Raw genomic sequence first — 57,671 nt, 5'->3', positions numbered from 1 at the left:
TGTCCCAATGAATTCTTTATAACATCAAACAGCGTGGTGGCTACAAACATCAAAAAAATAAATCCAAGAACCGTTACATACCATGCATGGCTCAAGCCACTTACTGCATCGAGTGTGACTTCAACCTGCTGCGCGCTTTTAGTTCCCAAAATATGCGCGAGACGCTCAATAAGTTCGGAGCTAAGCTCATTAGGGTCGACAAAAATCCGAAAGAACTGGGTAAAAATTATAAGTATTGGAGGAAGTGCGAAAGTCGTGAAAAAAGCTGTAGCGGCAGCCATGCGCAAAGGGTCATTCGCCTTTAAAATGCTCAAAGAGCGTCGCATAAGCGAAGCGAATACCCGAAGTTGCTGGAATAGGTTGTGCTCTTTTTTTGACCTTTTTTTCAAGCTTCAAAGGTACGAATTCTTGGGGGAGCATCATATCGATGACGCCATTATGGTAAGTGTATGATCCAGATTCAAACTACCTGGCAACCAGCTTAAGCAACAACTCAGGTTCATTTGTGGTTATAAAGTCTATTTTTTTGTCGAGAAACCACTTCATCATGCCTTCGTCGTTCACGGTCCAGGCGTTTATGGTAAGGCCTTTTTGTTTGGCCTCCTCAATCCAGTTTTCATTCTTTTGAAATACACTAAAATGGTAATCAAAACCCCAAAGCTTATCTGAAGCTAATACCGCCGGCGCTTTATCCCCATTCAGATAAGCAACCCTCGCATAAGGGTCCTGGCGCTGTACTTCAAGACAGATGTTATAATCAAAGCTGATGTAATCGATCCATGCCTGAGCTTTTAGCTCTTTGACCATGGCAACTACTTTTTGAGCCAGCTGTAAAGCCCTGGTTTTGTTTGTAGTTGGTTTGATTTCAAGGACCAGCTTAGTTGTATTCTGATTAAGTCCCGCTTTAAGAAAGGCTTCAAGTGTGGGCATGTTTTCTCCACTTGATAATTTCAAGTTTCCCAGCTGGGCAGCCGTGGTATTTGCAATAGTAAGGCCCTGTATCGTCGGATCGTGATTTATTACCAGAACCGAATCGACCGACATATGAACATCGAATTCAGATCCCTGCGTGCCAAGCCTGATGGCATGCTGGAGGGAAGCAATTGAGTTTTCAGCAGCACCAGTGTTTTTAAATGCCCCCCGGTGAGCAATTACCTTATTTCTGTTAAACTGATCCTGAACAACTCTAAATGTTTCAGTTACTTTTGACGACGGTGTTTTCGCCTGAATTGTTAGGTCGTACCATTTAACTTCTTGATTAATATGTTTTTCTACGATCGACAATCTGTTATCACGTATCATGAACCTTTTTGCATTCTTTCCTTTAAGCCTAAATACAGCATTCTCCCCTGAGTTGATGTGAACATCACCAATCTCAGTCTTGCCCGGCGAAAAAGTATGGTTACTTAAAAAGATGGACATTTTATGCTGACTGAACGATGGGACCGATAGAACTGAAAGACTAATTAATATAAGAATGACGTTTAAGGATTTCATTGGAAGCTTTTTTTGATTCTTGATTTAGGAAAGCAATTTAGCTAATGTCCAAGAACAAATTACTATGAACAATCAGGCAAATGAATAAGTTTGGCACGAATTCAGCAATATATAAACCATGAAAAGATTATCAATCGTTATCCTGCTTGCAGTTTTAGCAGCAGGCTGCGGATTAAATAAACAAGCAAGGCAAATAGAGGCTCTGGAAAAATGTACTTATGAGATCAGTTCAGCTGACAGCATTTACCTTGCGGGCAGGGATATCAGTCGCCTGGTAAAAAATAAAACTCTGGAACTACGAAATGTGCCGGAACTGGCTCTCGCCCTATTCCGCAAAAACATACCCTTGAAAGCTCGGGTCAATCTGGCAATTACTAATCCAACCTCTACCGAAGCTGCAATAAACCAGTTCGAGTATATTGTGCTCATTAAAAATCAGGAAATCGCCAATGGTTTTGTTAATCAAAAAGTAAGTATTCAGCCGGGGGGCACAACAACAGTTCCTGTACGTGTAAATTCAAATATCTATTCTTTTCTTTCAAACGGAAAAACTATGGAAGAAATCCTGGATTTTGTAAGAGGTGGAGAAAGTGGTGCCGCTGAACGAAAAGGCGTGGTTACCATTAAGATAAAACCAACCATTGATGTTGGGGGCAAACTGGTAAGATACCCTGGGTATATAACTATCGATAAAGAAGTTAGCAGTAAAATACTTTTTTAACGCCAAGTATCAGGAATTAGGATAGGTAGACCTCTCAACTCACAATCTCATTTTGGATTAAAGTATCAATCGCTTTGTCGAAGTTTTGTTTCTGCCTTCTTAGTTCCTGATTATTTCTCCATCCTTTCCGAAACCACCTTTATCAACTTACGTACTTCGTCTTTTAATGCCTCCGGCTGTATGACCTCCGCATGATCGCCGAACATCATAAACCATCGGGCGAATCCATGCAGTGATGAGCATAAGAAACTCATCGCTATCCCATCGTTTTCGTCTGTTTCAGATATAAAACCCTGATGATATTTCTGATTTTCAAGCCAGTAGGCCTTATCTTTATTTACCCTTATGATAACGAGAGGCAGGCTTTGATTTTCCGGGCTTTCGACATCATACCGCGCCAGATATTCTTTCAAAGTCTGATGCTCTTTAGAGAAATCGATTTGAGTCAGCTCCATTGAATATATGCGGTCGAATCTAAAGTCGCGGTAATCGTTTCTCATCCGGCAAAATGCAATGAGATGCCAGCTATTTTCGGAATAAAATACGCCCAAAGGTTCTACAAAACGCTGTGTTTTTTGTTGATTATATCGCGCATGGTATTTTATCTGCAACACCTTTCTTTGATCAATGCTCTTCAACACGGGTTGCATCAGATTGAGATCTGGCTGAATTCCAGCTTCACCAGGACGCCTGAACACCTCAATGTGATCGCCAATATTCTGCAGTAGTTCCCTCTTATCTTCATCTAGTACCGCTTTAATCTTATACATTGCGGAACTGTAATTTACCGCGTTGGGGCCGTCGGTCAATTGGGCGACAAGTTTCTCCGCAGTTAGAAAGGCAAGGGCCTCCTCCGGACTAAACATGACGGGTGGAAGGCGATAGCCATCAACTAAGGAATAACCCATTCCAGCTTCTCCGATCAAAGGAATGCCCGCTTGTTCAAGGGTTCGTATATCCCTGTAAACAGTTCGCAAGCTAATTTCAAATCTATCTGCGATGTCTTGCGCTTTTACAACCTTCCGTGATTGCAGATGGATAAGAATGGCGGAGATGCGGTCTATGCGGTTCATCACCGCTAAGATATAAATAGCTAGGTAATTGTGCTGATGTGGGTAGGTTTGATCTTCATCTCAGTGGATCAGCTGCGTCGAGGATTGCACGCATTTTAGCTACTATTGAAACATCTGTTTCATAAGGATATTGTGTATCAAGGTTTTTCGGTGGAGTTTTATTTTCCAGATCAATTTTTTTCTTTGCCGTACTATGGAATTCAAAAGCACCCGTCATGTCTGCCATCGTCAGCAAATTGTGATGGGTTATTCCTGAACCCGGCATTATACTGATTCTGCTCCCTGCTTGTTTTACCAGACGCCCTAATTCTGGGATAGCTCCTTCGGCCTGATCCGCTCCGCCTGACGTGAGAACCCGATGGAAGCCCATATCAATAATGGACTCCAGTCCGTTTTCCCGATCAATGCAGCGATCAAATGCCCTATGAAAAGTCAACTGCATTGATCCCGAAATTGCTGCAAGTTCGGCACATCGCTCACTATCTATAGTCCCATCCTGACGAAGGATACCAAATACCACTCCTTCACATCCAAGTAATGAGCAAGTTAGAATATCTTCCTTCATCACGTCAAATTCAGCATCAGAATACACGAAATCCCCACCCCGCGGCCGGATGATTGGAAAAAATGGAATGTCGAGCAGTGAGATACAGGTTTTGATCATACCGTATGATGGCGTAGTTCCGCCTTCATATAAATTATCACAAAGCTCTACGCGATCAGCACCTCCCTGTTGGGCATTCAATGCCGATAAAAGAGAACCTGCACAGATCTCCAGCGTGTATTTCATCAGTAATAACTCTTTCCTTTAATCAATAAAGATTGGTCTTTTTTATCGCAGACAGCAAAACTAAAGCCTTTCTGAATGGCATAAGCGCCGTATTTTCCTTGTTTGTTGATCGCCAAAAATCCCACCTGAATCTCCTTTGCGATTTCCGGCTTCTTTTTGATGATGCGCATCACCGCTTCTTTGCAAGCGTCCTCAGGTGAATAACCCTGACGCATAAGCTCCACGACCAGGAAACTTCCTACATTCCTGATCACTTCTTCGCCAACTCCGGTTGATGTCGCTCCACCGATCTCGTTATCAACATATAGTCCCGCACCAATAATCGGTGAATCGCCTACACGCCCACTCATTTTGAAAGCCATTCCGCTGGTTGTGCAGGCGCCGGAAAGGTTTCCTTTCGCGTCTATCGCAAGCATACCAATAGTGTCATGGTTGAACTTATTGCCCGGCAGCTTGTCGGGACGAAATGATTTATTCTCTACATTAATCTCTGGCTTATATTCTGACTTCTTAAGCCACTCCTTCCATGCCTTTTCAGACTTAGGCGTTAGGAGATTCTCTTCCTTAAAGCCCTGTTGCCGGGCAAATTTCAAAGCTCCTTCACCCACGAGCATCACATGCGGAGTTTTTTCCATAACCAAACGCGCTACAGATATTGGATGGACGATGTTCTCCAAAGCAGCTACGCTGCCACAATTCCCAAATTCATCCATTATACAGGCGTCAAGGGTGACTTTGCCATCCCGGTCAGGGAAACCACCCTTCCCAACGCTTTGATTATTCAGGTCTGCCTCAGGCACGTGAACCCCCTTCTCAACAGCGTCGAGCGCTCGCCCGTTATTTTTAAGCACATCCCAAGCAGCTGCATTTGCTGCAACACCAAAATCCCAGGTTGAGATTACGATGGGATTATCCAGGACTGCCTTAAAAGGGGAATTAGGAGTTCCGGCAAAAGAATTGCCTGCCAGCATTGAAGCGCCAGCAAGGGAACTTGCCTTGAGAAATTTACGACGATCTACCATGATTTAAAGTTAGGAAAATAGTATCAGGAGCCAAGTATCAGGAATCAAGATCGATTCCCACTTATTCATTGACGCCCTCTCTAAATCTACGATGCGCCTTGTGGAAATCTTGATACTTGATACTTGAAACTTGATTCTCTAGACTGTCGTGCTAATCTTCAATTCTTTCAACTGCTCCTCTGCAATTGTCGAAGGTGAATCGATCATCACATCACGGCCCGAATTATTTTTAGGGAAAGCTATAACATCGCGAATGGAATCCAATCCGGCGAAAATGGAAACGAGACGATCGAAACCAAAAGCAATACCACCATGCGGAGGGGCGCCATATTCGAAAGCATCCAGAAGAAATCCAAATTGTTTCTGGGCTTCGTCCACGCTAAAACCAAGGTGCTTAAACATCAAAGATTGAAGTGCACGGTCATGGATCCGGATTGAACCTCCGCCAATTTCAGTACCATTGATGACCATGTCATATGCGTTAGCCCTGACCTCTCCAGGATTGGTGTCAAGCATGGCTATATCTTCAGGTTTCGGCGAAGTAAATGGATGGTGCATTGCGTGGTAACGCTGAGTGTCTTCATCCCATTCTAAAAGAGGGAAATCAAGGACCCAAAGGGGCGCGAACACATTTTTATCTCTCAGGCCTAAACGGTTACCCATTTCCAGGCGCAGCTCGCTCAATTGCTTGCGAACTTTATCTTTCACGCCAGCCATGATGAGCATAAGATCGCCAGGCTTCGAATCAAACATCTGCGACCATTTGTTAAGCTCACCTTCGTTGTAGAACTTATCAACAGAAGATTTCAGGCTTCCGTCACTATTGTGGCGGAGGTAAATTAATCCGGTAGCACCAATTTGAGGACGTTTGATAAAGTCCGTAAGTTCATCCAGCTGCTTTCTTGTGTATTCTGCGCAGTTCTTAGCATTAATCCCAATGACCAATTCTGCATTGTCGAACACTGGGAAATCTTTCCCTTTAACGATGTCGTTAAGCTCAACAAATTGCATTTCAAACCGTGTATCTGGTTTGTCAGATCCGTAAAGCCGCATTGCATCCGAATACTGCATGCGCGGAACGTCAATCAGATCAACATCCTTAACGTTCTTAAATAATGTGCGGATCAGCCCTTCAAATACATTCAGAATATCTTCCTGTTCAATGAAGGCCATTTCGCAATCAATTTGGGTGAATTCCGGCTGACGGTCGGCACGCAAATCTTCATCCCTGAAACACTTAACGATCTGGAAATAACGGTCAAAACCAGATACCATCAAAAGCTGCTTAAAAGTTTGAGGAGACTGCGGCAGAGCGTAAAACTCACCTGGATTCATCCGGCTTGGGACCACAAAATCACGTGCTCCTTCAGGTGTAGATTTAATAAGAACTGGCGTCTCAACCTCAATAAAGTCGAGCCCGTCAAGATATTTTCTGACTTCTTGAGCCATTTTATGTCTCAATACCAGATTATTTCTAACTGGATTACGACGGAGATCAAGATATCTGTATTTGGCTCTCAGGTCTTCGCCACCATCCGTTTCATCCTCAATTAGGAACGGAGGCAGCTTAGCACTATTCAAAAGCTCCATTGTTGATACCTTAATCTCAACCTCACCGGTTGGCATTTTAAGATTTTTATTGGAGCGCTCGATAACTTTACCGGTGACTTTTATTACAAATTCGCGTCCCAGATCCCTTGCCTGTGCTCGCAGCTCTGCATTATCATCAGAATTAAACGTTAACTGCGTTATACCGTACCGATCACGCATATCAACAAAGGTCATTCCCCCGAGATCCCGGGATTTCTGCACCCAGCCGGTAAGCGTAACTTCTTTATTTAAATCGTTGATGGTTAGTTCTCCGCAAGTATGTGTTCTGAGCATAAAATTCGTTAAAGTGCCAAAAGTACGTTTTTTGAAAAACTTGGGGTGCAATAAATTGCATTTTTATGCAGGGTTCAGTTAGAAGTCAGGGGATTAAGGCAGTATTATGGGGTCATTACAATCCATAAAAATAATCCGATAGCGAGGGGCAAACTTAAAGCGGCAAGTGCACCAGCAATTAATCTTTGAGATTTTCCAGTGCCTAAAAATTGTTCAAGAGCTAGCTTAACTAAGTACTGGAATCCAAAGTATATGGTCACATAAACACTCAGGAATAGCAAATTATCCGGTCGGGATATTCCATCAAAGTTGTATTTACCCTCATCAATATAAAAGCCTAACAGGCTCAGGGAGATCGCCATAGTTGCCGGCAGAACTAAATCCTGGCGAAACTGAAGTGCATTTTTAATTGTCATGTCGAACTTCTTTAATCCAAGGTAATAATTATTCCTACATTTGCGTCATCAATAAGGGGTGCCTTGTTTGCGAAATCAAACACAAAAACAGGCTGAGATTAAACCCATTCAAGAGTGGAGAATTGAGAGTTGAGAGTTGAGAGTTTAGCGCGAACTGTCAACTGTCCACTGTCAACTGTCAACTTAAGAAGCACCTGATCCGGATAATGCCGGCGGAGGGAGGTAATGTTAAGGAACTGTATAGAACCCCACTATGCAGGATGTTTAACTAGTTTTATTTATACATTTTGAAAAAATTCTTATTTATCGCTGCGGCGATCCTGATGCCGTTCATGGCTTCAGCACAATTTTCTATTACCGGAAAAATTACGGACAAACAAACTGGAACCGCATTAGCCAGGGCAGGCATCTACGTTGAGAACTCGTATATGTCAACTCAGTCCGACCAAACAGGAAGCTATACTTTAAAAAATCTCAAAGAAGGTAAATACGTCATCCGGATTAGTTTCCTTGGTTACGAAACCAAAGTCCAGAATATCAACCTAAACGCCAATATCACGCTAAATGTCGAGCTGAGTCCGAATAGCATGCTCGCCGACGAAGTATTGGTCCGATCCACCCGGGCAACCGAAAACTCTGGCACCACTTACCGAAATGTAAGCAAAGAAGAACTGGAGAAAAATAACCTTGGCCAGGATCTTCCTTTTCTGTTAAATCAGACGCCTTCAGTGGTTGTAAGCTCCGATGCCGGAAACGGGATTGGTTACACTGGCATTCGCATCCGCGGAAGCGACCCCACTCGGGTAAATGTCACGGTGAATGGAATCCCCTATAACGACTCTGAAAGCCAGGGCTCTTTTTGGGTGAATATGCCCGATTTCGCATCTTCAGTTGATAATATTCAAATCCAGCGCGGAGTTGGTACCTCTACCAATGGTGCCGGAGCCTTTGGCGGCAGCCTGAATATCCAAACAACCACACGCCGCGATTCTGCTTATGCAGAATTGAATAACACATTTGGGTCGTATCAAACTTTGAAGAATACCGTCAACGTTGGGACCGGTCTTATAAACAATAAATTAAGCTTTGACGGTCGCTTGTCGAGGATCAAGTCTGACGGATACATTGACCGTGGCTCGTCTGACCTAAAATCATATTTCCTAAGCGGCGCCTATTATGGCAAAAGCAGCCTGCTCCGTGCAAATGTATTTTCTGGTTCTGAAAAGACTTATCAGGCCTGGAATGGGGTACCGGAAAATCTGCTTAATACCAACCGCACATTCAACAGTTTTAGCTACGATGATCAAACGGATAATTACGTCCAGAATCATTACCAGCTACTGTATTCCAAAACAATTTCGCCTTCATTCTCAGCAAATGCAGCATTGCATTACACCCGCGGCAAAGGCTATTATGAGGAGTTTAAAGAAGATCAGGACCTGGCTAACTATGGCGTCGCTCCATACACCGTCGGCGGAACTACCATTTCTGAAAGCGATCTTATCAGGCGGCGGTGGCTGGATAATGATTTTTATGGTTTCACTTATTCATTAAATTACGTTCCTGCATCTGCTGTTAACCTCACCTTTGGTGGTGCATATAACGAATATGATGGCGACCATTTCGGTGAGGTAATCCGGGGCCAATTTGTTCCGGTCAACCTTAATCTTCAGCGTTATTACCAGGGAAACGGATTGAAGAAGGATTTCAACACCTATTTAAAGGCAGATTATAGTATTGGCGACCTGAACCTGTATGCCGATCTTCAGTACCGGTCAATTAATTATAAGATCTCGGGCACTGATAAGAATAGAAATACACTGGCTCAGAATGACCAGCTTGACTTTTTCAATCCTAAAATTGGCCTGACTTACCAGCTCAACACCTCCAGCAATGTTTATGCGTCCCTGGCAATAGCTAACAAAGAACCAAACCGTGATGACTATGTAAATTCCACTCCTGCTTCGCGGCCATTCTCTGAGAACTTATTGGATATTGAAACTGGCTATAGGGTTCGTAAAGGTACATTTGCAGGCGGGCTGAATGCTTACGCGATGATGTACAACAATCAGTTAGTACTCACTGGAAAGATCAATGATGTGGGTGAGTATATCCGGCAGAATGTTAAGGATAGTTACCGCATCGGTATTGAGCTTGATAGCCGGCTGCAGTTAAGCCGGAGCCTTGCATGGGGACTCACCGCATCATTAAGTGATAATAAAATTAAAAACTTCACTGAATTTGTAGATGATTATGATAACGGAGGACAAATCGTTAATAATTACAACGATGTCGATCTGGCGTTCTCTCCGCAATTCATCGGTTCAAGTGAGTTAAGCTTTCGTCCTTTCAAGCGCACCGAGCTTGCTTTGTTGAGTAAGTATGTAAGCGACCAATATCTTGATAATACATCAAACTCTGCCAGGAAGTTAGACGCATTCTTCGTGAATGATCTTAGGCTGTCATACAATACATCGTTCAGAGGCTTGAAAACCATCGGCTTAACTTTGCTTGTAAACAATGTACTTTCTGAGAAGTACGAGTCGAATGGCTATACCTTTAGCTATCTATATGGCGGTGCATTCACAACAGAGAACTATTATTTTACGCAGGCACCGGGTAATTTCTTACTTTCATTGAGTTTGAAGTTTTAACTAAAACCAGCCGTTGGAAATAATTGGCAAATGAAGTAGGTTCCCGCTTTCACGGGAATGACAGGCTGCTTCGAGAAACTTGGGGTTTGAGATTTGCGGCTCAAAAGCCGCAAATCTCAAACCCCTGGAGCTAAAACAATGCTGTTATACCCACGAAAGTGGGGACTTCCATAATAAGATTAGATTATGAAAAAATACATCTCAAAGCTACATTACCTCACCCATGACCTCCCATCAAGAAGCCATATTGAACAAACGGAAATAGCATGTAAAGCGGGTGCCAACTGGATCCAATACCGTTGTTTTAGCAAGGATGACGAAGGTCTAATAAAGGAACTTCATCAAATTGCTTCAATCTGCGACGACTGGGGAGCGACTCTCATTCTGACCAACCACTATCATCTCCTTGATAAAGTTGATGCGCAGGGTGTTCATCTTGAAAATATGGAAGCTGATTTTATTGCTATACGCAACATTATTAGCGACGAAAAAACGCTTGGCGCATCAGCAAATTCAATCGAAGATATACAGCGAATAGCGCATTCCGGAGTCGTGGATTACATTGGATGCGGACCATTCAGCCACACCGCAACAAAGCCCAATGATTACCCCCACTTAGGTGTGGCAGGCTATACTCATATCGCAGAAAATATGCAAAAAAATTCCCTTGACATTCCGGTTCTGGCGGTTGGCGGTGTGAATATCGGTGACGTAGATTCATTGCTTTCAACAGGCATATACGGCATCGCTGTTTCTGCGGCTGTGAATCACGCCGAAGATCCCGGGCAGGCATTAAAGGAATTTTATAGAAAGACACATTGAGAGATTGTGAGCAAGGATCAAAGAACAAAGACTAAGGACATCTGCCCAACTGAAGCTGAGCCGGGCATAATCTTTGTTCTTTGCTCATTGTTCTTTATTCCAATATCCCTAAGTTTGTCTTATGTCTTCACACCACATCATCCGCGAAAAGCAAGAGCCAGCGTTGTTAATAATGAGCCTCGATGGCTTTGATAGTGAGAACCTGGGACAGATTTTGGAATGGAGCCCAACGGTTATTGTCCATGAGGATATCTATGAGTTGGCCGATTCACTCGCTTTAAAGGTAGACGGCGTGCTAACGAAGAATCCAGATTTTCTAGCCCAGGAAAACACCCGTATAATTCTAACAGATAAGGATCCATTGGAGGACTGTCTGAAATTCCTGGTTGGTGAAGGATATCCGGCTGTCAATATTATCACCACAGAGTTTATGCTTAAAGACTACGCACTTTTTGTCGATGATATCGACATAGTGGTCTTCATAGCCGACCAAAAGATCTTTCCCGTCCGCTCGGGTTTCAGTAAATGGCAACCGGCTGGTGAAAGTGTGCAATTACTACATGAAATACATAATTTAAGTACGAGCGGTCTGGTATCAAAAGACGAGCACTTCATGGAAACCGAAAAGGACGGTTTCTATTCATTTACGTTCGACCAGCCATTTATATTCATTTCAGAAAAAATCTGATGGAAATAGTAAATGCGACTGCGGATGACATCCCGGTAATTCATGAACTCGCTGAAAAGATCTGGTGGCCGACGTACCGTCCCATCCTATCCGACGAACAGATCAGTTTCATGCTTAAGAATATGTATTCTGAAGATGCACTTCTGCAACAGATCCAGAGCGGAATGAAATTCATCCTGGTAAAAAGAGAAAATCATAATGTAGCTTTTGCCGGTTATTCGAAAGAAAATGAGGCGGTGCTCAAGATCCATAAGATCTATGTCCTCCCGTCAGAGCAGGGGAAAGGAACAGGAAAAAATCTTATAGAATATCTCACTAGCATAGCCCGCGAGTTAAGCATACCGCAGGTTGAGCTTAACGTTAACCGGGCCAACCCTGCCCTGGGTTTCTACGAGAAAATGGGCTTCGAGATAGCTGAAACTGTAGACATCCCATACCACCAGTTTGTTCTGAATGATTATGTGATGCGGAAAAAACTTTCCTAATTCTTATTGTCTTGCCTCAAGCTTTGGAATCCGTTTTGGTGTATCTGTCCCCGCAACAATGCTCCTCGCACTCAGAGCTATTGCTTTGATGGTCGCCCATATATTAGCCGAATCAAGAGTTTCCACCTCATCGTTTACCGTATGATAGAATTTATCTGAATCAATCTGATCCGTTGAGATGGTATGAGCCGGAACTCCCAGAGCCGCCAGGGTGGCGTTGTCGCTTCTATAAAAAAGGTTCTGGGTAGGATATGGGTCCGGATGGAATTTAAAGTCGGTGCCAGCAAGATTCTTTTGTAGTATCTCACCAAAGTCAGAGCGTTCGTATCCGGTAATAAATGCCGCATTCTTACCGAATTTCGACTCCTTACCGATCATCTCAATGTTAAACATAGCTACTACATCATCCGGATTAAGCTTCGAAGAGAAATGACGTGCTCCAAAACCACCTATTTCTTCCGCGGTAAATGCAACAAAGATTAGTGTGCGTTCATTATTTTTCAACTGCTTGTAATACTTTGCGAGTGATATAACAGCAGTAGTGCCCGACGCGTCATCATCAGCACCATTAGCAATAGAATCGCCTTCGACACTGGCGACCGTACCCAGATGATCGTAATGCGCAGAGAAAAGAACCAGCTCCTTTTCCTTTGATTTACCAGGTATCATTCCGGCAACATTGAATAGAGAAAGGCTTTCCACTTTGCTGTTAGCTTTAACATTAAATGTCCCTGCTTCCGTAGTTCCAAGAACGAAAACGGTGCCTCCGCTGTCTCCCATTTTCTCAACAATGCGGCCCCGGACTGCCCGAGCCTGCACGCGTTTGAATATCGCTGAGTGCGATTGATCTACTAGTACAAGTGTCGGTGTCTTTCCACTTAATGCAGCCGTATACTTTTGAGCAAACTGGTCACCGGCAGCAATCTTGACGACACCTGCTCCCGAGGTATTACTCATTTCAAGCAATGCTTTTTCAGACATTGTGATAATATTAGCGGCTTCGATGCTTTTACCATCAACAGTAACGCTCACCAAAGCGGGCGATATCCGCGTTACGGTAAACTCCTGTCTGAAATCGTTTTCACCCGCCAATGGCTGCAACCCAATCTTCTTAAACTCAGCCTCTATGAAACTTGCCGCCTTATCGATACCGGGTGTAAATGTACCACGCCCCTGCATGTCATCTGATGCGAGGGTGTTAATGATCCGTGTTATTTCGTCCTGCTGAACAGTAGGTTCAGACTTTTGAACTGCGCACGAAGCACATAGTAGAATACCGGCGAGGCCTGCGTGAATTTTATTGATCTTCATTATTTTAGTTTTGATGATAACCAGTTGTTTCTGAATTGCGTCTGCTGTGGTGTCGGATTTTCCGCCTTAACAACCGTTAGGCTGCTGTCTTCCTGGAATGTTAATGTCGAGGTCTTTACCGCACCCTTATGTTCATAAGTTACAGGTACACTCTGACCAGGCTTATATTGTGAAGTGATCTGATCAATGTTGACAGCACCTGTCAAGCTTGTTTCTCCTATTTTAAGGATATAATCACCGATGTCTATTCCGGCTTCGTATAATGCAGAACCTTTTAGCGTGGCATTTGCAACGCGGTTTTTTCCCGTGTATGAGATCAGCGTAAGCCGCAACGGACCCATAGTGGCTTTACCAGGTGACGCTTTCCGTAATTCTAATCCCGCTTGAGCTAAAAGCTTCGCGTAGTCATTCTTCTCGACGCCTTCGATGTATCGTTTAAAGAAATCCTGAGCAAAGCTATCGCTTGTCAGGAGCGCTAAAACATTCTGAAGATCGGGAACCGTATAAGGAACTTCAGTTTTACCATGCTTCTTCCATACGGCCTGCATATAATCATCAAGAGTCAGATTGAAATCAGAACGGAGGCGGAGATCCAAACCCAGTGCAACAAAAGCACCATAGGTATAATAGGACGTAAACATATTTGCATAATTGCTCTGATCAACGGAAACACCTGCGTCAACGAAAACTGCATGCCTGCTCATTTGAGTGGCCGGGAAGCTTTTCGGGCCCGGTGCATTTAAAACTCCGTTAATTATTCCTGATAAAATCCCGTTGTATTGCTCATCTGTTCTGAAACCCGCGCGCTTTAAGATCAGGTTACCGTAATATTGAGTAAATCCTTCTGCAAACCAGAGCTCATTGCTCATGTTGGCGTGAGAGAAATCAAAAGGCTCCAACGTCTTTGGTCTGATGCGTTCAACATTCCAGGCGTGAAAGAATTCATGAGAGAATGTGCTAAGCATAGATTCCTCATTTCCCGCAATCTTAACACCACTGCTGGTTATAACCGTAGAGTTACGATGCTCCATACCGTCGCCATTATTATCCGGATTTACATCCTGAAGGAAAGTATATTCACCATTGTCGAATTGTGGTAGTTCTCCAAATACAGCCTTTTGCTCTGCCACCACTTTAGCTACCATTTTCCCATAATTATCAATCACAGCCTGATCGTCTGCAGTACCATGAGAGCTTAATCGAACAGTTTGAGTCTTATTGCCAGGATTTACATCCTTCCAAATTGCCAGTTTAAAATCGGATAATTCCGTTGGGCTATCCATAAAGTATTGCAGGTTAGGGGCAGTAAAGGTGTTCTTTGTTCCAGTTGGTTTCAACTGGGTAGCAACCTTCCAGTTATACTTTTCGAGATCATTAAAAGTGATGTTCATCGCCCTCTCTGTCATTGCGGGAAACCACATAAATGTTGCGGGCATGTTCATATGCGCATGTGTTTCGTCGATCCCAAGATAGGTTCCGTCTACATGATTTCCATAAATTGTATAAGTGATCTTAACAGTTCCATTGTGTTTATCCACTTGATAAACATCACCTGCAGTTTGTATAACCGTGAGACTGCCTTTACTGTCGGAAGCCTTAACGCCATAAACATTCTTCCCGAATTCATGTGTCGCATATCTGCCAGGTGAAGAACGGCTCATTCTGAAAGTCAGTGGACCGGCGGGCACATTTGGAACCTCTATAGTAACTTCCGCTTCATGATGAACCGTATTTGGAAAAGAGATGGTATAGTTAAGAATGTTTTGGGCAGAAACTGTCAGAGCTGCAATAGTGCAGGATACCAGGAGTAGAAAACGCTTCATTGATGATTAATTGGTGGGTGGAAGATACGAATTTAGTGTATGCGAGAATTAGCAAATCTTATTCATCTATAAATACGCTGATTATTGGTTCTCTAGTGCTAGTCCCAGTCATGCCGCTCGAGTTCCCTTATTGAGCTTCGGGTTACGATTTGCTTCTGTTTATCGATCTCAGTAGTAACGCGGGTATCGTGAACCCCATCCGTCACAGCAATATCCTGGTCTTTTGTCTTATCTGATTTATAGATATACGTTTCATCTACATTTTGAAGCGCAATATCATACGGGCCCTTGTTGCTCATCAACTTCACAAATACCGGCAGACACTCAAAGAGTATGAACAAAAAGCCTATAAAGGAAATCGCAAGATAATTATCCATATCCCGGGTTCCATCCTCTTTAAAGCTTAGTTGCCCGAGTGCCCAGTTCCTGTCAGCAAAGCCAGCAACATTTGCCAGGCTGTCCAGCTGCTTGCCGCTAAACATTCTCTGATCGGACAAGCCGTCCAAATCCTTACGCCGGGCAAAGAAAGCATCCATTCCGGCCAGTTCTTTCCTGAGCGTTTCAAGCCTTTGCTCTTTCTGCACCACAAGCGATTCCTTTTGCTTGGCGTAGGTGCCATAACCTGTAATACCCGACGTTTGATTAGTCTTATCTCCAAAAACCTCCTGGTTCAGGATGTAGCGGGATCGGTTAATATCCTTTTCAAGCGAGTCTTTTTCCGCTTTAAGCTCCGCAGTCTTATTGATCTCGGTTACGTATTTGTTGGCAAAAGTCTTGTTCAGGGTGTCAATCTTAGAACGCTGCCCGTTCAAATAGCTCGTTTTCAGCTTCTCTCTAATCTCTTTATCGAAGATTTTTAGCTCCAATGGTCTGGATATTACAATTCCGATCATGATGGCAAGCAATATCCGAGGCGTTGCCTGAAGTACTTGCTGATTTGTGGTCCCGCTCTTGCTTATACTGGCAACGATATAACGGTCCATATTGAAAATCGCTAATCCCCATATCAGTCCAAAGAGGATAGCAAATATCACCGCAAGAGGGTTACCTGCGAATACGAAGTACATCGCATAGCCACCCGACAGCGAGGCAAAGAGGGCAGTAAAGAAAATGGTCGCACCGATACCAACATACTTATTATGCTCAGTTGGATACCTTTTCAGGGTGTCAATATGCGCCCCGGAACAGAACCAGAAAAAATCGGTGACTTTCTTCATTATAAATTGAAATATTTAATTAAACGCCCGGTTTATCAACATGTTACACCGGTGTCATTTTATTTAATGCAACACCCCGTGAAGCCTTTAGTTTACTAATTATTGCGGAAATGTATATCTTTGTGATACAAATATACCAGAGATTAAATCTGTACAAGCTTGTCGAAATAAAAAACAGTAAATAAGCTCAAAGAAGCCCTGCAGGTTCATTATCACCGAAAATAAATTATAAGGAAATGAAAGAAGTTACAGTACAGGAATTAAAGCATAAAATCGATCATCAGGAAGACTTCCAGCTTATTGATGTTCGCGAGCCATTTGAATATGAAATGTCTAATATAGACGGAGAAAATATCCCGCTGGCCGGCTTAGTAGTTGAAGCTTCTAAAGTTAGCAAGGACAAACCCGTAATTATGCAGTGCCGCAGTGGAGCACGAAGCGCAGCCGCAGTAATGCAGCTTGAGCAACTGGGATATACCAACTTGTACAACCTTAAAGGTGGAATTTTAGCCTGGGCAGCAGAATACGATCCGGACATGCAGGTATACTAAACCATGTTCAAAAAGATCCTATTTAATATTTTCCTGAACATTGCCCTTTTCGTGCTTTTCCTCTGCATTTTCTGGTCAATCAAGAATGGTTTTTATTTATATGCAATTGCGGCAGCTCCGCCATTTGCCATGCTGATCTATCTCAAGATCAGGCTGGCAAAAACCGTGAGGGAAATGACGAGGAAGAAATAGACTGGGAATCTGTCGGTCTGAACTTACCTTAATCGAATACCTAATCCCGGGTCATCATTCAATACCCACTTACCATTTTTGAATTCCGGATCTTTATACGGATTGTTGTTAGTAAGGAAGGGTCCGTCAAGGTCTGACCAGTCGCACAGGGGAGCAAGGGCCGCAGCAGCCAGCGTCGCACAGCTGGTTTCACTCATACAACCAATCATCACTTTCATGCCAAGCTCCTTAGCTTTCATGATCATCCGATGGCCCTCATACATACCCCCGCTTTTCATGAGCTTTACATTAATCGCATGGTAAACTCCTTTCGCCTTTTCAACATCGGCGAAGCGCTGCACAGACTCATCTCCTACAATAGCAATCGGACTTCTTTCGGTGATCCAGGCATTTGAATCAGGATCATCCTTGGCCATAGGCTGCTCAATTAATACAACTCCCTGCTCATGCAGCCAGTTAACCATTTCGAGCCCATGGTGCTTATCCGCCCAGCCCTGATTGGCATCCACAAAAAGAGGTTTATCAGTAGCCGAACGAATCGTGTTGATCAGCTCTTTATCATTATCGCGGCCAAGCTTAACCTTAATAATGTGGCAGTGTTCACCTTCTTTGATCTTTTGGATCAGCACTTCAGGCGTATCGATTCCCAGCGTGTAAGAAGTCTCAGGCATTTTAGAAGGGTCGGTACCAAAGAATTTATAACAAGGGGTGTTCTCGATCTTACCTTTCAGGTCATGCAAAGCAATATCAATTGCCGCTTTTATATTGGGATTTCCGGGTGCAATATTATCCAGGTAAGCAACCACCTCATCAAAGTTAAATGGAGGCTTTAGCCACGATAAATCAACTTTTGACATGAAGGCATTAGCTGTTTCCATGTTCTCACCCATGTAGGGAACCATAGAGGCTTCTCCAAATCCTGTAAAGCCTTCATGGCTTATCTCCATTAGCATGATCGGCGTTGATGTACGCGAGAACTTTGCGATGGTAAAAGGGTGTTTCAGGGTAAGTTCGAATGGCTTATAGCTGATCTTCATAATGGCTGGGATTAATGGTACGAAATAACAAAATTTATTATCTTCAATACGAATAAATTTCAGGCTTCCTTTTTAAAATACTTCCTCAAGAAAACGTCAATCCCTGTTCATTTTTGCGTTCTTCTGTGTTATTTTTGTTTCGGCTGTGCTTAATAGCAGGATTACCGAACCTCAGTCATAATTATCGAAACTACATGCAGAAAATCAAAATATCTACCGCCCAGTTCGAGAACAGGAATGGTGACAAAGACTATAATCTTTCTGTTATAGACACACTTGCCAAAAAGGCTGCAGATGAAGGAGCCCAGGTTGTGGCCTTTCATGAATGTTCAATCACCGGGTATACTTTCGCACGTCATCTCAACAAAGAACAAATGCTCGATCTTGCAGAGATCATCCCGGAAGGGCCCAGCATCATCAGGCTCCAGGAAATTGCAGCAAAACATAACATCACTATTCTCGCCGGACTGTTTGAAAAAGAAAAAGACGATAGTTTATATAAGGCTTACCTATGTGTTGATAAAACAGGTCTGATTGCCAAACACAGAAAACTCCACCCGTTCATCAATCCTCATCTGAATCCGGGAAATGCTTACACTGTTTTTGAAATTCACGGCTGGAAATGCGGCATTCTGATCTGCTACGACAATAATATCATTGAAAATGTAAGGGCGACAGTCTTGCTTGGGGCTGATATTATTTTCATGCCGCATGTAACTATGTGTACACCTTCCACACGGCCCGGTGCAGGTTTTGTCGATCCAGAACTATGGTATAACCGGGAAAATGATCCTACATCATTACGCCTGGAGTTCGATGGCATGAAAGGCCGCGATTGGCTAATGAAATGGCTTCCATCCAGAGCTTACGACAATGCTATATTTGCGGTTTTTTCGAATCCAATAGGCATGGACGACGATCAGCTCAAAAACGGATGTTCGATGATACTCGATCCTTTCGGGGATATATTAGCAGAATGCAGAAGCTTTGATGATTCGATAGTGACGGCGACGATAAGTCCGGAAAAACTAACCCAGGCCGGAGGCCACAGATACCGGAAAGCAAGGCGGCCGGATTTGTATGGGGGCATTTTAGGTCAGGATCATGAGTCGGAGTTGAATGTGGTATGGCTGGCGGGGAAATGAGAATGCCCGTCGAGAAACGAGAATCGAGCGTCGAGACATGAAAAACTAGCACGGAAATCCAAAGGTCGCTGCTCGGTTCTCGCTCCCCATTGCATAATTTCCCAGATTCGCTTAACTTGCGGGCCTTGTTAACATTAAGTTAATGTTAGCTTAACATCAGCTTCCGCATGAAAAAACTACTTGCCTTATTTCTCTTTACTTTAGCATCCATTACAGCTTTTGCACAGAACACCCGTATTAAAGACAAAAACAGCATCGGCTGGTACGCCCTGAATGCCGGGCTTAAACTGGATGATAAATGGAGTCTGGCAGGTGAGTTTCAATGGCGTCGTACCAACATCATCTCAGATCCGCAGCAAAATGTATTCAAGCTTGCAGTAAACCGACTTGTTTTTCCGGGGGTAAATGTAAGAGCGGGTTATGCCCTCGCCGAGTCGTATAATTACGGCGATATTCCACTGAACAACCTGGGAAAGCAATTTACCGAGCACCGTGCTTACGAGATGATTGGCCTAAACAATAAGTTCGGAATCGTTGAAAGTAATCACCGTTTTATGCTTGAACAGCGCTGGGTGGGGCGCTACAGTGACGCTTCACTTGAAAAGGAAGATGAATATGTATACACAAACAGATTCCGATACATGTATCGTGCTCAAATACCTTTAAAGGGTCGTGAGATTACAGATAAAACTCCCTACGCAGCAATTTATGACGAGGTATTTATTGGTTTCGGCAAGAATGTAAATGAGAATGTTTTCGATCAGAACCGACTTGGGATTTTACTTGGCTACCGTTTTTCGCCCAAGGTTAGAATTGAAGGGGGTTATCTGAGCCAGATTGCGCAATTAGGCAGGGAGGTTACTGGGCGGAATGTCTTTCAGCATAACAGTGGCATTATCCTGTCTACCAACCTGAGCTTTTAAACTTTACAATTAAAGGAATTTTAGCCGGACAATTATTCTCAACTTTGCATATTAATTTGTGTTAAATGCAGATAGAGCAGATTTATACCGGTTGCCTTGCGCAAGGAGCGTACTACATCACTTCTGATGGCGAAGCTGCCATTATTGATCCCTTGCGAGAGGTTCAGCCTTACCTTGACCGCCTGGATCGCGACTCGGTAAAGCTTAAATATATTTTTGAGACCCATTTTCATGCGGATTTCGTCTCTGGTCACCTCGACCTGAGTGAGAAAACCGGGGCGCCTATAGTTTACGGGCCAACTGCCAGGCCAGAGTTTAATTTCATCTCGGCAGAGGATGGTCAGGAATTCACAGTGGGCAAAATCAAGTTGAGAACCTTGCATACCCCGGGTCATACACTTGAAAGTACATGCTATCTTTTGATTGATGAAAGCGGAAAGGAATACGCCTTATTCAGCGGTGATACACTTTTTATCGGTGATGTTGGGCGTCCTGACCTGGCACAAAAAGCAGCGCACATGACCCAGGAAGAGCTGGCAGCCACTCTTTACCGTTCCTTGCGGGATAAGGTAATGACCTTGCCGGATGAGGTTATTGTTTATCCCGCACACGGAGCAGGCAGCGCATGCGGCAAGAACATGAGTAAGGAAACTGTTTCTACCATAGGCAATCAAAAACAGTTCAACTATGCTTTGCGGGCTAATATGACGGAAGCAGAATTTGTAAAGGAAGTTACTGAAGGATTGCTTCCGGCACCAGCGTATTTCAGTGCCAATGTAGCGATGAATAAAAAGGGTTATGAGAGCTATGAAAAGGTACTCGATAATGGGATGAGAGCGCTTAATCCTGATGAATTTGAAGCTGCAGCTGATGAATCAGGGGCATTAATTCTGGATACCAGAAATAATGCGGAGTTCTACAAAGGCTTTATACCCCAGTCGGTAAACATAGGTTTAAAAGGAGATTTTGCTCCATGGGTTGGTGCCCTCATCGCAGATGTAAAACAGGAAATCTTACTCGTTACAGACGAGGGTATGGAAGAAGAAGCTGTTACCCGTTTAAGCAGGGTCGGTTTCGACAACGTACTGGGGCATCTGAAAGGGGGGTTCGAAGCCTGGAAAAAAGCTGGTAAGGAAATCGACGAGGTTGACCGTATCAGTGCCAAGGAATTTGCGCAAGCTTATGATAAAACAAAAAAGATTATAGATATCAGGAAAGATGCAGAGTACGAAACCCAGCATATTAAAAATGCGGAAAGCAAGCCGCTTGCTGATATCAACAACTGGATTAAAGACATCAATCCCAAGGAACACTTTTATATTCATTGTGCAGGCGGTTACAGGAGTATGATGGCAGCCTCTATTCTTCAATCGCGCGGATACAGAAATTTTAGCGAAATTGAAGGTGGAATATCGGCCATTACGGATCCGATTGTTCCGATGATCAAAAGTTAATCTTATGTCAGAACTTCTTCATGGGCCATGGCCCTGGTATATTGCGGGTCCGCTGATTGGTTTAACCGTCCCGGCACTTCTCATTTTAGGAAATAAATCATTTGGCATCAGTTCTTCGCTGAGCCATATATGCGCCGCCTGTTTTCCTGCAAATGTTTCCTTTTTCAAGTACGACTGGAAAAAAGAAGCCTGGAATTTGTTCTTTGTGCTCGGTATTCTTATCGGAGGACTCTTAGCGGCTAACTTTTTGAGCAATCCAGACCCTGTTTCTATCAATCCCAAATTGGCAACTGAGCTCTCGGATTACGGAATTGTGAATTACAGCAAGGTAGTACCTGCTGAGGTAGTTAACTGGAATTCACTTTTTACACTCAAAGGGTTCATTATGATTGTATTAGGAGGTTTCCTGATCGGATTTGGAACCCGTTATGCCGGAGGATGTACCAGCGGTCACTCGATCATGGGATTATCCACTCTTCAATGGCCTTCTTTAGTTGCAACCTGCTGTTTTATGATCGGCGGGTTTATCATGGCAAATCTTATTTTACCGCTAATCTTATCATTATGAGCAAGCAAGTAGCAGCAGGACCCGCTCATTGGAGCTCGAAAATTAAATTCATGATTGTCGGAATACTATTCGGGATTGTATTTGTGAAAGCCGAGATTATCAGCTGGTTCCGTATCCAGGAAATGTTCCGCCTGCAGTCATTTCACATGTACGGGATCATAGGAAGTGCAGTTGTAGTTGGGATGATCTCTGTCTTCTTGATCAAGAAGTTTAACATCAAAACCCTGAACGGTGAAACAATCATATTCCGTGATAAAATTTTCAGTAAGGGGCAAATCTATGGCGGCTTACTATTCGGGCTTGGATGGGCCGTAACCGGTGCCTGCCCGGGCCCGCTGTTTGCCCAGATCGGAACGGGTGCAACCGTAGTAATTATGACTTTTTTGAGTGCTCTGGCTGGAACCTGGGTGTATGGGTATTTTAAGGAGAGTTTGCCGCATTAAGGCCCTGTGTTTATTTGGAAATTTCCTTTTGGTCTTTTTCGTATCTTGTATAACATCGAAACCTAAGCCGACTTACCTATGAAACAATTATTGACCTTATTCCTGCTTGTATGTTTCGCGTCTTTCTCAAGCGCTCAGCAGACTAAAAAGAGCAAAAACACTGTTCCTGTCAGCATTATTATCTCTGCCGACCAAACCTCTGCGAGTCAGATAGACCTTCCTGTTTATACAAGTCAAATTCTCGCCGAATTGAATAAATCGCAAAATGCCGAATTTGTACTGGTCGATCCCGATAGCAATCCCGAAGTAATCATCGACATTAAAGTGTCAAACTTAAAAATCGGGCAGCGTATCCAGAGGTCCAATAATAAAACAGTTCCTACCTCGCGGGTTACCGGCACCGATGCCAATGGGCGGCCGACTTCCTTTCCGGGCGTTTTAATAAGAGAGGAAACGATAGTAGAACGAAACTCGTCCGCAAACTTTACGACTACACTGAAGGTCGCAAGAAATACTTCATCGCCTGCTGAAAAGGAGTTTAATTCTTTATACAGTTTCTCGCAAACGACGGCAACCACTCCGGGCGATAGAATTAGCCGCTCTACGACGATCCTTAAACCGAAGCAATTATCAGAACCAAAAACCGAAGAATTCTTACTGCTTCTTTCCAAGAAGGACCTAACTGGATATCTGGCTGGAGAACTCAGAAAAACCTTTAGTTTAAACGGCCAAACTAAAAGAACAGAATAATTGCTACATTGAATACCTGGAACTAGCTTCAGTTAATCAATTCTAGACCTAATATTTGATATGGGCAAATTTCTATTAACAGCATTTCTGCTTATTGCTTCAGCAACCATACAGGCACAGGTGCAAAAGAACAATGTGTCGAAAAAAACTGTACTTATTAAAATCAATATCGAAGCAAACGGGCAGTTTTCAGGCGATGTGAGTAATCTATCTTTCCTTCAAAACAAGCTTCTTGAGGAATTACGAACTGTACCGAAGGTTTCATTTGTGATAGCAAGTGCGAATGAGAAACCGGAAGCGGTCATCGGCATTAAAGTTTCAAATTTCTTTTTAAGCCAGCGGGATGAGAAGACTACTGTGAGGACAGTGACAACTGATGTCGAAATTGGAAAGGATGCAAGTAACAATCCAATAAAGCAAAATGTTGCAGCGAATATCCAAAATACAGTTGTCAAGCGAAATTCCAGGGCGAACCTTGAGACCATTATTGCCATTGATGGGGATATTCCATTTAATTATCAAAAAGTCTTTCCTTCTCAATACAACTATGTGAATTCGACCACAGCTGTAAGCGGCGATTTGAGAGCTATAGGAAATGGATTGCGCATTAAGCCGCCGGGTTCTGGTCCCCCGGAACCTCTTGAAAATGAATTTCTTTATTTACTGGCAAAAAAAGATCTGATGGGGAGGGTTATTGAAGAAATCAAGAAATATTACCAAACTCAAACCAAAACAGCAAAGGTTAAATAAAGGGGTTTACTAACTTTGCGCTTCCATGGCAATAAGTCTTTATAAACCTTTCGATACCTTAAATTTTAGTAAACAGCAATGTTTTCTTACGGGTGAAAAGCTAACTTCAACAGAAGAAGAAATTTCAGTATTCCCTGTATGGCTCATGCAGGAATATGAACTGCACGATCAGCCTTTTAAGCTTCTTGATGAAAGTATGTCGACTTACAAGGACATGAAGCTGCCTTGTTCAAATCTCACCTACGCGAATGGCATTGAGCCTCTTGAAGACGAGATCAGAGCGGCATTCCTTAAAGGCTATGATGCTGTTATTGAGGTTCCACAGACAAAGCTGTTTCAATGGATCGGCAAAATGATCTATGGGATACTCTTCAATGAGATCCGCATCGGTATTCGCCAGCAGAAAGCCTACAATGAAGAGTTCGTTTTTTCGCAGTCGCTGATTCATAAGTTCAGCAATTTGCATATCATGCTGCAGTCGATGATCATACCTGTAGAATTCGACGGGAACCTTCCCTGGACTATTTGTGTATTTAAGATTGAATCAGAACAAGATCTGTTTAATTATCGTGATGAGATAAATACCCTGACATTCTCTTTAGGAATGAAGGATTTCGGGATAGTGGCTTGTCTTCAGGATAATGGAGCGAACGCACTTTATCACAAGGAGATTCTGGAAAAAATTGGCCAGAAGGCGCTTCACCCCATTCAGTTTGAAGAAATTTGTGGTAAATTCTTCTATTCAAATTACCTCTTTAATCGTCTTCCTGAATACACCATCATGCCTACAGCCGATACGATTTATATCGAGCCGATGCCGCTTCGGGGTATGAGCAACAAACCGCTTTTCGACATGTGGCAGAATAAAGTCTACGGTCAGGTTCTGGAGAACTTCTGGAAGCCATGGGGATTAATCCTTTTCGAGATCATTAAAGATCCGGATAACCCTCTTAGCTTTTTGCTTGATCAGGAAGGAAATCTGAAGGCTCCAGCCTCAGTGGAATTGCCTTCAAATTAAGCCTCCAGCTGTCAGTGGTTATCCGCGTCCGGTTAACTGGCTAACAAAATATCCTGCTATATCCGGATAGTAGATAATTGTTAAAGCAACCCCTGTAAGCGCCCCATAAAAATGGGCGTCGTGGTTTATAGCATCCCTGGAATTTCGAGAAGCATACCAGCAATAGCCCAGAAAAAGGAAACCATATAAAACTGCGGGAATAGGGATCGGTATCGGGAAGATGATCATTTTATTCATTGGGTAGAATAAAATGTAGCTAAACACCACCGCGCAGACCGCTCCGGAGGCTCCAAGACTATTATACCAGAAATCTTCTTTGTGTTTTAGAATGGAAGTGACATCACTCAGAACGATGCTCACAATATACAGCACTCCGAACTGTACATGACCCCAGCTGCTCAGTGAAACGAAGGTTTTCTCAAGTGTAAATGCGAAAAAGTAGTATGACAGCATGTTCACCAGCAAATGTCCCCAATCTTTATGAATAAGTCCGCTGGTGATGAGAGAATATAAGCGCCTGCCCCTGCTGACACTGTATGGATGGAGCATAAATTTGCCGTATACCTCAGCATTTGAGAAAGCATACAGGCTGGTAACTATAGTGAAGATGAAGATGATCGTGGCAACAGGTGTATCGTTTATAAAGCTTTCCATTTATCTGACTTCTAATTTAATGTCGCTGGTCAATTTACCAACTGGGTATCTTAAATATGTTTTTTCGTAGTAAGGTGAATTTTTATAAAGCCAGTTTAGCTGGGCATCTGCATTCTTTGAAAATTCAGGATCTTTAGTCTTTTCCGCCTCAAACTTACTTTTCAAAGCAGGATCACTGCTCAGCATTTCAGCGGCATCATCTTCAAAGACATAAGCGGAAAAATGCTCTTTCTGTCCGAGGACAGAATCAAAGAAATTCCATGCAAAGAATGAGTCTGCACCCTGCGGTTCCAGTGTTTCAACAATATAGCGGTTCTGTTTTTGATTCGCATACACAACATAATCGCCAACGTAGAATTTAAGTTTATTTTGTACGGGTTTAATCTTTACCTGAGTGTGCAGGTAGTGGCCTTCAAAAGGCCTGGCAGGAGATTTATAATCTTCGATATAATACGACTGAACTTCCATCTCCGAATCAGCATTGAGTCGTTTCAGCTGAACGCCGTTAAGAGTAAGCAGATCGGCGATTTTGCTCCAGGCCTGTGGAATGATGTATGCAACAGGCTTATCGGCCGTAACTGAAGGGATGTACTTGTCCCATACCTTGATATCTTTCTGATAAGGTGAATTGCGGTCGTAGTACAATCTCGGCTGCCCGCTAACACCACTGTTTTTATATTTTGCCTCGAAGCCTTTGAAGCTGATCATCGAGAAATCATCCTGCTTCAGACTCCATTGAAGACTAAACTTCTTTTGGTTTTTCACCTTATCATCGGCAATCTTTTTATTTTCTCCAATCTGCTTTGAATCCCTCTGAACGATCTTGATAACGTTTACCATGAATTGATAGGTACTTGCTACACGTTGAGCAAATGGCTTAAGCATATGCGTTTCCGGCATAAATCCAATGGTATTATGCAGAGCCGCGTACCCAGTAGAATACCGCGCAACTTCGAGAAAACCCGTTATACCTGCATCTGGGGTTTCTTCTACGCTATTGACGTATGGAATCATCTCAAATCCGGCGTCCTTCATCCCTTTATAAAGATCAGGGATCATGTACCTGCTCGCATACTCAGAAAGTACAGGGTCTAATTTATCTTTTTGGGGATGAATCAAGGTCATGATATATTGGTAATCAGCCCCGTTGCTTGTATGGTTATCGACAAATACTTCAGGCTGCCAGATATTAAATATTTCCTGAAAGCTGCGTGAATTCTTTGAATCCGTTTTGATAAAGTCACGGTTCAGGTCCAGATTTTGGTAGTTTCCGCGGAAACCATAAGAATCCGGGCCGAGCTGATTCGCTCTGGAAGTTCCTCTGTTAAGCATCCCATCGATGTTATAAACCGGGATAATACAGATCACCACATCTTTTGGCAGCGTATTGTTTGAAAGCATGTCCCGGGCCAGCATCATCGATGCATCTATCCCTTCCGGCTCGCCGGGGTGAATGCCATTATTTATAAGAAGAATCCGTTTGTTCGCCCGCCGTATATCATCAGGCGAAAAGATCTTGTCTTTAGAAAGGACGATCAGGTTCAGGTTCTTACCGATGTCCGTCGGTCCATACTCCAGAAGCTGCATCTGCTCATGTTTAGCGTCTAATTCACGGTAGAATGCAATTGCCTCCTGGTAAGTAGCAGTCACATTGTTGCTTTTATGCTGTTCAAATGGTGTTAGCTGGGCCATGGAAAATAAATATGATGCGGTAAAGATAGAAGTCAGAAGGGCTGTTTTCATCAATGATTCCCGCTATGTCAATGCATCAATTTGCTCTGCAAGCTTTCTATCCTTATCCGTAATCTTATCCCCGGCACTGTGCGTGCTTAAACTAATGCTCACCTTGTTGTAGGAATTGCTCCAATCGGGATGATGATCCATTTCCTCAGCAAGTAATGCAACTTTATTCATAAAGGCCCATGCAGCTATGAAATCTTTAAACTTAAAGTCTTTGCTTAGTGTTTCCGCTTTTGTTTCGGAGTCTATTTTTTCCTTCCAGCTCATATCAGAATAATTGTTGTTTACTTTTCGGAAGGCTTTTCACGATGAGATCGTACGAATGATCAATCATCTCCTTCAATTGAGAATCGCTCAAGTTTCCATTCATAAAAACCGTGTTCCAGTGGGTTTTGTTCATATGGTAGCCGGGCTGCACCTCCTCATACTCCTCCCTGAGTGAAACAGCTCTCTCCGGATCACATTTAACATTAAAACGATCAGGATTCTCGAGTCCTGCCAGCAGGAATATCTTGTCCATTACCTTAAATACCAATGTCTCCTCCCCGAAAGGGAATGACTCTGATACATGATTTTTTGACAGGCAATATTCGCGCAGGGTTTCAATGTTCATAGGATTGAATAATATAACGATTTTGCCGAAGCGGTGATACAATTGGTTAAATTTGTACAGGATCTAAAATTAGTTAAAAATGAGTGTCTCTGAAAATATAAGCTATACAGTAGTTGAACGCTTCATTAGATATACTGCTATAGATACACAATCTGACCCCGGGTCAACAACTTGCCCGTCGACAGCAAAACAGAAAGATCTGGCAGAACTTCTTGTGGCTGAACTTCTGGAAATGGGAGTTTCAGATGCCCATTATGATGCCAACGGTTATGTGTATGCTACAATCCCTTCAAACACATCCAAGGCTGTTCCTGTGATTTGTTTTTGTTCGCATATGGATACTTCTCCTGATTGCAGTGGAGAAAATGTCAAAGCAATTATACACAAGAATTACCAGGGAGAGGATATTATTCTTCCGGATGATACTACTCAGGTTCTTAGAATGAAAGATCATCCGGACCTGAGGGATCAGATAGGTAACGACATCATCACAGCTAGTGGCACTACTTTGTTAGGGGCAGACAACAAAGCAGGGCTGGCAGAGATAATGGATGCAGCAAACTTCCTGATGTCTCACCCGGAATATAAACATGGTACGATAAAGATACTTTTTACACCGGATGAAGAGATTGGACGGGGCGTAGACAAAGCAGATCTTGAAAAGTTAAACGCTGACTTTGCTTATACGGTAGATGGTGAAACCGCTGGTTCTATCGAAAATGAAACCTTTTCTGCAGATGGTATCAAGCTTATAATTAATGGTGTTAGCAGTCATCCGGGATTCGCTAAGGGTAAAATGGAAAGTGCCATCAAGATAGCTTCACAAATTGTAGCCTGCCTGCCTAAAGAAAAGCTGTCACCTGAAAGCACTGCGGATAAAGATGGTTTCATCCACCCGGTGTCAATTTCAGGTTCGGTCGAACAGGCGACGGTAGAATTTATTATCCGTGACTTCACCAGCGTAGCACTTCGGAGCCATGAGCGTATACTCGACGTTATTGTGCAGGAAGTATTAGAAGAATATCCTAATTCAACTTATCAGCTTATCGTTGAAGAGCAGTACAGGAACATGAAAGAGATTGTTGATCAGCATCCCAAGCTGCTTGAACTGGGTATAAAAGCAATTGAACGAAGCGGTTTAAAAGCAAAGTTACAGAGTATCAGAGGTGGTACAGATGGATCGCGCCTGTCTTTTATGGGGCTGCCCTGCCCGAATATTTTTGCAGGTGAACATGCATTCCACGGAAAACAAGAATGGGTGTCAGTTCAGGACATGCAAAAAGCCGTTGAAACCATTATCAACCTGGCTTTACTTTGGGAAGAAGAAAGCTGATTATCAATAGTATATAGCTTATCCCTAAGTGTTATTTTTCCTGTAAGTCGTCAGACTGTTTGTCTATATTTGCACGCTTTTTAAGAATTTAAACCGTTCCTGATTTGAATGGACTTAAATCACGTATGTGAATTAGGAGAGAAATCATCATGCGGTGGGTTAAACCTTTATCTATTTTAATAGTCTAAACAGTTAAGAAATGATCAGAGTAAAAAATATTGTATTAATTATTGGTGTTGTTTTAGTCAATTTATCAGGCGCTTTTTCTCAGAAAAAAGCAGAAATGATTAATACGAGGTGGGCAAACAATGTGGTTGTTGCTGATGGTTCCTTAAGTGACTGGCCTGACAGCCTGACCATGTTTAACGAGGCTACAAATCTCTACTACAGCCTCGCTAATGATGATAAGAACGTATATCTCGCTCTGAGGAGTGCTTCCAAACAAGATCTTACCAAGATCCTCGCAGGAGGAATAAGTTTTTCCGCAAATATTGAGGGCAAGAAGAAGGATCCGGCAACCGTTATTTTTCCTGTACTCGACCGTACTCCTGGGAAAAGCCGCAATACAAAGGATCAGCCTGAAGTTGAAGAGATGCAAAAACAGATCCTTTCCAGGATAAAAGACATAAAAGTTGCCGGCTTTAAAGAAATTATCGACGGGGGTATATCACTTCAGAACACCTATGGAATTCGGGCAGCTGCAGGATTTGACAAAAACAATAATCTTATCCAGGAGATCATTATACCCTTAAGCTTGCTTAATCTGAGCACGGCTAATGCGGGTGAAGTGACCTACAGTATCAAGGTTAATGGACTGCAGGGGGCATCTGTTAATATGAACCAGAGACAAACTGCCCAGCGTCAACCAATGGGCGGGATGTACGGGGGACAATTTCCTCCCCGCAACAGCGCAATGAATAAACTTTTAACAAGCACTGAGTTTTATATCCGTAGCAGGCTTGCAACTAAACAATAACAATCACTATCGAAGTAACACAAGATCAAATGAAAAGAATTTTACTACTACTAGCTATCGTATTGATGAACTATGCGGCATTTGCACAAACAAGCCGCGATGTAAAGGGGGTAGTAAAAGACTCTACAGGTACAAGTATCATAGCAGCAACGGTGAAGTACATTGTTGGTACAGATACAGTTTTCACCAGAACTGACATCGATGGAGCCTTCACTCTTAAAGGAGTAAAATCATCAACCTTTCTTATTACGATAAGCAGTTTGGGATATCAAACACTTAATAAAAGGTTTCTATATAAAGACGGAGACACTCCTATCGAGCTTGAGCCCTTCGTTTTAAAGTCTCAAAACAGAATGCTTAATGAAGTCGTCATCTCGGGTACCCCAGGGGTGACTATCAAAGAGGATACTGTAGTGTATCGTGCTGCTGATTATCCGCTTAGGGAGAATGCTCTCGCAGAAGATTTGTTGAAGAAGCTTCCGGGTGTTGAGGTCGATAAAGACGGTAATGTATCTGCACAAGGTAAACAGGTTACCCGTGTCAGGATCAATGGAAAGGATTTCTTCGGCGGGGATGTTAAGACAGCTACGCAACAGCTTCCGGCGGATATGCTTGAGTCGGCACAGATCATTGATGATTATGGTGATCAGGCCAACCTTACAGGTATCAGAAATGGCGATCCGGAGAAGATCCTGAACTTTACAATCAGGGCTGACAAGAATAAGGGCTATTTTGCGCGTGGCACTGTGGGCGGAGGAGACAAGGAAAGATACCAGGCAAATCTTACGGCCAATACTTATAACAATTCAGAGCAGTTTTCTTTTATAGGAAACCTGAACAATACGAACAGCAATGTTTTCAATTTTGGTGGCGGAGGCGGTGGCTTTAGCGGTGGCGGAGGCGGTGCCAGAGTGCAGCAAGTCGGCGGTGGCGGCGGTGGTGGCCAGCGTTTTCAAGGTGGTGGCGGCGGTGGTGGCGGCTTCCAGGGAGGTGGCGGTGGCTTTAGCGGTGGTGATGGGATCACCTCTGTAGGCTCTGTCGGGTTAAACTACCGTAAGGATTATGGAACCAAACTGAGTTCATATGGTAACTACAGTTATTCAAACAGAGACAACAACGTTTTAAGTGATCAGTTCCAGCAAAATAACTTCCAGTCGAGCTTAATTATCATGGATCAGCTATCTGCGAAGAATGTGATCAATGAAAACCACAGGCTTAGCTGGAATCTTGAGTATAAACCCGATACGGTTAATTTCATTAAATTCTCACCTTCATTCAGCTATAGCAAAAGTGAAGACGCTGGAAATTCGAACTATATCCAGACCCTCAACAACACCAGGACATCCGACGGAACAACTATTTATAACACCGCATCCAAGAGTCCTAATTTCGGAGCTAACTTATTACTCAATCACCGGTTCGAGAAACGAGGGCGTAATATCTCCCTATTCGTTAACGCCAATAACTCCCAAACAAAACAGCAGGACGACCAGCTCACCGAATACATAAATTATGCTGTAAGCGGAAACACGAATGTGTACCGTAATCAGGATCTGTATGACGAAAATAAAAGCTCGAATGTAAGTGCAAACTTGTCCTACATCGAACCTTTGGGTAAGTTCTCCGGTTTAGAATTCAATTATAATCACAGCACTACAAATTACAGAAATGAGAGAGAGACTTTCGATGTCACGTCATCGGGTGTATCAACTCCTAATTTGAATTTGAGTAATGATTATAATTACTCATTCAGCACTAATAGATTTGGCGTCAACTTCCGCGTAAATCAACAGCGATACAATTACTCATTTGGTCTAAGCGCGCAGCCAAATGTACTGGAGGGTAATTCGGTTGTGCTGGGTGTAACTACTCCGTACCGCAATACTGGATTTAATCTTATCCCATCAGCACGTTATTCATATAACTTTTCAAGAACGCGGGCGATTAATGCCAACTACTTCGGCCGGGCAAATGAGCCTACCTACATACAATTGCAGCCGATACCAGATGTTACTAATCCGCAGTTCCCGGTTTATGGTAACCCGGACCTGAATGCTGAATTCACTCATATCCTGAACTTCCGTTACAACAATTTTAACTTCGCTTCAGGCGATGTTTTGTTCTTCAACATAGCAGGTAATTACACTGAAAATAAGATCGTATCGAATATCGTCCGCTCGGACGTGTCTGGCGTTGGTCTGGTGCAGGAAACCCGTTACCTGAACACAGACGGTTATTACACTGCAAATGCATTCTACAATTACTCAAAGCCATTTAAAGAGAAGAAATATGTATTTTCATTTAATGGTTCGGCGAACTATATCAATAACATCTCTTTTACGGATAATATCAAAAACCGTGGTAAGAACTGGATCCTTTCACAGGGCCTGAACATGCAGATAAATCCGAACAGGAATCTTGAATTCAACCCGGGTTTTAGATATAGCTTCAACACCAATACGAACGACGCGATAACTAATAACAACACCAAAGTATCAACCTATTCGTTCAACTTTAATAGCAGGGTATACTTCCTTAAAACCCTCTTGTTCGGGACAGATCTGAGTAAAACTATTAATGATGGCTACAGCAGTTCACTTGCAGTAAATCCTTTCATCATCAATACATATCTGGAAAAACAATTTTTGAAAGACAAGAGCGCAACACTCCGCTTCCAGGCATTTGACCTTCTGGATGAAAACACCAGCGTTTCCAGGCAGGTACTTGGAAATACAATTACTGATAGTCAAAGCAACCGCTTATCGCGATATTTTATGCTGACGTTTACCATGAGATTGCAGAAGTTCAGCGGCAGACAACCTCAGCAGCAAAATGGGCCTGATTTCCGCGGACCTGGACAGGGTGGAGAAAGACGGCCGGGTGAAGGCGGTGGAATGCGACGCGAAGGTGGAGGTGGCCCCGGAATGAATAACAACAACTTTTAACAAAATATAAGCCTCACAAATCGTGAGGCTTTTTTATTGCCTTATACTGGTAACGTACCCGATTTATTTAATGAAATGGATTATATTAGGGTTAGAAACATGAATGACCTTATCGCTCAAACAACAATTAAATTTGGTCATGCAAGCTTCATCGCAAATTAACCTGTCATGGAAAGAAGAAAATTCATCAGCAAGGGAATAGTAGCCGGTGCTGTTTTACCTGCAGCATATTCAATCATCGCGCAGGATGCTGCTGCGTCTGAAACTGGAATCAAGGAAAATCCAATAGCGCACTTTCCCCCTGAGAATGATCCTGTAGTTATTGAAAGACCAGTATCTGGTCAGCCACACAAGGGAAAAGTACTTGCAGTAATTCAGCCTCATTGCGATGATATTGCCCTATTCGCCGCCGGCACCGTAGCGAAGCTTGTTGATGAGGGTTATACCGCCTATATGATCAGGACATCCAATGATGATGTTGCCGGAAGAGGTAAAACCCTTGGTGAACGTGTTCTTAATAATGAAAATGATACGGAGGCAACCGCCAAAGTTCTCGGAATTTCTAAGGTTTACGATCTGCATTACCGCAATCATCGTATGGATGAATACAATATTCAGGAGATCAAAGGAAGGCTTATTTTTCTTTTCCGTTTACTGAAAGTAGACACAGTAATTTGTTATGATCCATGGGGTCATTATGAAGAAAATCCTGATCATTATGTGACGGCGAAAGCGGTGGAAGCGGCGCGCTGGATGGCTGGAAGCCTCGACTACCCCGAGCACTTTGAAGTTGTAAAACCACATGCTGTTCAGGAACGGTATTATTTTGCTCGTGGGCCGCAGTTAGTTAACCGGGTTGTAGATATTAGCAAGTACATCGATAAAAAGGTGGAGAGCAATGTGGTAATAAAAACCCAGGGTCCGGGCGGAGATGCGGGAGCAAGATTGCGGAAAAGCCTTGCCGACCAGGGGAAGTCTTTGCCAATTCTGGGCGACAGTGATGACACGGCAAATGCCAGCTTTGTTAAAAATTTCGTGTTAGACATAGACTCCGAATATCACAGGGCAGTTCCTTCCGACAAGGAAGTTGGTAAAAAGTACGGTCTTGAATGGGCTGAGCAATTTCACTACTTCGGAGAGCCCAAGTCGAGAATCCCTGATTTTGTAACTAAAAACGCAGTGAACAAGTAAATTGCTCAAAGTTTTCTTCGCTGATTTACGAATTACTTCTTGTCGACACTATATCTGCCGGGACCGATAAAAGCTAAGCCGAAAAATACAAATCCTAGTTCAATAGCATGAGCCGCGTCCATATAGTCGGATGAAGTTTTCAAATGAGTTACAGCTGCAACGAGCATTGTAAAGGTCAAGATCAGACAAACAGGCCTGAAAGCTAAACCGATCAAAAGCAGGAATCCTCCAAATGTTTCAGCTGCCGCGGCGAGCAGGCCCCAAACCTCTGGAGCAAATGTGATCCCAAGGTATTTCATTGAACCTCCGACGGCTGCCCAGTTATCGGGCCCGCCCAGAAATTTCGGGTAACCGTGCAGCATCATCATAACTCCAAGGCCGAGTCGCACGATTAATAATCCTGTATTTCTGTATTTACCGAGTGATGCGAACAAGGCCATAAATTGTTTTTTGTTATTATAGTTGGTTTGAATAGGTTAACGAAACTGAGGGGCCATCAACTGTTAAAGTAACTTCCCTGCCAAATATCAATGCTCTATTATCTTCAATGTGGCCGGCCGGGAAATTAAAACAAACCGGGTAGTCGTATTCTTTTACGTGGCTCACGATAATTTCTTCAGCGGTATGTCCGAAGGGAATGTCATTGTCTTTCAAATCCGTAAATCCGCCGATAATTAACCCTTTTAATTCAGCAAGAATACCCGCTCGTTTAAAGCTTAGGATCATCCTGTCGATCGAATAGAAATATTCTCCAACATCTTCAAGGAAAAGAATCTTGTCTTTGTAATCCTGTTCTGAAACAGATCCGGACATCATCAGTAGTAAAGTGAGATTTCCTCCAATAAGCATCCCTGAGCCTGATCCGCTTTTATTCTCGACAGCACTGGTATAAGAATAATCGAAGGGTTCATTAAATAAGGCTTTACGCAGAGTTTCCAAGGAGACTTTTGTTCCGTCAGGAATAGTTAAAGGCATTTGTCCGTGAATACTCTGAGTATTTAGTACGGCATTGATGTGACTGTGAAGAATTGTTATATCACTAAACCCAATGATCCATTTCGGGTTATCTTCAAATCGCGAGAAATCGATACCATCGATAATGCGAATGGTTCCGTATCCGCCTCGTGCGGCAAAGATTGCTTTCACGGAATCATCATCAAGGAACTTTTGGAAATCTGCTGTACGCAGTTCATCTGTACCGGCAAATTGGTGCCAGGATGCGTATACGGTTTCGCCGAGAACAACCTTTAATCCCCACGACTCTAATAGCTTTACCGCATCGTCAATGGGTACCGGAAGGCTCTTAGCAGGACAGGTAATGGCAACGGTATCGCCTTTCTGTAAATATGGAGGGGTTATCAACGTATGTTTATCTAAATGGTTGTGGTGCGCAAATTAACAAATACCGTATTAACTATTTGTCAAATTTATCCCATTCTTATCCTAAGCATTAGTTTATCGTTATAAGCCTCAGTGACAATATTCAAGCAAGTCCGATAATTAAACCGGCCATACATAACAGGAAAATTCAAACAGGCTAGCCAAATACACTAACGTTCTTTCGGAACACCTTAAGTGACGATCAATTGGATCCCACTTTATTGCTGAGGAACTAATTTTTGAGGTAAAATTAGAATGCTGAAAAATGCCGGTAATATAACAATTTACTCAAATTGATTAAGGCTTAGATTTGCCGCCAAAAAAAACTTGCGAACTCAACAGTCCACTAATCTTATGAAATTGTCTCAGATCGCTTTATTTCAACCGTATGAAGAACGCTTATACTAATATGGTAAGTACGACATTAAATTAAACTCGCTTACACCTTCTAAGTACCTTCTAGTGTTCTTCTTCGTACCTTCTTCGCCAAATGTTGCCCTGGCGTGGCCTAAAATGGGGTTGGAGACGAAGAAGAGGCGGAGAAGGTACAGAGAAAGATCATTTTTTATACTATTTTTAAATCTGGTATAAAAACGTGATTTCAGCGATAAAAAAACTGGAGCTTTTTATGCGCTTTCGGGCAGGAATGCCAACAACACCAAGCTCTTCAGCACGATAACAGAATAAAGTTTAATACACTAAGTATCCTAAAAGCTTGATCATAACGTTCAGGACTTTATATGCAATTATAAAGTTAGAGCCTTAGCGATTATCTTTGCAAACTATTCAATCGAACGAGATACGTTAATAATCAGATTTTGGGAAAGACATTTAAGAGATATACCGTTACAGCAGCACTTCCTTATACCAACGGCCCGGTCCACATCGGCCACCTTGCTGGTGTATATGTTCCCGCTGATATTTATGTAAGATATTTACGTTCATCCGGCCATGATGTGGTATTCATTTGTGGATCGGACGAACATGGCGTTCCAATCACCCTTAAGGCCCGCAAAGAAGGTATAACGCCTCAACAGGTCGTTGATAAGTATCACAAAGTTATTGGGGATTCGTTCAGGGATTTCGGGGTATCGTTCAATATCTACCACAGGACATCCTCTGAGACTCATCACAAAACAGCTTCCGATTTCTTCAAGACTCTCTACGATAAAGGTGTGTTTACCGAAGAAGAAACGGAACAATATTTTGATGAAACAGCCGGGCAGTTTCTCGCAGACCGTTATATCGTCGGTACTTGTCCTAATTGCGGTAACGACAATGCTTATGGTGACCAATGCGAAAAATGCGGCACTTCACTGAGCCCTGAGGAGTTGATAAATCCTCACTCTACGTTATCTGGCTCCAAACCGGTACTCAGGAGAACCACCAATTGGTTTCTGCCACTTGATAAAATGCAGCCGCAGATTGAATCATATATTGATTCGCATAAGGAATGGAGACCAAATGTATATGGTCAGTGCAAGTCTTGGTTGAACGGCGGCCTGCATCCCAGGGCCATGACCCGGGATCTGGACTGGGGAGTAAATGTTCCCGTAAAAGGTGCTGATGGCAAAGTTCTCTATGTATGGTTTGACGCTCCTATTGGATATATTTCGGCAACAAAAGACCTGTGCAAACCTGGATTAGAATCCAATAAAAAAGATGAGTATTACGTAAACGACCAACTAAAGCCAACTCACAGCTGGGAAAAGTACTGGCAGGATGATGAAACAAAACTTGTTCACTTTATAGGCAAAGACAATATTGTTTTCCATTGTATCATATTTCCGGCTATGCTGATGGCTCATGGAAGATATAATCTTGCTGAGAACGTGCCAGCCAATGAATTTCTTAACCTTGAAGGAGATAAAATTTCAACATCCCGGAATTGGGCTGTCTGGTTGAATGAGTATCTCTTAGATTTTCCGGGAAAACAGGATGTGCTGCGTTATGTCCTGACAGCAACCGCGCCTGAAACCAAGGATAATGATTTTACCTGGAAAGACTTCCAGGCAAGAAACAACAACGAGCTTGTCGCGATCTTCGGTAATTTTATAAATCGTGTACTGATACTTTCACATAAATATTTTGAGGGAAAGGTTGCGTTCGGTTCAGAGTATACAGAAAGTGACCTGAAGGCCATAGGCGAGCTAAAAGGTTATCCGGCAAGCATATCCTCATCTATTGAGCAATACCGCTTCAGGGAGGCGCTATCCGAATTTATGAACCTCGCGCGGCTTGGCAATAAATATCTCGCAGATGAAGAACCCTGGAAAGTTATCAAAACCGACGAGGAACGGGTTAAGACGGTTTTAAATGTTGGGCTTCAAATTGCAGCTAACCTGGCCATACTCGCCCAGCCCTTCCTGCCATTCACCGCAGCAAAGCTTTTTAAAATGCTGAACCTCGATGTTCAAGGCTGGGATAAGGCAGGAACTGTTGAATTGCTTCAAGAGGGTCATCAGCTCAACGAGGCCGCCTTGCTTTTTGATAAAATTGAAGATGAGGCTATAGACGCCCAAATAAAAAGATTGATGGATACGAAGACAGCTAATACTCTGGATCAGGCAGAACCATCTCAGGCGAAGGAGAATATCAGTTTCGACCAATTTTCTGCGATGGATATTCGGGTCGGAAAGATATTGGCGGCTGAAAAAGTCGCAAAAACTAAGAAGCTACTCAAATTACAGGTTGATACTGGCATCGATCAACGTACCATCGTTTCGGGCATCGCAGAATACTTCGACCCTGAGAAAATCATCGGGCAGCAGGTTTCTGTATTGATAAACCTCGAACCACGGGAGATTAAAGGCATTTTATCACAGGGTATGATTCTGATGGCGGAAAATTCAGAAGGAAAGCTTAGTTTTGTTGCACCATCTGAAGCCTTTCCAAGTGGAAGTGAGATTAGATAAATGGTCCCGTAGTTCAACGGATAGAATAGAAGTTTCCTAAACTTTAGATATGAGTTCGATTCTCGTCGGGACCACAAAAGCCACTCAATTAGAGTGGCTTTTTTTTATGCCCTTGGCTGTAAAGCCTGTATGTTTTAAAGTGGCTGAAACAAAAACGCCTCCAGCAAGCTGAAGGCGTTAGTTTTTTATTTTCTATCCAATATTAATAACCCGGATTCTGAGTTAAGTTAGGATTTGCATTAAGCTCATCCTGAGGTATTGGCCAGATGTATTTGAAATCTGAGTACGGGATAGCAGCCTTTGCCGCTGGTGTTACCGGACGGGTTGTAGTATTGTAGTTAGATCCGTCTCCAGCAAGTGCTGTTACCAGGATCTTGGCAGGGATACCACCACCAGCAACCTGGAAGTTCACATCCTGTGACAATCTGGTAATATCTGCCCATCTTCTTCCTTCACCTGCAAACTCAACACGGCGCTCGTTCAGAATAGCCTGAGTTAATGCATTTTGAGAAGCAAAGTTAGCGATTGTGTAACGGTCAGCCACAGGCACAGCCCGATTTCTAACTGCATTAAGCAAATTCAAAGCACGGACATCCAGTGGCGTAGTTCTAGAATATGCCTCAGCTACGTTTAACAAAACTTCTGCATAACGAATGATCGGAGCCCAGTCAGTGCTTGTCGTCGGGTCACGATACTTGTAGTTAAAGAAGTATTTCGCGCCGTTGGTAGTTTGCTGGATCTGTAATAAGGATCTTCTTGTATCACCTGTAACCCAGAATGATGCGTTATACAGATTTGGACTTGTAGCAACTAATCCACGACCAACCTGGCTATTTAATGGGTTAGCAGCCGGACCAAACATGTTCGCCAGTGCACCATTAACACCACCATTTGCAGCAGAACCATTTTCAATAGAGAAAATTGATTCAGTATTGTTATTGAAGGTAGCAAATGGACCGTCAGGGCTGGCTGTTAAAGCATATCCGCCGATAGGGCTGGTATACGGGGCAGCTGCGCCGCTGGTTCCAAGTTTTGCTCCTTCGGTGATAACTCCTGCAAAGTCATTCATGTGAAGTTTAACACGCGTTTTAAGCGCAATTGCTGCAGCTTTAGTAGCACGTGTGATCTTGTTTGAAGTACGTGTTGCTGGTAGATTTGTTTCAGCAAAATCAAGATCCACTAAAATCTTCGTGTAATCTTCAGCTACAGTTCCCCTTGTTTGAGATAAGGTAGCTGCCACAGTTGATGCACCAGTAACGGCCACCGTCCGATAAGGAACTCCAGGCTTATTACCATTACCGTCAACAAAAGGGCGGCAGAAATTGATTACAAGTTCATGGTGAGCAAGGGCGCGTAAAAATCTTGCCTCGCCCGCATACTGATCAGCAACAGCCTGAGTAATTGTTCCTGCACCAGCAGCCGCTGTAACACCGTCAATTACAACATTACACTGGTTGATCAACGAATATAAGTTGATAAACATATTCCAGTTATTAGCACTAGACGCCGCCGCAGTAATAGTGGTTTCGTATGTGATCTGGTAGAATGTCGCAAGGTTGACCATGTCTTCACCACGCATTTCTGACTGCTCGATAGATGCTGCGCCGAATGGATAACCACGGCCAGCACCACCATTATAGTTACCAACTGCTGCACGGTTATACACCCCATTCATCGCCAACTCAATATTAGCCGGGTTTGAGAATGCTGTCGTTTCCGAAAGCTGGCTCAATGGGCTTAGCTCCGTAAACTTTTTACAAGAGGATACAACCATCAGGCCGGCAAGACCCATAATGAGGATCCCCTTTTTAAATAATCTATTTTCTATAGTTCTTTTCATGTCTCTACTAATTAAAATCCAAGATTTAAACCTAACACGAATGTGCGTGAAATTGGGTTGGTGTTGTAATCTACTCCGACAGTACTGTTTGAAGTAACACTTGTGTTCAATTCCGGATCTAATCCTGAATAATCTGTAATAATAAATGCGTTCATCACTTGTGCATACACTCTCAGTTTATTGAACTTAAGACTGTTCACAACTGATACCGGCAAAGTATAACCGAGGGTTATGTTCTGACCACGAATGTAGCTTCCATCTTCCACGAAACGTGAAACAGTATTGGCAGTAAGATTTGTGAATGCATCACGTCCGTAATAAAGACGAGGAACATCGGTGTTCGTGTTAGTTGAAGTCCAACGGTTAAGTAACTCAGTACCGCCATTCAGGAATTTCTGGTTTAGTAAACTTTCCTGACGTGTAACGTTCATTACTTTATTACCCCCTGAGAAGGTAAGGAAGACGTTAAGATCTAAACCTTTATAAGTGAAGGTATTGTTCAAACCACCAAAGTAAGTCGGGCTTGAGTTTCCTAATACCACACGGTCAGCAGCAGCCAAAGTAGTTGCAGCTCCAGCAACAGATGGGTTTGCAGGATCGTAAACACTGTAAGCCTGCGTTACGATGTTACCTTGGATGATTTGACCATTAGCTTTTCTGTACAATGGATTACCATTCGCGGGGTTAACTCCTTCATATTTGTAACCGTACAATGATGCGATTGATTCGCCAACGCGGTGGATGTTGTAAGAGAACACTACATCAGAGTTATTATTCGCAAGTGTTTTGATACGATTCTTTACAAGTGTCAGATTTAAATCAGATGACCATGAGAAATTATCGTTTTGCACGTTCATCGAACCCACCGTAAATTCAAAACCTTTATTGTTCATGCTACCAACGTTCTGGTTGATACCATTTCCTGGTACACCCAGCGAAAGTGGAGTAGGAACAAATAATATGATGTTATCAACGTCATTCGTGAAATAATCAGCGCTCAGGTTTAAACGGCTATTGAACATTGATAAGTCAACACCTGCGTTGTATTTTTTACTGGTTTCAAACTTTAAGTCTGGGTTACCAGCCTGGCTGAAGAACAATCCACTGTTAGCACCGTATGTTGCTGCGCTGAAGTTACCAGCAAATGGATAGTTACCAATATCGGTGTTACCAACTTTAGAATAACCACCACGAATTTTAAAGTCATTGATGAATTTGAATGCTGATGAATTCTTAAAGAAACCTTCTTCAGAAATTCTCCATCCAATTGACGCACCTGGGAGATTTGCAACTTGGTTCCCTTGCGGAAGCGAAGATATCTGATCTGACCGGAAGGTTGCGCTCAAAAGGTACTTGCCCTTATATGAATAATTTCCACGAACAAATAGAGATTTGTAAGCTTGTTCCGAAACACTTCCACCTAAACCAAAGGTAGCCTGAGGGAAGGAGTTACTAATAAGGTTCTCTCCGCCAAAGAACGTTGTAGAAATACTTGTAGCACTCGCATTGAATGCTCTGTAGCGTGATTTCTGGAATTCCAAACCACCAACAGCACCAAAGTTGTGGTCGCCAATAGTTTTATTGTATCCAAGAGTGTTAGTCCATACATAACGGAATGTTGGAATGTATTGCTGGAATGCAAAACCACCAGAACCACGTCCGTCACCGTGCAGCGGACTGTAGTATTGATAATCCTCTCCAAACAAGCTGTTTGTTGAAATCTGAGTTTTAAGATCCAGACCGTTGATGATATTAAAATTCACAAATGCACCACCAATAAGGTTCGTGGTTTGGTTACGGAATTTATTGTTAGCCAGAACGAAAGCAATATTTGTGTAGTTATCATCGATCTCTCTTAGGTTGGTACCTCTTCCAAGACGAGCAAGATCTGCACTGAAGTTGTACGAACCATCAGGGTTCATTGGAGCAACGTTAGGTAAAGCGCGGATAGCGTTACCAACGTTTCCTGAAAGAGCGTTAGTACCTGCATTCAATCCAAAGTTTCTGGTGTAAGCTACGTTAGCATTAATTCCAAAAGTTAGGTGCTTGTCCAAGGCGCTTTGCTCGATTTTTCCAAAGAAAGAATACTTATTCTGAGTGTTCGACTTAATTGCACCTTCAAGATCATTGTAACCAAGCGAGAAATAATAGTTAGACTGTTCAGTTGCTCCACTAACGGCTAAAGCATGACTTTGCTGGAAAGCGTTTTTATTGAACACTACATCCTGCCAGTCAGTATTGATACCGCTTGCAACAGCACCAGCTGCACCACCTGAATTAGTTAGTTTTTCATTAGCAATAGTAATAAACTGATCAGCGCTTAACAGGTCAAAAGTCTTTGCTACGCTTGAAGATGAAAACCATGTATTGTAAGCAATCTGCGGTTTGCCAGCAGTTCCTTTTTTCGTTGTAATAAGAACCACACCATTTGCAGCCCTTGAACCATAAATCGCAGTTGCTGCACCATCTTTCAACACATCAACACTCTGGATATCATTCGGATTGATGTCTCCCAACGGGTTAGTAGTTGTTGTACCGCTTTGGTTTCCTGTTACTACCGGTAACCCATCTACAACGTACAAAGGTTCAGTACCATTTGAAATACTGTTTACTCCCCTGATCCTAACACGGGGTGCCTGACCCAGAATACCACTAGAAACAGTTACTTGTACACCAGATACTCTTCCAGCTAATGCCTGGTCAAAACTGGCAACTGGTTTATCAGCAAGTGCCCCACCAGTAACACTGCCAACGGATCCGGTAACTTCCTTCCGCGATTGAGTTCCGTAACCAACAACAACAACCTCACTTAATTGGCGGCGGTCTGAAGTTAGCGTTACATTCATAGTAGTACCGGTTATTGCCAAAGTTTGAGGCAGGTATCCTATGTATGTAAAAGTTAATGAAGTAGAACCTGAAGGAACCTGCAACGAAAAACGTCCATTTCCATCGGTAGAGGTTCCGGCTGTACTACCGGCAGCCTTGACACTTACCCCCGGCAGAGGCAAGCCATCTAATTTGTCTGTAACTGTTCCAGTCACAGTACGATCCTGTGCCAACGCCTGAAAGGCAATAAATAGCATCAGAAATAAACTTTGTAAAAGTCTTTTCATACTTGATTTGCGTTTAATTTGATTAATACTGATTATGGTTAGAATACCGAATATCCGCAACAAACACGTTACAACAAAATAAATCGTTAAACTGAATGGCAAAAAAAAATTAACTACCTGATGATCAGATAATTAATTTTATGCGAATTTTGATGATTTTGGAAATTACCTAATGTTCAGCACATTACAGGTGTGGACACTGGCGGCTAATTATTCAGTACGACATTCATTGTATATACACCCTTTTCGGAAAAGAGAGCATCAATTTCCTGGTTACCAAATCTAAATTTAGCCCTGAAAGGAAATATTACATTGTCAAGTTTATAGGTGAGTTGTTTTGCTGTCTCAGAAACATTCAATACCCGCGTATAAGACCCTTGAGATATAGCAATTTGCCCTAGTGTTGCTTTAATTGCAATCTGGCCGTTCAAGGAAGGTACATTTCCTGTCGTATTACTCAAGGTTAGGATTATTGCATTTTCATCTGTCATCTTATATTCAATATCAGCTCGGGTAACCTGTAAGGTACGGGCGTAGACCTTGAAGGGTTTGTCTGTTTTTCCTAAATACAAGTCTTTTTTCCAGACACCGGTTAACAAGCTATCAGCTCCATCTTTTTTCTTAATTTTCATAATTCCATCACCATCCCGCTTACCATTGGACCATTTACCAACATACGAATCCCCGTTTTTCCATGAGTAAGTACCAGTTCCATGAGGCAATCCATCTTTGAACTCGCCCTGATATTGATCGATCCCTTCCGCTTTGCCAACGCCATTGGCATTTCCTTTCTTACATTCCCCTTCGTATTTCCCGGCAATGGCTGAAAGTAAAACTTTGCAATTCTCCTGAGCAATCGACTGACCTACGGTACCAAAAAACAGTATTAGTATCAAGAATTTAGATTTGATTTTCATTAGATATATTTTTTTGACATTCTGGCAGCAATATCTTTTGCACATGCAAGGCCAACGTCAACGGTTCGGACAAATAAAAGAGGCTGTCCTTCCGGACAGCCTCTTTTTAATTAGTAATTTCTATTTATCCCACCAAACTCTGGTGTTCAAATTATCTGGGCCCTGCTGGGTAAGTACTTTCGCGTAATTATCGGCATTTACAGTTTTATCTGCAGCAGGATAAATTAACCTTCTTGGTATACCGGCCGGATTAGCAGAGTTAGGGCCAGCAGTTAACACCGGGAAGCCCGTCCGTCTCCATTCTGCCCATGCTTCCCATCCGTCTAAATAAAGGTGAATCCATCTTTGGGTTGCAATCTGTTGAATGGCTTTACTTGCATCATATGCAACGCCTGTTTCATTCTTGAACGTCGCATCAGGAACTCCATACTGGGCTAATGAAGCGTCGATCCCGCTATCGTATGACGCTTTCGCGGCAATGTCTCCACCCGGAATCCATCCCAATTTTGCTGCTTCTGCTTTCGCGAATTCTACCTGTGCAAAAGTGAATATATAGGCCGGTGAGCCAGCTGCACGCAAGTTGTTTCCCAATCTGCTGAAGGCGTTTGGTATATTAGTTTGCAGCGTTTTTCCGTAATCTAATCCCTTGATGACATTTCCTGGCAGGACCTCAGCATAAACCGGCAAACGTGGGTCATTACTTCTGCCATTCGCTTTCATGTAGTTTACAAGTGGCGTGCTAATTGCATAATCATTTCGGTTCGAGATCGAGTAATTATTGTACCACGGATTGTAATTATTCGGATCGCCTGCAAGAAATTTGTAGGTGATGTTCTGTGAGTTTGAAGCTATAACATCTGCCATAGCAGCTTTAAATTCAGTAGCAGCCAGGCCAGCAGCTGTAGGATGTACCTTCGACATACGTAGGGCCATCAAAAGCCTTTGAGTAGCAGCAAATCGTTTCCAGCCTGCCATGTTACCATCAAGGATAATATCTCCTTGCATGCCTAGGCCGCCATCTATCTGTGCTCCTGCTTCTTTCAACTCTTTGAATAGATCTTTGTAAATATCTTCCTGTTTGTCGTATACCGGAGTAATATTTTCACCCCCCTTTAATGCTTGTGAATACGGCAGATCACCCCATCGGTCAGTTATTTTCCAGAAGATATAGGCTTTCATTATCCGGGCAACTGCAAGTTGGTTGTTTTTTGATCCATTAGCACCTGGATCTGCCTCAACTGTACCTGCTGTATTGTATTCGATAATTTTTTGCAACTGAATTAGCGGTGAGCTGTACCAACCTGAGTAAGCTTGGCCACCAACAGCGTCCCCATAACCTGAGCTTGTAAGGTATGGGCCTTCGGAAAAGTACTGAGCCATAGTAGTTCCCTGCCCACTGCCTATAAACAATCCTACACTATTCTGCATGGCATTTGTTAATAGTGAGCGAGTAGATGAAACTGCAACTCTGGTTGGATCGACGTTAGTATCGCCAAAATCCCCTATTTTATCACAACCTGCGGCAAACATGGTCAGCCCGGCCAGTGATAATGCTATATATTTATTTAATTTTTTCATAATTCTTTCTGTTGTCCTAATTAAAATCCTGCTCTCAAGTTAATTCCGATGGTACGGGTTTGGGGTAATTGACCCCCCTCCTGCCAGAAGTTTTCAAGTTCGGATGGATCGATACCAAATTCCTTACCTGGCGCCGAAATCAGCCATGCATTCCCAACTATTAGTCCAAGATTGGCATTTTTAATAAACCCTGCCTTAGACCTCAGGAATTGCTGAGGTACATTATACCCCAATCTAACTTCTCTCAATTTCAGATAAGAAGCGTCGATCATGAACATTTCGCCAGCACCATTTTGCATTCCATTGTAAAACGCAACACTAGCTTCAATGTAACGAGTATTAGGAGTACCATTTGCCAAAACACCAGGGAATTTGTAACCACCGCCTTGTGAAACCGGCAACCTCCAATCAACACCCTTATCATTCACACCAACTGTTTCCATAGATAAACCGCTACCCATATTGAAAGCCCGGGTAGTAGAATTGAACAACCCACCTTTTTGGAAATCTAATGAGAACCCGAGATCAAAATTGAATACCCTTAATGATGAGAATGCACCACCGGTGTAGTCTGGTCTGGCATAACCTATAAACTGGTTAGTAGTAAAATCTGGACGTCCATTCGCAAGAATTATCATATTCCCTGCAGCATCTCTTTTAAATTTACGCCCGGTTACATAACCCCATTCCTCCCCTTCGCGAAGATTTAAACTATTAGTGAAGAAAGTTGAATTTTGATAAATTACATTTTGTTGGGTTGAAGTGATCTTGTCAACGATTGTTTTTGATTTGCTGAAGTTCAAATTCAAATCCCATGTAATATTTTTAGATTTTACAGGGGTTCCAGTTAATGCGAATTCAAATCCTCTGTTCGTCAACTGGCCAGCGTTAATCAGATTACTTCCGTATCCTGTCGCTCCATTCAGTGTTACAGACAGAATTTGATTTTCGTTTTGGTTCTCGAAATAAGCAAAATCTAGCCCTATACGATCCTTCATGAATCTTAAGTCTGTTCCAACTTCAAAAGAAGCTGTTAAGGCCGGTTTAATGAGGCCGTCACGCAATTCGTTACCGATATTCAATGATGCATTGCTGCCATAACCGTTTTCCGTATTAAATTGAAGATTTACACGATATGGGTCGATATCAGATCCAACCTGTGCATAAGATGCTCTAACTTTCGCGAAAGAAACGATATCCTTGAAACTTGGAGAAAAGAATTCAGAAGCAATGAAAGTACCAGAAAGAGAAGGATAGAAGTATGAATTCAAACCTGGTGAAAACACAGATGACCAGTCGTTTCTCGCTGTAACGTCAATGTAGGCAAATCCTTTGTAGCCAAAGGAAACTTTACCAAATGCACTTCGAACTTCCTTGGCATAGTAAGTATTGTCATCAATTGGTCTGGCCAATGATGCGTCAATATTAAAATAATTACGGAAGCTTAAACCACCATTAGTTTCAAGAGCTAAACCTTCCCGTTTTTCTTTTCGAACGTTTCCGCCTATTAAGGCATCAAAACTGAAATCACCGAAAGCTTTTTTATAAGTACCGTTTAACTCGTAGTTGAATTCATTATTAGTGAACTGGCTTGTTTTATAATAATCAAGTTGTAATCCACCAGTGCCCATTCGCTCATCACCGATTCCATTATTGATATCGCCCCTAACCGCTGCCTGTAAAGCGATGTCGTTCGTAAGTTTATAAGTAAAGCCTAAATTCCCAAAAACACGATTCCTTTTTTGTGTACGATAGTTATTGTCTGCTACCCAGAAAGGGTTATCCCAATATTGGGGATGTGTAATTTCGGCTAAGTCTCCACTACCATTAGGATCTCCGATATTCCATGACGTTGGGTTTCCGTTAGCCTGAACCCGGTTTCTCGACATTTCATTCATATCAAGCTGACGCTGGAACCATTGATTGAATCCCTGCACGATGTTCAAACCGTCGTTACGATAAGTCTCATAAGGTTGACCCTTTCTATTTTCCTTTGCAAACTGGAAATCTGTAGATACAGTCAGCCTTTTGCTGATATCAAGGCTTCCATTTACGTTGAACATATTCATTCCACGCTGCGAGTTTTGCTGAATAAGGCTTCTCGTTTGATTAGTATAACCAAGGCGGAAATTGTAACCCTGTCCTCCACCTGAGAAAGCTAGTGTGTTGTTAATGTTTTTTCCGGTACGAAGGAAATCCTTAACATTGTCAGGATTAGCGACAAGAGGTACTTGTTTACCGAATTCAGGACCGGGATACCAACTATAGTATGGCCTGTATAATGATCCGTCAATCTTAGGCCCAAAACTAGCATCCGCTCCGTAGTCAAGCATTTTTTGCCCGTTGAAAGATGCCCAGGAAGAGGGGTGAATTGCAGGATTGTATGTAAATACCGGAGCATCGGCAGAATATCCACCGGCATATTGGTTTTGATAATCGGGCAATAATGAAACATTTTCAGCAGCGAAACTGCTGTTGAAATCAACAGAGGTACCCCCTTGCCTTGAACCTTTTTTACTGGTAACGATTACTACGCCATTGTAAGCACGCTGTCCATACAATGCTGTTGCTGCTGCACCTTTTAGAACGGTGACATTTTCAACGTTATCCATGTTTACATTCTCCTGCAATGTTGGCGTTCCGTCAACTACGAAGAGCGGAGCACCAACGACAAATCCGTTTACCCCGCGGATAATAATATTGGCATTGTCAAAAGTCGAGCTTGGAGATCCATTCAATTGAACTCCGGCCACTTTACCTGCCAGCGCAGAACTGATATCGGTACCTCTGGCCACTGTTAGATCCTCAGCGTCAATTTTCGTGGCTGAATAAGACAGCGACTTCTGTGAGCGTGACTGGCCTAATGCAGTTACCACAATTTCACCAAGTTGTGTAGCATCCGCCAGAAGAGCCACATTCACTACGTTATTAGTTCCAATGTTGACTGTTTGAACTGAATAACCAATGTAAGTAAGTGTCAGTGAATTATTTCCTGTGGGAACCATCAAGGAAAATTTTCCATCGCCACCTGTTTGTGTACCTATTCTAGTTCCGGTAACAATTACGCTTACTCCCGGAAGAGGCAAACCGTCCTCTTTGGCTGTTACTGTGCCTGTAACTGTTCGTTCCTGTGCAACTGTCTGGGAGACAATAGCAAATACCAAGAACAAACTTTGTAAAAGTTTTTTCATACTTAGTTGTGTTTAGTTGATTAATTATGAGTTGGTTAGAATTACTAATGTCTGCAACAAACAAGTTACATCAAAATATTTTGTTAATTGTTTTTCAAAGTTTTACATAATTAGCTGATATTCAGGTGATTAAATTTTATTTGAAAAGTTATTTTAATTTGCCATTTTGAACGAATTCCAAAACTTTAATAGAGCCGTAATAAACCCAGGCAAACTTTATTTGGCAAATAGTTTTCTTAGGGTACTAAAGGGATTAACCAGCTATTAATTAATTATCCGATTTTTAGGGTTTCGATCTAAATATTCCCTTAATTTAAATGATCAGGAGTAGGCGAATTCAGTCGAAATTTTCTTCCGCGTTCATCCTATAATTTTCCCATATAGCTCATTTAAATGGTTTATATGAACTAATTAGTATGATAATGGAAAAAAATCATAAAATTATATTACTATGTATTGCATAATACCAAACAAAGCATATATCTTTGTGATATGATAGTGGAGAACACACAAACCCAAATGAGGAAGGGGATACTGGAATACTGTATTCTTTCAATTATTTCCCGAGGGGAAATATATGCTTCAGACATTATTGCGGAATTGAAAAACGCAAACTTGCTGGTAGTTGAAGGCACGCTATATCCGCTGCTGACACGCTTGAAAAATAATGGACTTCTAACCTATAACTGGCAGGAGTCAACCTCGGGTCCGCCCCGAAAATATTACGTTCTTTCTCCTGCAGGAGCGGAAGTTCTAAAACGACTGGACACAACCTGGGAAGAACTTTCCTACTCGGTTACAACTGCTTTAAAAGGACGGACACTGCCAAATTCAAACCAAACATCTGAAGAAACCAAAAAGACACAATCATGAATAAGACTATTATAATCAATATAAACGGTACCGTCTTCCACATTGAGGAGGATGCATATGAGGTTCTCAGAACCTACATGACGGAAGTCAAAAGGCACTTTGCCTACTCGCCGGATAGTGACGAAATCGTAACAGACATTGAAAACCGCCTGGCTGAAATGTTTAATGAACGTCTGGCTGCAGATCACAAGCAGGTAATTGTACTGGCCGACGTCCAATCAGTAACAGCGATAATGGGTAATGTTAATGACTTTAACATCGACGACGAGGAAGAAGAATCGTTAAAATCTGGCCGTAAACTATTCCGGGATGTTGATGAACGAATTCTGGGTGGAGTTTGTGCGGGTATGGCTCACTACTTTAACATTGAACCAAAGTGGATGCGATTACTGGCCATACTTTTTATATTTTTTGGTGGAATAGGCCTACCTGTTTACATCATATTGTGGATCATCATGCCTGCAGCGTCGACACGGGCCGATAAAATGGCGATGAAGGGTGAGCCAATAAACCTGCAAAATTTTAAAAGAAATTTCGATGAAGAAGTAGAAGGTTTGAGGGGTGGATTTCAAAGAGCACATAGTGAGGTTCGGCCGGCGATTTACCAGATAGGAAAGCTGATAGAAACTCTGGCCAAACTATTCATAAAATTCATCGTATCGCTAGTCGCGTTTATGGGGATACTAGGAATGATTGTACTTTTCATTGGTCTAATTACATTCCTAGGATACTGGAACAGCAACCAGCTAAATACCTTCCCTTTCACGATCGTCAACCCGGGATACAAATCAGTGCTAGCTTTTAGTGCATTTATTATAGTAATTATACCAATTGCAGCGCTTGTCATGTTTGCCCTTAGAGTTTTGGTCAAAAGAATTGCAATATCAAAAACGGTTTATTTCACGATGCTGATCATATGGATCGCCGGGCTTGTAATGGGTGCTTATCATGGCTCAAAGATCGCATCGGAATTCAATGAAGAAGCTGAATTCTCGGTTACTACTCCACTGACACCGTCGCCAGTATATTATCTGAAGGTGAATCCTGTAGAGTTTCTTACCAAAGAAGACAGCGTCCGTTACAAAATCGATCAAACCAATTTTAAAGGAACGTTAATAAGCAGGAACCGTGATTATCATGATCCGCGCAGCGTTAGAATTCAAATTCTTAAGGGTGACGTCGATAAACCGACCCTTGTTCAGGAATTCAGTGCGAGAGGCTCTAATTTTGAAGAAGCATTAAGTACCGCCCGGAAGGTAAACCACAGGTTTACACAAAAAGATTCTATTCTTACGTTCGACCCAAAAACGCATCTGCAAAGAGGAGAACTCTGGCGTGATCAATCGGTGAGTTTAATTCTAAGAATACCGGAAAATACCCGGGTCATGATTGAGGCGCCAGTCAATCGCTTCCTGAACGATCATGATTATTGGGAATGCCGTCCAGAAAATGCACCATGGGATTATATTTCCAGCTGGAAAATGACTGCGGAGGGTTTAAAATGCCAATATGTAAAACCCTTAGAAGTTGATACTGATTCCACATCTGTGGAAGTTAGATAAATGGAAAGGCCCCGATTAACGGGGCCTTTTTTAATGTCCTACCATAAAAACCGCATTGCTGAATAACAGCTTACCGTTCTCCCAGAAACTCCTGAAGAGAGGGTCATCAGCGAGGTACACAATGGACCCGCTACCCATCTCCTGAACCCCAAACAACAAACCATCCACTAATTTTTTCTTGGCTTGGGCCCCAACAAATCCGGTTACATAATTGTCCTTTTTTAACACTCCAACATTCCAGCCTGAACTCAAATATTGGTAAACTTTGTCATCGAGCTTTAGCGTATAATAGAAACCGGGAAAACCAAAACCCAGCGGATGTGTACTATCCATGTTGACCTTATAAATAGCGCCCGGAATGTTAGAACCCACACTTTCCCGCTCTCTGTTTTCATACACTTTTAAATCATCGTAAGGATTGGGGTCTTTTTCGGTCTTTTTAGCTTCTTCTTTATTCTTCAGATCAAACCCCTTCTTCCCAGCGAGTTGGGCAACAGCACCCTCCATTGCTATTAATTTACCTCCGCCACGAATCCATTCCTGTATGCGGTCACTTCCTGCATCAGCATAATTTCCATCGGGCAGAATGATTACATCGAACTCATTTAGGTTAACCCTGCCCAGGTCTTCCGCACGAACAATACTTAGCGGATACTTAATCTGCTGTTCAAAGAAATGCCAGACTTCTCCAAAAGATAGTGAAGAGGTCGACTGACCAGTTACTGCCATTATTTTAGGTTTACGGATCAATCTGACTTTGTCCGATCCAAGATCGGCACCCTTATCGACAAATGCTGAGGGAATAGCTTGCAGGCTGATCCCCGAGCTTGTTGCAAGATTTTTGAGTAATTGTTCAAATCCGCTACCATAGCTATCATTGCTTGTACGAGCTATGATAAGAGAACCGGCATTAAAACGTTTTCCATTTGTCTCAAAAGGTATCTCGGAGAACCTGACTTTGATGTTATGTTTGAGCAATTGGGCGAGAAACTTAACATCGGATAATGAATTCCAGTTAGCGACATAAGCTACGGGATCTGAAACCTCATTGACGGCTACTAACGGTTCCAGTCCGGTTGAAAGCGGCTTAAGATTTTCGGAAGTCGCAAACGACTGCAAGCCAAATGCGTAAGGTAAGGACCATGCCGTAATATCATATGTTGCCGAATCAGACACAAAAGTTTGAGGCTCAAATAATACTTTAAGCAGCACCGACTTCGGTTGATAGGCATTGATTACCATATCATTACGTTCCACCTTGAATGGTTCTTTTTTCCCGGTAAAATAGTTGAACCCATTCCCTCCTTTTGATGAGCCATATCCGAATTCGATACCATTGCGCTGAAGCATGGTCGCCAATGTCTTAATCTTTTCTAGGTTGTCGCCCTTAATAACATAAGTCTTGTATTCTCCCGGCGGATTAGTTTTACTAGTGGTAAAGTAGGTTTGAAACTCCGAAACCGCCTTGGCAGCATTTTGAGAAACAGCCTCTATCGTCGATAATCCCGTTGTGTGGTGGTGATCGATACGGTCTTTAAGTGTTAGCGTATCGCCCTCAGCATTTACGATAGCCAGACCCGCCCTTCCGGAGCCACCTTGTTCGTAGGTCATACCAACAGAACCGTTATAGATCGGGTAGGTATCCCCGTAGGATGGATATAGAAGATCAAAACGCTCACGGGTGAAATACATCCATCCATTTTTATCAAAATAGCGCGCATTGTTTTTACCAATTATTGTCTGAAACTCACGTTGCCATTTGCTGATATCCTGGTGATAGGGCTCAGCTGCCGGTGCAAAATAATAAGGCTCATTCACTCCTTGTTCATGAAAATCTACATGGACTTGTGGAAGCCATTTATTATAAACCTGCATCCTCTGCTGGGTTTCAATCTGTGATTGCCAAGCCCAGTCACGGTTTAAGTCGAAATAATAATGATTTGCTCTACCTCCTGGCCAGGGCTCAAAATGCTCGCGTGAGAATGGAGATGCATCGGGGGTTAAATTCCTGATAGGATTATAAAAATTCACATATCGTTCCCTCCCGTCAGGATTTAAACATGGGTCGATAATAACAACTGTATTCTGAAGCCATTGCTGCGTACGCTGATTTGCAGGATCAAGAAGATCATAAATTGTTTGTAACGATGCCTCAGTCGAAACCGACTCATTACCATGTACGTTATAACTCAGCCATACAATTGCAGGCTGATTTGCCAACGGCGTTTCAGCCGTAATTCCAGCAAGCCGCAGATTATTCTTCCTGATATCTTCAACTTTACCGATGTTGCTCGGGGAAGCAACTATTGCCAGCAAAAGCGGCCGGCCTTCATTAGTCTTTCCATACTCTTCGAGTTTAATATTTGTTGAAGCTGTGGCTAAATATTTATAATACTCTACAACGCGGTGATGTGGCGTAAACCGTTCACCGAGTTTGTATCCTAAAAATTCAGAAGGTGATTGTATTTTTTGAGCTTGCAGGGTTAAGCTGCCTGAAAGTAGCAGGCATATAAGAAGTAGAAACTTATTCATAGAGTTGGATAATGCAATGAGTAGGGGTTAATGTGCAGAAATATAAACTAATCTACACATCCTGAAGTTTAAATACCAAATTGTTCATTTCAAAACGCCAAAATATTTAATATTGTACAAGCACCATTATGAAGACAGAAGAGCTTTACCAGATTTACTTAAAACATCCGTTCATTTGCACTGACACCAGAAAGGTGACTGATTCATGCCTGTTTTTTGCATTAAAGGGCGATAATTTCGACGCAAATGAGTTTGCGTCAACGGCAATAGAATCAGGTGCATCGTATGCCATCATTGATGATAAGCGTTACGCTTTGAACGATAGATATATTCTTGTTGAAGACGTATTAACGACCTTACAGGAACTGTCAGCCTTTCATCGCAAACAATTAACGATACCCGTAATTGGAATCACGGGCACCAATGGCAAAACCACTACGAAAGAGCTTATTAAATCTGTTTTATCACAGCATTGCCGCACTTATGCAACTGAAGGTAACCTGAATAACCATATCGGTGTTCCATTAACTTTGCTATCTGTCCGTGATGATTGCGATATCGCGATCATCGAAATGGGCGCTAATCACCAAAAAGAAATTGAATTTCTTTGCAGTCTCGCACAACCGGGTTACGGCCTCATTACAAATGTTGGGAAAGCTCACCTTGAAGGATTTGGAGGAGTTGAAGGAGTCAAAATAGCAAAAGGAGAATTATATGAATATCTTGCTAAAACAGGCGGGACTGTTTTCATTAACACTGACAATCCGATACTGGTGGATATGAGCCGCGATAGAAGAGTGCAAAATGTTGTCGGATATGGCAAGGGTGCTACAAACTTTGTATCCGGCGGATTAACGCAAGTGTCACCTTTTTTAACTGTTGACTGGCAGCTAAAGGGACAAGAAGATGAAGCGATATTTACAGCAGAGTCGAATCTACCCGGAACATACAACTTTGAAAATATTCTAGCAGCTATTTGTATCGGAAGCTTTTTCAAGTTAAGCTCCGCCCAGATCAACCAGGGTATAAAGGCTTATCTTCCCCAAAATAACCGCTCTCAAATTTTAAAAACGGAAAATAATACCGTCATCTGCGACTATTACAATGCTAATCCCAGCAGCATGATTGTTGCGCTTGAAAACATTCAGGCGGTGCCTGCAGAAAAAAAAGTGCTCATCCTGGGCGATATGTTTGAACTTGGTGTAGATTCACCTGCCGAACACAGCATGATCCTGGAAAAAGCGATGGAAACTACAGCCTACAGAAAGATATTTATCGGTGAAGAATTTTATAAGCTGAAAGATGATGCTTTCGAATTTTATAAAACTACTGATGACGCGTTACAGGGACTTGAAAATAACAGACCAATTAATTCAACTATATTGCTGAAGGGCTCACGAGGAATGAAACTGGAAAGTTTGATTTCTACTCTTTAAAAGGCAATACACAGGGTAAAACCCAAAATGCATTATTGTAATCCTTTATGGTCAGGTTTCTAGGCATCCTGTTATTTGTTGTTGTTTTTTGTGACGCATTAGCCGCGTCTCCTATACATATTTACGAAGATAAGACGAACACTCAAAGTCCGGCTGAAGTATTATCAATCTTTAAAACTGGCAAAACCCGTGAGTTACAAGGGGAAACATTTAATCCAGGTTTTACAAAATCGACCTTTTGGCTCATCTTCCGATCTGATCCAATCAACTTCAATCATAAACTCTTAATTGGGAATTCACATATAAACAAACTGGAATTTTTAGTTTCTGAAGACGAAAAAACCAAATTAAGATATGTCACAGGTGATCATTTTCTTTTCAGGCAACGACCGATTAATAATCGGTTATTCATCTTTCCGCTTGAAGCTCGTGCGGGTTCAGTTTATCTGATAAAAGTTGACAAACGCTCTGAATCGCTTCAACTTAGTGTACAGATTCTGAGCGCTGAACAACTTTTGCAGAAATCATCACGTGAAAACTTAATTACTGGAATACTTTGGGGTATCATTATTCTGGTAATCGTTTTTGTATGCTTTATGTATATCACAGTTGGCGAAAAACTCTACCTGCATTACCTTTTATATCTGCTTGTTGCGAGCCTTTGGATCGCTGCGGATAAAGGATATGGTTATCAATTCTTATGGCCCGATTTTCCTGAATTTGCGAGTCGTGCAAGGCCGGTGTTTAACGCCATACTGAATATTATGATCATCCAATTAATGCAGTCTTTTGTAAACCAGTCCACACAGAGCCCATTTTATAAGCCCTTATACTTCACCAAAATAGCATCGTTTGTTTTAGCCTTATGTTTTTTATTCCTGCCTGCTGAATTTCATTCGTTGTCTTATTGGTTTTTAGGAGCTCTATTGTTTTTGGGCGCCTTGACTGTTATTCTAGTTGCGTTTAGCCTTATAGAACAAATTATCGCGGGAAACAAAGCAGCATGGTTTTACACTATCTCCATCTTCATGCTTGTTGTCTTTTCTGTAGCAGAGCTAAGCATTCACAGTGGCAGCTCAAACAACGAGCTTTATTACTTGTCAAATTTTGGCATCCAAACCGGACTGGTTATAGAGATCATTATCCTGAATTTCGGATTAGCCCATCGTTTCAATAGTTACAAAAATGAAAAAGAAGCACTCCTGATCGAAGTAAATAAAAAACAAAATGAACTGACTGAACGTATAATCGAAACACAAGAAACCGAACGAAGAAAAATTGCTGATCAATTACACGATGATGTTGGGTCAATGCTTTCACTGGCTATCCTTCAGATATCTTCAGCAACAGATAACCATCCTGACGAGGAAAAAACAAAAATAAATCTTGAAAAATCCATGAGGGTCCTTGGTACAGTTTCAGATACTATCCGTAACATGAGCCATACCTTAACACCCTTAGCAATTGAAAAATATGGATTTAAAAATGCCGTTATTGATTTAGTTGCAAGCATTAACCTGACAGATAAAATCGATGTTGAGCATGTTATTTTAGGATTTGAAAATACAGATAACTATTCTTCAAATTTCCTGAACGACATGTACCGGATTTCACAGGAGTTGCTCAACAATATTATAAAACACTCGGA

47 protein-coding genes and 1 tRNA gene (2 of these 48 cut by a window edge) are annotated in these 57,671 nt (G+C 42.5%); 25 read left to right on the top strand and 23 right to left on the bottom strand.

What is annotated here, in order from left to right; all coding sequences use genetic code 11:
- Both B5X60_RS12675 and B5X60_RS12670 read right to left on the bottom strand, forming a co-directional pair.
- Positions 1-389: the 5' end (the start) of a YihY/virulence factor BrkB family protein gene (locus B5X60_RS12675; RefSeq protein WP_139377466.1), read on the bottom strand. 544 nt of this gene lie to the left of the window's left edge; only the first 389 of its 933 coding nucleotides appear in the window; its start codon is at positions 387-389; its stop codon lies beyond the left edge, outside the window.
- A gap of 76 nt (positions 390-465) precedes the next feature.
- Positions 466-1,497: a glycerophosphodiester phosphodiesterase gene (locus B5X60_RS12670; protein WP_170878447.1), complete on the bottom strand. Its 1,032-nt coding sequence runs from the start codon at positions 1,495-1,497 to the stop codon at positions 466-468.
- A 118-nt stretch (positions 1,498-1,615) separates the two neighbouring features.
- On the opposite strand from B5X60_RS12670, the gene B5X60_RS12665 reads away from it, so the two are divergent.
- Positions 1,616-2,218, top strand: a complete 603-nt coding sequence (locus B5X60_RS12665; protein ID WP_079703052.1) for an LEA type 2 family protein — start codon at positions 1,616-1,618, stop codon at positions 2,216-2,218.
- Between the two features lie 110 nt (positions 2,219-2,328).
- Here B5X60_RS12665 and B5X60_RS12660 read toward each other — a convergent pair whose 3' ends face one another.
- The 5 genes from B5X60_RS12660 to B5X60_RS12640 form a co-directional block, all read right to left on the bottom strand.
- Positions 2,329-3,291, bottom strand: coding sequence for a helix-turn-helix transcriptional regulator (locus B5X60_RS12660; RefSeq protein ID WP_079703051.1), 963 nt, complete (start codon positions 3,289-3,291; stop codon positions 2,329-2,331).
- Between the two features lie 55 nt (positions 3,292-3,346).
- Positions 3,347-4,081, bottom strand: a complete 735-nt coding sequence (locus B5X60_RS12655) for a copper homeostasis protein CutC (RefSeq protein WP_079703050.1) — start codon at positions 4,079-4,081, stop codon at positions 3,347-3,349.
- Complete coding sequence (locus B5X60_RS12650; protein WP_079703049.1) at positions 4,081-5,103, bottom strand: N(4)-(beta-N-acetylglucosaminyl)-L-asparaginase; 1,023 nt, start codon at positions 5,101-5,103, stop codon at positions 4,081-4,083. The genes B5X60_RS12655 and B5X60_RS12650 overlap by 1 nt, the downstream gene beginning before the upstream one ends.
- 138 nt (positions 5,104-5,241) lie before the next feature.
- Positions 5,242-6,987: an aspartate--tRNA ligase gene (gene aspS / locus B5X60_RS12645; RefSeq protein ID WP_079703048.1), complete on the bottom strand. Its 1,746-nt coding sequence runs from the start codon at positions 6,985-6,987 to the stop codon at positions 5,242-5,244.
- A gap of 104 nt (positions 6,988-7,091) precedes the next feature.
- Positions 7,092-7,403 (bottom strand): hypothetical protein, encoded by a 312-nt coding sequence (locus tag B5X60_RS12640; protein ID WP_079703047.1) that lies wholly within the window; start codon positions 7,401-7,403, stop codon positions 7,092-7,094.
- 287 nt (positions 7,404-7,690) lie between these two features.
- On the opposite strand from B5X60_RS12640, the gene B5X60_RS12635 reads away from it, so the two are divergent.
- The 4 genes from B5X60_RS12635 (at position 7,691) to B5X60_RS12620 (ending at position 12,052) form a co-directional block, all read left to right on the top strand.
- Positions 7,691-10,057, top strand: a complete 2,367-nt coding sequence (locus B5X60_RS12635) for a TonB-dependent receptor (protein WP_317043754.1) — start codon at positions 7,691-7,693, stop codon at positions 10,055-10,057.
- A gap of 186 nt (positions 10,058-10,243) precedes the next feature.
- Positions 10,244-10,879, top strand: a complete 636-nt coding sequence (locus B5X60_RS12630; RefSeq protein WP_079703046.1) for a thiamine phosphate synthase — start codon at positions 10,244-10,246, stop codon at positions 10,877-10,879.
- Between the two features lie 121 nt (positions 10,880-11,000).
- Positions 11,001-11,567, top strand: coding sequence for a thiamine pyrophosphokinase (locus tag B5X60_RS12625; protein ID WP_185116635.1), 567 nt, complete (start codon positions 11,001-11,003; stop codon positions 11,565-11,567).
- Positions 11,567-12,052 carry a GNAT family N-acetyltransferase gene (locus tag B5X60_RS12620; RefSeq protein ID WP_079703045.1) on the top strand — a complete coding sequence of 162 codons (486 nt, stop codon included), beginning with the start codon at positions 11,567-11,569 and terminating at the stop codon, positions 12,050-12,052. The genes B5X60_RS12625 and B5X60_RS12620 overlap by 1 nt, the downstream gene beginning before the upstream one ends.
- 3 nt (positions 12,053-12,055) lie before the next feature.
- Here the strand turns inward: B5X60_RS12620 and B5X60_RS12615 are convergent, their stop codons facing one another.
- From B5X60_RS12615 to B5X60_RS12605, 3 genes are all read right to left on the bottom strand, one after another.
- On the bottom strand, positions 12,056-13,363 hold the full coding sequence (locus B5X60_RS12615; RefSeq protein ID WP_079703044.1) for a M20/M25/M40 family metallo-hydrolase: 1,308 nt from the start codon (positions 13,361-13,363) through the stop codon (positions 12,056-12,058).
- The gene (locus B5X60_RS12610; protein ID WP_079703043.1) at positions 13,363-15,186 is read right to left on the bottom strand and encodes a M61 family metallopeptidase; all 1,824 of its coding nucleotides are present in this window, start codon (positions 15,184-15,186) and stop codon (positions 13,363-13,365) included. Before B5X60_RS12610 ends, B5X60_RS12615 begins: the two co-directional genes overlap by 1 nt.
- Positions 15,187-15,284: 98 nt before the next feature.
- Complete coding sequence (locus tag B5X60_RS12605) at positions 15,285-16,403, bottom strand: DUF4407 domain-containing protein (protein WP_079703042.1); 1,119 nt, start codon at positions 16,401-16,403, stop codon at positions 15,285-15,287.
- A gap of 236 nt (positions 16,404-16,639) precedes the next feature.
- Between B5X60_RS12605 and B5X60_RS12600 the strand changes: the two genes are divergently transcribed.
- Positions 16,640-16,954 carry a rhodanese-like domain-containing protein gene (locus B5X60_RS12600; protein ID WP_079703041.1) on the top strand — a complete coding sequence of 105 codons (315 nt, stop codon included), beginning with the start codon at positions 16,640-16,642 and terminating at the stop codon, positions 16,952-16,954.
- Between the two features lie 3 nt (positions 16,955-16,957).
- A complete protein-coding gene (locus tag B5X60_RS12595) occupies positions 16,958-17,146 on the top strand; it encodes a DUF6358 family protein (protein WP_079703040.1) in 189 nt (62 codons plus the stop codon).
- A 23-nt stretch (positions 17,147-17,169) separates the two neighbouring features.
- Here B5X60_RS12595 and B5X60_RS12590 read toward each other — a convergent pair whose 3' ends face one another.
- Positions 17,170-18,183, bottom strand: coding sequence for a dipeptide epimerase (locus B5X60_RS12590; protein WP_079703039.1), 1,014 nt, complete (start codon positions 18,181-18,183; stop codon positions 17,170-17,172).
- Between the two features lie 194 nt (positions 18,184-18,377).
- On the opposite strand from B5X60_RS12590, the gene B5X60_RS12585 reads away from it, so the two are divergent.
- From B5X60_RS12585 to B5X60_RS12550, 8 genes are all read left to right on the top strand, one after another.
- The gene (locus B5X60_RS12585) at positions 18,378-19,328 is read left to right on the top strand and encodes a nitrilase family protein (RefSeq protein WP_079703038.1); all 951 of its coding nucleotides are present in this window, start codon (positions 18,378-18,380) and stop codon (positions 19,326-19,328) included.
- A 167-nt stretch (positions 19,329-19,495) separates the two neighbouring features.
- Positions 19,496-20,251 (top strand): DUF2490 domain-containing protein, encoded by a 756-nt coding sequence (locus tag B5X60_RS12580; RefSeq protein ID WP_079703037.1) that lies wholly within the window; start codon positions 19,496-19,498, stop codon positions 20,249-20,251.
- A 65-nt stretch (positions 20,252-20,316) separates the two neighbouring features.
- Complete coding sequence (locus B5X60_RS12575) at positions 20,317-21,705, top strand: MBL fold metallo-hydrolase (RefSeq protein WP_079703036.1); 1,389 nt, start codon at positions 20,317-20,319, stop codon at positions 21,703-21,705.
- A 4-nt stretch (positions 21,706-21,709) separates the two neighbouring features.
- Positions 21,710-22,273 carry a YeeE/YedE family protein gene (locus tag B5X60_RS12570; RefSeq protein ID WP_079703035.1) on the top strand — a complete coding sequence of 188 codons (564 nt, stop codon included), beginning with the start codon at positions 21,710-21,712 and terminating at the stop codon, positions 22,271-22,273.
- A complete protein-coding gene (locus tag B5X60_RS12565) occupies positions 22,270-22,716 on the top strand; it encodes a DUF6691 family protein (RefSeq protein ID WP_079703034.1) in 447 nt (148 codons plus the stop codon). The genes B5X60_RS12570 and B5X60_RS12565 overlap by 4 nt, the downstream gene beginning before the upstream one ends.
- Positions 22,717-22,794: 78 nt before the next feature.
- The gene (locus B5X60_RS12560) at positions 22,795-23,466 is read left to right on the top strand and encodes a hypothetical protein (protein ID WP_079703033.1); all 672 of its coding nucleotides are present in this window, start codon (positions 22,795-22,797) and stop codon (positions 23,464-23,466) included.
- A 60-nt stretch (positions 23,467-23,526) separates the two neighbouring features.
- Complete coding sequence (locus tag B5X60_RS12555; RefSeq protein ID WP_079703032.1) at positions 23,527-24,216, top strand: hypothetical protein; 690 nt, start codon at positions 23,527-23,529, stop codon at positions 24,214-24,216.
- 25 nt (positions 24,217-24,241) lie between these two features.
- A complete protein-coding gene (locus B5X60_RS12550) occupies positions 24,242-25,234 on the top strand; it encodes a hypothetical protein (RefSeq protein WP_079703031.1) in 993 nt (330 codons plus the stop codon).
- An 18-nt stretch (positions 25,235-25,252) separates the two neighbouring features.
- On the opposite strand, the gene B5X60_RS12545 is transcribed toward B5X60_RS12550, so the two are convergent.
- From B5X60_RS12545 to B5X60_RS12530, 4 genes are read right to left on the bottom strand one after another with little or no spacing between them, the layout of a single operon-like run.
- The gene (locus B5X60_RS12545; RefSeq protein WP_079703030.1) at positions 25,253-25,888 is read right to left on the bottom strand and encodes a rhomboid family intramembrane serine protease; all 636 of its coding nucleotides are present in this window, start codon (positions 25,886-25,888) and stop codon (positions 25,253-25,255) included.
- The gene (locus B5X60_RS12540) at positions 25,889-27,631 is read right to left on the bottom strand and encodes a M14 family zinc carboxypeptidase (protein WP_079703029.1); all 1,743 of its coding nucleotides are present in this window, start codon (positions 27,629-27,631) and stop codon (positions 25,889-25,891) included.
- 12 nt (positions 27,632-27,643) lie between these two features.
- The gene (locus B5X60_RS12535) at positions 27,644-27,895 is read right to left on the bottom strand and encodes a 4a-hydroxytetrahydrobiopterin dehydratase (RefSeq protein ID WP_079703027.1); all 252 of its coding nucleotides are present in this window, start codon (positions 27,893-27,895) and stop codon (positions 27,644-27,646) included.
- Between the two features lies 1 nt (position 27,896).
- Positions 27,897-28,241, bottom strand: coding sequence for an MmcQ/YjbR family DNA-binding protein (locus tag B5X60_RS12530; RefSeq protein ID WP_079703262.1), 345 nt, complete (start codon positions 28,239-28,241; stop codon positions 27,897-27,899).
- A gap of 79 nt (positions 28,242-28,320) precedes the next feature.
- Between B5X60_RS12530 and pepT the strand changes: the two genes are divergently transcribed.
- The 4 genes from pepT to B5X60_RS12510 all read left to right on the top strand — a co-directional run bounded on the left by pepT (position 28,321) and on the right by B5X60_RS12510 (position 34,686).
- On the top strand, positions 28,321-29,574 hold the full coding sequence (pepT, locus tag B5X60_RS12525; protein ID WP_079703025.1) for a peptidase T: 1,254 nt from the start codon (positions 28,321-28,323) through the stop codon (positions 29,572-29,574).
- A 199-nt stretch (positions 29,575-29,773) separates the two neighbouring features.
- Complete coding sequence (locus B5X60_RS12520) at positions 29,774-30,550, top strand: hypothetical protein (RefSeq protein ID WP_079703024.1); 777 nt, start codon at positions 29,774-29,776, stop codon at positions 30,548-30,550.
- Between the two features lie 29 nt (positions 30,551-30,579).
- Positions 30,580-33,495 carry an outer membrane beta-barrel protein gene (locus B5X60_RS18540; protein ID WP_079703023.1) on the top strand — a complete coding sequence of 972 codons (2,916 nt, stop codon included), beginning with the start codon at positions 30,580-30,582 and terminating at the stop codon, positions 33,493-33,495.
- A gap of 168 nt (positions 33,496-33,663) precedes the next feature.
- Positions 33,664-34,686 (top strand): PIG-L deacetylase family protein, encoded by a 1,023-nt coding sequence (locus tag B5X60_RS12510; RefSeq protein WP_079703022.1) that lies wholly within the window; start codon positions 33,664-33,666, stop codon positions 34,684-34,686.
- Positions 34,687-34,718: 32 nt separating this feature from the next.
- On the opposite strand, the gene B5X60_RS12505 is transcribed toward B5X60_RS12510, so the two are convergent.
- Together B5X60_RS12505 and B5X60_RS12500 are read right to left on the bottom strand one after the other, a co-directional pair.
- Complete coding sequence (locus tag B5X60_RS12505) at positions 34,719-35,126, bottom strand: DoxX family protein (protein ID WP_079703021.1); 408 nt, start codon at positions 35,124-35,126, stop codon at positions 34,719-34,721.
- Positions 35,127-35,142: 16 nt separating this feature from the next.
- Positions 35,143-36,048 (bottom strand): S66 peptidase family protein, encoded by a 906-nt coding sequence (locus B5X60_RS12500; RefSeq protein WP_079703020.1) that lies wholly within the window; start codon positions 36,046-36,048, stop codon positions 35,143-35,145.
- Between the two features lie 836 nt (positions 36,049-36,884).
- On the opposite strand from B5X60_RS12500, the gene metG reads away from it, so the two are divergent.
- Both metG and B5X60_RS12490 read left to right on the top strand, forming a co-directional pair.
- A complete protein-coding gene (gene metG, locus B5X60_RS12495) occupies positions 36,885-38,981 on the top strand; it encodes a methionine--tRNA ligase (protein ID WP_079703019.1) in 2,097 nt (698 codons plus the stop codon).
- Positions 38,982-38,983: 2 nt separating this feature from the next.
- Positions 38,984-39,055: transfer RNA gene (locus B5X60_RS12490), tRNA-Arg, on the top strand.
- A gap of 128 nt (positions 39,056-39,183) precedes the next feature.
- On the opposite strand, the gene B5X60_RS12485 is transcribed toward B5X60_RS12490, so the two are convergent.
- The 5 genes from B5X60_RS12485 to B5X60_RS12465 form a co-directional block, all read right to left on the bottom strand.
- Positions 39,184-40,821 carry a RagB/SusD family nutrient uptake outer membrane protein gene (locus B5X60_RS12485; RefSeq protein ID WP_221406243.1) on the bottom strand — a complete coding sequence of 546 codons (1,638 nt, stop codon included), beginning with the start codon at positions 40,819-40,821 and terminating at the stop codon, positions 39,184-39,186.
- 11 nt (positions 40,822-40,832) lie between these two features.
- Entirely contained in the window at positions 40,833-43,934 is a 3,102-nt protein-coding gene (locus tag B5X60_RS12480) for a SusC/RagA family TonB-linked outer membrane protein (protein WP_139377465.1), read from the bottom strand.
- A 206-nt stretch (positions 43,935-44,140) separates the two neighbouring features.
- Positions 44,141-44,851 carry an MORN repeat-containing protein gene (locus B5X60_RS12475; protein ID WP_170878446.1) on the bottom strand — a complete coding sequence of 237 codons (711 nt, stop codon included), beginning with the start codon at positions 44,849-44,851 and terminating at the stop codon, positions 44,141-44,143.
- Between the two features lie 120 nt (positions 44,852-44,971).
- Positions 44,972-46,429 carry a SusD/RagB family nutrient-binding outer membrane lipoprotein gene (locus B5X60_RS12470; protein WP_079703016.1) on the bottom strand — a complete coding sequence of 486 codons (1,458 nt, stop codon included), beginning with the start codon at positions 46,427-46,429 and terminating at the stop codon, positions 44,972-44,974.
- Between the two features lie 20 nt (positions 46,430-46,449).
- Positions 46,450-49,620 carry a SusC/RagA family TonB-linked outer membrane protein gene (locus B5X60_RS12465; RefSeq protein WP_079703015.1) on the bottom strand — a complete coding sequence of 1,057 codons (3,171 nt, stop codon included), beginning with the start codon at positions 49,618-49,620 and terminating at the stop codon, positions 46,450-46,452.
- 492 nt (positions 49,621-50,112) lie between these two features.
- Here B5X60_RS12465 and B5X60_RS12460 point away from each other — a divergent pair, with 492 nt between their 5' ends.
- Together B5X60_RS12460 and B5X60_RS12455 are read left to right on the top strand one after the other, a co-directional pair.
- A complete protein-coding gene (locus tag B5X60_RS12460) occupies positions 50,113-50,493 on the top strand; it encodes a PadR family transcriptional regulator (RefSeq protein ID WP_079703014.1) in 381 nt (126 codons plus the stop codon).
- A complete protein-coding gene (locus B5X60_RS12455; RefSeq protein WP_079703013.1) occupies positions 50,490-52,055 on the top strand; it encodes a PspC domain-containing protein in 1,566 nt (521 codons plus the stop codon). The genes B5X60_RS12460 and B5X60_RS12455 overlap by 4 nt, the downstream gene beginning before the upstream one ends.
- Before the next feature lie 30 nt (positions 52,056-52,085).
- On the opposite strand, the gene B5X60_RS12450 is transcribed toward B5X60_RS12455, so the two are convergent.
- Positions 52,086-54,587: a M14 family metallopeptidase gene (locus B5X60_RS12450; protein ID WP_079703012.1), complete on the bottom strand. Its 2,502-nt coding sequence runs from the start codon at positions 54,585-54,587 to the stop codon at positions 52,086-52,088.
- A 128-nt stretch (positions 54,588-54,715) separates the two neighbouring features.
- Between B5X60_RS12450 and B5X60_RS12445 the strand changes: the two genes are divergently transcribed.
- Positions 54,716-56,023 carry a UDP-N-acetylmuramoyl-tripeptide--D-alanyl-D-alanine ligase gene (locus tag B5X60_RS12445; RefSeq protein WP_079703011.1) on the top strand — a complete coding sequence of 436 codons (1,308 nt, stop codon included), beginning with the start codon at positions 54,716-54,718 and terminating at the stop codon, positions 56,021-56,023.
- A gap of 47 nt (positions 56,024-56,070) precedes the next feature.
- Positions 56,071-57,671 carry the 5' portion of a sensor histidine kinase gene (locus B5X60_RS12440; RefSeq protein ID WP_079703010.1) on the top strand. It continues 232 nt past the right edge of the window, so only the first 1,601 of its 1,833 coding nucleotides appear in the window; it begins with the start codon at positions 56,071-56,073; the stop codon falls past the right edge of the window.

This window comes from Daejeonella lutea (assembly GCF_900168015.1).
In the GTDB taxonomy this organism is placed as follows: domain Bacteria; phylum Bacteroidota; class Bacteroidia; order Sphingobacteriales; family Sphingobacteriaceae; genus Daejeonella; species Daejeonella lutea.
Note: the sequence above shows the minus strand (reverse complement) of the source record. Positions and strands in the feature narration are given on the sequence as shown.

Coding starts and splice junctions, on each gene's coding strand:
- B5X60_RS12670 (WP_170878447.1), bottom strand. CDS start 1,497: ATGAAATCCTTAAACGTCATTCTTATATTAATTAGTCTTTCAGTTCTA.
- B5X60_RS12665 (WP_079703052.1), top strand. CDS start 1,616: ATGAAAAGATTATCAATCGTTATCCTGCTTGCAGTTTTAGCAGCAGGC.
- B5X60_RS12660 (WP_079703051.1), bottom strand. CDS start 3,291: ATGAACCGCATAGACCGCATCTCCGCCATTCTTATCCATCTGCAATCA.
- B5X60_RS12655 (WP_079703050.1), bottom strand. CDS start 4,081: ATGAAATACACGCTGGAGATCTGTGCAGGTTCTCTTTTATCGGCATTG.
- B5X60_RS12650 (WP_079703049.1), bottom strand. CDS start 5,103: ATGGTAGATCGTCGTAAATTTCTCAAGGCAAGTTCCCTTGCTGGCGCT.
- aspS (WP_079703048.1), bottom strand. CDS start 6,987: ATGCTCAGAACACATACTTGCGGAGAACTAACCATCAACGATTTAAAT.
- B5X60_RS12640 (WP_079703047.1), bottom strand. CDS start 7,403: ATGACAATTAAAAATGCACTTCAGTTTCGCCAGGATTTAGTTCTGCCG.
- B5X60_RS12630 (WP_079703046.1), top strand. CDS start 10,244: ATGAAAAAATACATCTCAAAGCTACATTACCTCACCCATGACCTCCCA.
- B5X60_RS12625 (WP_185116635.1), top strand. CDS start 11,001: ATGTCTTCACACCACATCATCCGCGAAAAGCAAGAGCCAGCGTTGTTA.
- B5X60_RS12620 (WP_079703045.1), top strand. CDS start 11,567: ATGGAAATAGTAAATGCGACTGCGGATGACATCCCGGTAATTCATGAA.
- B5X60_RS12615 (WP_079703044.1), bottom strand. CDS start 13,363: ATGAAGATCAATAAAATTCACGCAGGCCTCGCCGGTATTCTACTATGT.
- B5X60_RS12610 (WP_079703043.1), bottom strand. CDS start 15,186: ATGAAGCGTTTTCTACTCCTGGTATCCTGCACTATTGCAGCTCTGACA.
- B5X60_RS12605 (WP_079703042.1), bottom strand. CDS start 16,403: ATGAAGAAAGTCACCGATTTTTTCTGGTTCTGTTCCGGGGCGCATATT.
- B5X60_RS12600 (WP_079703041.1), top strand. CDS start 16,640: ATGAAAGAAGTTACAGTACAGGAATTAAAGCATAAAATCGATCATCAG.
- B5X60_RS12595 (WP_079703040.1), top strand. CDS start 16,958: ATGTTCAAAAAGATCCTATTTAATATTTTCCTGAACATTGCCCTTTTC.
- B5X60_RS12590 (WP_079703039.1), bottom strand. CDS start 18,183: ATGAAGATCAGCTATAAGCCATTCGAACTTACCCTGAAACACCCTTTT.
- B5X60_RS12585 (WP_079703038.1), top strand. CDS start 18,378: ATGCAGAAAATCAAAATATCTACCGCCCAGTTCGAGAACAGGAATGGT.
- B5X60_RS12580 (WP_079703037.1), top strand. CDS start 19,496: ATGAAAAAACTACTTGCCTTATTTCTCTTTACTTTAGCATCCATTACA.
- B5X60_RS12575 (WP_079703036.1), top strand. CDS start 20,317: ATGCAGATAGAGCAGATTTATACCGGTTGCCTTGCGCAAGGAGCGTAC.
- B5X60_RS12570 (WP_079703035.1), top strand. CDS start 21,710: ATGTCAGAACTTCTTCATGGGCCATGGCCCTGGTATATTGCGGGTCCG.
- B5X60_RS12565 (WP_079703034.1), top strand. CDS start 22,270: ATGAGCAAGCAAGTAGCAGCAGGACCCGCTCATTGGAGCTCGAAAATT.
- B5X60_RS12560 (WP_079703033.1), top strand. CDS start 22,795: ATGAAACAATTATTGACCTTATTCCTGCTTGTATGTTTCGCGTCTTTC.
- B5X60_RS12555 (WP_079703032.1), top strand. CDS start 23,527: ATGGGCAAATTTCTATTAACAGCATTTCTGCTTATTGCTTCAGCAACC.
- B5X60_RS12550 (WP_079703031.1), top strand. CDS start 24,242: ATGGCAATAAGTCTTTATAAACCTTTCGATACCTTAAATTTTAGTAAA.
- B5X60_RS12545 (WP_079703030.1), bottom strand. CDS start 25,888: ATGGAAAGCTTTATAAACGATACACCTGTTGCCACGATCATCTTCATC.
- B5X60_RS12540 (WP_079703029.1), bottom strand. CDS start 27,631: ATGAAAACAGCCCTTCTGACTTCTATCTTTACCGCATCATATTTATTT.
- B5X60_RS12535 (WP_079703027.1), bottom strand. CDS start 27,895: ATGAGCTGGAAGGAAAAAATAGACTCCGAAACAAAAGCGGAAACACTA.
- B5X60_RS12530 (WP_079703262.1), bottom strand. CDS start 28,241: ATGAACATTGAAACCCTGCGCGAATATTGCCTGTCAAAAAATCATGTA.
- pepT (WP_079703025.1), top strand. CDS start 28,321: ATGAGTGTCTCTGAAAATATAAGCTATACAGTAGTTGAACGCTTCATT.
- B5X60_RS12520 (WP_079703024.1), top strand. CDS start 29,774: ATGATCAGAGTAAAAAATATTGTATTAATTATTGGTGTTGTTTTAGTC.
- B5X60_RS18540 (WP_079703023.1), top strand. CDS start 30,580: ATGAAAAGAATTTTACTACTACTAGCTATCGTATTGATGAACTATGCG.
- B5X60_RS12510 (WP_079703022.1), top strand. CDS start 33,664: ATGGAAAGAAGAAAATTCATCAGCAAGGGAATAGTAGCCGGTGCTGTT.
- B5X60_RS12505 (WP_079703021.1), bottom strand. CDS start 35,126: ATGGCCTTGTTCGCATCACTCGGTAAATACAGAAATACAGGATTATTA.
- B5X60_RS12485 (WP_221406243.1), bottom strand. CDS start 40,821: ATGAAAAGAACTATAGAAAATAGATTATTTAAAAAGGGGATCCTCATT.
- B5X60_RS12480 (WP_139377465.1), bottom strand. CDS start 43,934: ATGAAAAGACTTTTACAAAGTTTATTTCTGATGCTATTTATTGCCTTT.
- B5X60_RS12475 (WP_170878446.1), bottom strand. CDS start 44,851: ATGAAAATCAAATCTAAATTCTTGATACTAATACTGTTTTTTGGTACC.
- B5X60_RS12470 (WP_079703016.1), bottom strand. CDS start 46,429: ATGAAAAAATTAAATAAATATATAGCATTATCACTGGCCGGGCTGACC.
- B5X60_RS12465 (WP_079703015.1), bottom strand. CDS start 49,620: ATGAAAAAACTTTTACAAAGTTTGTTCTTGGTATTTGCTATTGTCTCC.
- B5X60_RS12460 (WP_079703014.1), top strand. CDS start 50,113: ATGATAGTGGAGAACACACAAACCCAAATGAGGAAGGGGATACTGGAA.
- B5X60_RS12455 (WP_079703013.1), top strand. CDS start 50,490: ATGAATAAGACTATTATAATCAATATAAACGGTACCGTCTTCCACATT.
- B5X60_RS12450 (WP_079703012.1), bottom strand. CDS start 54,587: ATGAATAAGTTTCTACTTCTTATATGCCTGCTACTTTCAGGCAGCTTA.
- B5X60_RS12445 (WP_079703011.1), top strand. CDS start 54,716: ATGAAGACAGAAGAGCTTTACCAGATTTACTTAAAACATCCGTTCATT.